Source organism: Streptococcus sp. SCPM-O-B-15277 (M60), assembly GCF_058200335.1.
Map to the genome: position 1 here is coordinate 115343 of NZ_JBYQGR010000003.1, position 57671 is coordinate 173013.

The window sequence follows — 57671 nt, forward strand, 5'->3', positions numbered from 1 at the left end:
AAGAACGGTAGTAACACCTGAAACATTCTCATTGATCCATTTATACTGTTTATCAAAAAAACCAACTTCAACAGGGGCAGTTGAAAAACCAATACGATCAACTTCGCCCAGCAATGAATACCACTCTTTGTTAAGAACCTTCTTTCCATTAACTTTCTCATAGACCTTAATCTTGCTATTGATAACTCTTACAGCCAACTTCGCCATATCCAGCTTTTGATTCAAGGCTTTTTTTACAAAGTCCAAAGCTACTTCATCACACATTCGCACTTCATACCGATTCTTGAATTGTAAAGCCGAATGAATGAAATCTAAATCAAAACCAAGTTTTTTCGCCTGCTCAATATCCTTCTGATAAAAGCAAAAATGATAGGCAGATTGTCTTGATCCAAAGTAGATTGTTTTAGCTTTTCCATACTCACCATTATCTTCAATCTGCTTCAATCCCAACCGACTATCAATCAAGCCTTTGTCCCAAAGTTCTACCAGCTTACCAAGTTCAAAATTCCCTTCTTCGTTATATTTTTCGTCAAGCGCAATATCTAACCGAGGTATATTCATATACTTTCCATCACCTTCAGCAATTTCACGCTCATACTCAAAACAACGAATAAAGAAATCTCTCCAGCTTGCCTTCTGTTCTTCTTCTAGGTAATATTCAAATTGCCTGCAAGCCTGACCTTTTAACTCAATCATACAACCCATATCTTCCCTTTTCTTCGATATGAAAACATTGATATGCTGAAATGTATATTTTGTATCATACCCTGAACCACCTTTTTCTTCTTCAAGAAAAGGCTTATTCTTCAAACACAAGACTTTCTCAATCACTTCAATATAATCTCTTGTTTTGAATGTCACCTTCACATAGTCAACTTTACCTTCCAAAGAGAAACCACTATCTCGCACACCTTCTTTAAAAGCTACCAACTCTTTAATTTTTGAATCGTATGCTTCGGAAACTTTTCCAGCTTCCTTCCATCTATAAAGTGTCGCTCTATCTATTTCTAAATAGTCCGAAATCTCCTGATCTGAAAAAGAGTACATTTTTTGTACTTTATTCAATTCTTTAAATTCCATATTTCTCCTTTTTTTCGTAATATTGCATTTTTTGAGATAAAAAAACCAGTGTTATCAAGGCTTTTGACTTTATCGCACACCTTCTACCCCCCTATTAGTCATAGGGGGTTAATTCGCACAATCCAGCCTGCTAGTACACGCTAGTACACGCAGTCACTCGTCGCATACGCTTCCTCGTTCCTGCTACTAGCTACTAGCAAGCTGAATTGTACCAACTAGCACTAATAAAAAAGAGGGGAATAACCCCTCACCAACTACTAGATTAGTATTGATCAAAAGGAAAATCTTCCAAAATCTCACTCCAATTTTGAGTAGTATTCTTTTTCAACTCAAACAAATCTCTAATAATATCTCTTTGAGTTTTATCAAGTAACACTACGTTATCTTCCTTTTCAAAATCTAAAATACCATCTAGCTTATCAACCAAGTTTTTCATAGAACCAGCAGAAACACCAAGTTCTTTAGAAAAAGCAAATGTTCTTACAAGATCATCTTCATTTTCTTTTTGTTTACTTGCCATCAATTCTTGAACCAATTCAGGACTAGCTTTTTTAACCGTTCCTTTTTCAAGTTCTTCTTTAGCCTGCATTTCTTCCTGTAAGGCTTGTTTTTCTTCTTCGGAAAGAACAGCTTCAGGATTTTCTAAAGGATTGAAAGGATTTTCTCGTCTTTCAATCTTCTCATATTCATCATAGAATGAGAATTTCTTTTCAAGCAATGGTGAATAGAATTCCCTTGCTACTTCTCCATAGACACAAGCATAACCTCGACCATAAACACGCTTGCCACCTACATACTTCACATACTTAAATTCTTTATTTCTATTGACTTCGCCAAAGGCTAGATCATAACTGATCTCGTCCAATCGTCCAACAGATATACGAAAGTTAATGTTAGCTTGCAATTTTGAGCCTAAATCTTCCCTTGCAGGCTTCTGCATAGCTATTATTCCAAAACAGCCAGCTTGCCTTCCAAGAAGCAGGAATTGACCCATAGCATTATCTAAACGCTGTCTAGTTTGAAAGTCCAGCATAGCACACAAGGCATTGTATTCATCACAGACTAGGAAATAAGGCTCTAATCCGTACTCATAATACTTCTTCATATCCTTATCGCCATTTTCAGCTCGTTTTTGACGAATATAGGCATATCGTGCAAACATAATATCTACCCCTCTTTCGATCATAGCTACTATATCTTCAGCATTATATGAAATTCGCCCTTCAAAAGCCTTCTGTTCTGCCATAGTTACAAAGTCAGCTTGTTTTGGATCACCAATATCAACTACACCTTCTTTCGCTAAAGCACGAATCAGAGTTCTTAATAGAACAGTCTTACCACCACCAGTACCACCGACTACCAGCAAATGAGGATCATCAATAGGATTCCAGTAAAGATTCTTCATCAGTTGAATACCTTTATCAGAATAATTGACATCAGTTACCTTAATACGATTCAAAAAAGCAGAATAGGCTAGTTTGTAGGTTTTAAACTTTATATCGTCTTGTACTTCCATAAAGTCCATAAAGAAAGTTGTTTCTAACTCACTACCAATCTTCTTAAACTTTTCCTGAAACTTGTTACCAGCCATTTTAAAAGCCACATCAAGATCATAGCGATTCTGCTTCATATAAACAACAGGAAACACAACTTTATCAATAGTACCTGATTCACGTTTTACCTTCTTTATATAGGTATAACCATTCTCTTTCAAAAAGAAAGCCAGTTTAGACAGTCTTTCTAACTTTTGAAAAAGAAAGATTCTTTCTTGTGAAAACCATGTTAGATAAATACTTAAAACAATAAATACTATCAACATGATCACAAGAATAACAATAGCTGCTATATCCAACCCCTTGATTTTTTCAAAGTTTAAATAACCATAATATACAAGCGCAGGACTGAATAACAAAAAGAAAAAAGAAAAGATAAAGTATCTAAGATTCACCATGTAAGGCTTAATCTTGATTCCCCTGTATGCAGGAAACAAACCCATATCTTTTCTCCTTTATCAACTAGCCTTTATGCTCTTGTTTTTGATCTTGCTTCTGCTCTTGTTTAGGTTGAGCAGTTACACCAGCAGCAGCGCCAACACGCTTAATATTTTCAGCACGCAATGAGAAAGCAAGTGCTTTGATTTCAGACACATTATTGTTACCACGATAAACAGTATCTTCATAATCATAAATCCAAATTGTAGCTTGTCCTACAATTTCAACTTCCGACATGAACGGAATATCTTCTACTGAAATACCTTCTTCCAGCTTGATCGCAATAGTTTCTTGCATTTTGTCAGAGAACACTTCGGCATGAGTAGGATAATCAACAGCTTCACCTTCTACCATTTTCCAGTTTTCATCAAAACCAAGAAAAGTAAGTGTACCGAATTTTTCCTTCACGTTTACAGGAATTTCTGCATTATTAAATTTACGAATATTAAAAGCCATTTTTCTATTTCTCCTTTTTATTATTTTTCAAAACGCAATTCACTTGCTTCAAATTGAATTTCTTCTTTTCGACCAACCAAGCGAGTTACGAAATTAAGTCCTGATACAAACTTAACAATAGTCAAACCTTTTGCTTTTGGAGTATCAGAATTGTTAATTCCATATACACGAACAGTCACGCTATTTTGTTGATCTCCTGAAAGTTCAAACTCACGGAAAGGAACGAAATTTTCTCCGTTACCAGTCACAACTTCACGATATTTTGGATTGACAACTACTTTAGTTCCAATCGCTTCCAACCCAACAGGGATTTTTTTAATTTTTGCCATTTTTTTATACCTCTTTTTATATATATTTTTTGAAAATAAAAAGGGCGATTTTCCTGTTTTAATCGCCCTTAACAAATAGACTAATCTTCTTTACGTTTAAGACCAGCTACACCAAGCATAGTTGCAAGTACACCAGCTAGACCAAACCAACCAAGTGAAGATTCAGCAGTACCAGTATTCGGTAAAGCTGGTTTTTTCGGTTCTTGTGGTTTAGGTTGCTCAGGAGTATGAGTTACAACTTTAGCTTCCATTTCTTGACTATTTACAATGTTCACAAATTTGTTTTCAACATCACCACTTGCAATACGCTCAACTTCAATATAGAAATCAGCGTCAAACGTACCTTGTACTCCTAGAGAGTTCAAGAAATCTTTGTCAATAGTATATGACCACTTACCATCTTTTTCATTCCATGTTACTTTAACAATTTTCTTGATAAAGTCAGAGTTTGTACTTTGATCAAACTTGAATTGGAAAGCATAGGCAGTGCCTTTAGCAATCTTATCTCCAGCCTTAACAACTTTACCATCAGAAAGAACTACATCATAAGGTGGTACCATGTCTTTTCCAGCTACATATTCAGTACCACGAATGATTCCTGACCAGTTACCAGTATAGCGATCATGCTTCACATCTAACTTATCAATACCATCATACTGATAAAGTGTATCGTGCTTGCTAGGAACGGTCACTCCATCAAGAAGATAACGTAAGAACTGACCAATCAAAATTTCTTGACCATCACGAATCTTCTTATCGTCTTTTTGATCTACAGCGTGTTTTTCAGGTTTCAAATCAGGAACTTGAACTGTTACCAAATTAGATACAAAACTATTTCCAAAATCAATTTGATGGAAATCATTTTTAACAATCTGTCCTTTTTCTACCAACAAACGAGCAGGAAGATCAATCGTGATATTCTTAGCTTGTCTTACATAATTCTTATAGAATGAAGCAGAATCTTTTGCTACAAACATATAGAACTCACCTTTTGGTTTCAGACCAGCTTCCTTCAAAATGTTTTGAATTTCTTTTGTACGTTGTTTTTCAGAAAGAACATGGTACATATTAAACAAAGCCTTAACATCTTTACCAGCAGAATCCTTCATAGTGATTTTGCTATCATCTACCTTGTAAGCACCATCTTGCACATCATCAACCATTGCCCATGTTTTACCATAAGTCTTAGAATCAGTAGTAAACGTTGAATATGGTTTGTAGTCAGTTGTCAGACTGAATTTCACATTCTTATCAAATGTATTCGCACCATTGATATTGTTTGCGTAGTTATCTGTAATAGCCTTCACAGGTTTAGGAGTTGAAGGAGTTACACGCAAGCGTGAGTAGTTCACTTTTACAGTAGGAAGTAAAGGCATTTCAGGAATTTTTTTCTTCTCAGGGGGAGTTGGAGCAGGGGGAGTTGGAAGTGTTGTACGAGGTACAAATTCTTTCGGTTTCTCCAATTTAGGTTTAGGAATTTCCTTAGTATCCTTTTGTTTCAATTCAGGCTTAACAGGAGGTTTAGTTAGAATTGTAACAGGAACAGTTGCACTTGCCTTACCAAACAATCCGACAGCCCAGTTTTCAGCTTCAAAAATTTCTTTATCAGTTGGAACAGGCTTACCTTCTGCAATAGCTTTGTTTTTTGCTCTTTTACGAACATAATCAATATCCGATTGAGAGTGTTTACCTACTCCATTGTGGTAAGATAGATTTAACGTAGAGCCATAACCTACTGAAAGAATTGAACCACGTGGAATATCAGCTTCATTTTTAACATCAGTGTACCCTAGATCACCTGCCTTAACACCAAGATCAGGAACATCATAAGTCCAAGCTGTCTTGTATTCTCCCTTGTAGTAATCTTTGCCATCACGCTTAACTTTTTTTACATCTGAACCTTTTGGATTGAGGACAATCCCTTCTGTTCCATCTTCATAAGTCAAGCGCAACTCTTGACCGTAATCAATGTCATTAAACATTGAAGCAATAGTCAAGATAGCTTTTTGTTTGTTCTTTTCTAAGAAGAACTCAATTTTAGGATTGAACTCAACTAGATTCCAAAAATTAAAATTGATAGAACCATCTTTATCATATTCATAAATTTTAATCTTTGTATCTGACAATGATTTACCATTTTCAACCCATTCTTGTTCAACTTTATTAAAAGTGAACTTAGCAGAGATTTTTTGACCTTTATCATTTTCAGCTACATTATGGATCGTGAAAGAATCGCCAGCTTTAGGATCACGAATTTCACCTAACAAGCCTTTACCTTTAGCGATAAGACCACTTCGGCTACCTGAGATAGTTGAATCTGTATGAAGTCCAATATAATCTTTGACCTTCATCAAACCTTCTAACCCTTCAAATGAAGCAGTCATTTTTTTGTAATAGTTGACGCTGCCACGTTGACTTTCATCATAATCACCATAAACAGTGATATGAGGTTTTTCAGCTTTTACACCCTTCTTAGTAAGTTCTTCTTTCTGCTTATTATAAGCAGACAATTCTTTACTATATGTTTCCAGCTTCTTATTATATTGAGATTGAAGATCAGCATTATCTTTTGCAACCTGTTTATTATAGGTTTCTTGGTCTGCTACAGCTTTTTTGTAGTTAGCTTCTTTTGTAGCGTTGTCCTTTGCGATCCGCTCATTTTCAGCTTTGTTTTCAGCTTCTTTTGTAGCGTTGTCAGCAAGAATAGCTTTATTTTCAGCTTCAATACGTTTGACTTCTGCTTTATGATCCGTGACAGCTTTTTCATACGCTTCTTGTTTAGCCTTATTTTCTTTTTCAACTACTTCACGTTCTTTAGTAATTTTATCTACCTTAGAAGAATAATCATCAGTCACAGTTTTAACATTTTTTTCCTGCTTCGCATAATCAGATTCAATTTCTTTTTTCTTTTCTGCTACTGTTTCAGAAGTTGCTACACCTTTATCTTGAACAGCACCTACTTCTACATTCACACCAGCATTTTTAGCTTCAGTAACAGCTTTATCAAGTTTTTCATGAGAAACAGGAACTTCTACTTCTGTTTTCTTCTCTACTACAACAGGTTTATCAGTTGAAACTTCATCAGCAGAAACAGTCCCTTGTAGTCCCATTCCCAAAATACCAAGCGCAAGAATAACTCCACACGCACCAGCTACTTTTGTCTTACGGATTGATCCATAAGTTTTAAATTCTTGTGATTTTAACATTTAACTATATTTCTCCTTTTTTTAAAAATCATTTTTTTATTTTTTTCTAATCTCATTTTACTAGGACGGTGAACGAGATCGCTTAAACACAATTAAAATCATCTTTACTCCTTTTTTCCAATAAAAAAAGCCAGTTAAACTGACTTTAAAGACTATACCCATCTTCCTGAGTAATCAACCCAGTACCTACCTTGAATCCACTCAGACCAAGCGTAAACGCCATTAGATTTCAAGTAGTACCAACCACCGTAATATGAATCATAAACCCACTCATTCTTAGCCATAGCACCACTAGACTTCAAATAGTATGAACCCTGCCAGCTATTCTTAGCCATATATCCACCTGATCTAAAGTAATACCAAGATTGATAATACGAATCATAATACCATGCACTATTTATATAAGCACCACCTGATTTTAAATAAAACCAAGAACTATAATACGAATCATAAATCCATTCATTATCAGCCATCTTACCATCTGACTTCAGATAGTATGAACCCTGCCATGAATTAGTTACACGATTCCCATTTTTGTAATAATACCAATAACCATTCTCTTTTTTCCACCCATTTTTTTCAATAACAGAGTTAACCTTTTTCTTACTAGAATCATTCGGTTTTTCCTTGTTTTGAACAGCAGGTTTTGAAGGTTTAACAGGTACATCATTCTTTTTGTTCTGCCCTTCTCTTTTCTCCTTTTCTTTTTTCTCCTTTTCTTTTTCTTCTTTTATTTTTTTATCAATACTATCATAGCTATCATACGCAGCCTTAATCTTCTCATACTTACCTTTTTCAGTCTGCAATTCTTTTTCTTTTATAGATAACAATGATTTTCTATTGTTTTCAGTAGTATTCGAAGGACTATCTTTTTTAAAGGTAGACTTATTCGCTTTTGATAATTCGTTATCAGACACAGTAACATAGCTAATACCTAACCCATCTTTAAGATAGTGTAAAGATATTCCAAGATATTCATTCTTATAACTTTTACCATAATTTAGACCAGCTATTGATTGAGCATGAGAAAACTCAGAACCATTATACAAAAATTCTACAATAGAATAATAAATCCATTTTTTCATATCTACTTTAGTCATATCACTTGTGACACCACTCAAAGCAAATGAATTTTCATAGAACTGTCCACCTGTTTCTCGTTCTTCATCTTCTTTACTAGAGGTAGGTAAACCATATTCTCTAGCTATATCATTGATACCCTTGACATAATGCCAATCAAAAACACTCCTATCAGCTTCACGAACCTTATTAGATAGCTTGTCAGCAAAATCAATAGACGAATTGGCCAAAGTTAATTGAGGTAAGCCCATCTGATTTCTGACTTGATTCAGCATATTTAAAGCAAAATAATTCAATTCAATTTTCACATCTTTAGGAAGATTATTGACATCATAAACTTCTACTTGATCAACAACATTCGAGATAAAATTATCTTCCTGTAAACGTAATTTCTTACTTTCTGCTTTTAATATTGCTTCTGCCCTATCTCTTTCAGAATCACTTTTCTTATAGTTGTAGTAATCTTTAAGAGCCTGAACATATTCTGAACTCACCTTGATAGTATTTTTTTCACTATACGGAGTTTTAAGTTGATTGAGATTCGCTTCTAATTCTTTAATCTTATTTTCGGATTCAACCAAAGAATACCAGCGACCATCACTAGCATAACCAGTAACACCATTCTTTTTAGCAATTTCTTCTTTCTGTCTTTCCAGTTGTGAGATTTTTGATTCCCAACCACTGTCAGCATGAACTACGCTATTGCCATAAGCAAGCAAAGTTACCGTTGAAAGTAACAATATTGAAGATTTAACTTTCATTTTTTCTCCTAGCCAAATTCAATAATTTCTCCAGTTTCTAAAAAATGGTTATAAGTACGATCAATACGATTATCAATCTTACGATAAAAAGTATTCGTTAATTGACCCATAGCATATAACTTCCTATACAATTCTTCACAACATTTTTTAGACGATACATAAACATCAGCGCCCCTCTTAACGTGAGCATAAATTTTTAGATTCCAGCAGAACCTACTATATATTCGCAGGTATTCCCTACGAATCCATTCTTCTGAATATGTTCTTACATCATCTTCTCCCTTCCACTCAATAGATACGATTTTAACACACCTCTTTCAATTATCTTACTTTCTATCACGATCTATTAGATAAAAACAAAAACTTCCAGCTACTAGAATAAATAAATACGATACAAAACCAAATAGATCATTATTAGAAATCATCACAAATAACAAACAGAACATCAAATTTATTATCAACACACTTAAAATTTTCAAACAAACGATCAATAATTTCAAATGACATTCTAACCAAAATACAATTCCTTTTTTCAGGAAAAGAATATAACCTTCTAAAATTTCTCTTATAAAAATACCCTCTTTCTTTCTATTGTTAATTCACATAAAAGAATAAATCCTATTCTCTTGTGAAAACTAACAATAAATTTTATTGTTAATTTCCTTTTTGAGTAAAAATAAAAAGGCTTATATTTCAAAGCCTTTTCTTGTTACTCTTTTTGTGTATGCTCTTATCTTCGCACACTTTCAGCTTTATAGCTTACTCCCTTCGCCACGGTCACAGATTTAAGGATAACTCAATACCCCCTCTTCCTTACCCTAAGGCATTAGCAAGTTTTTACTCTTACACACCGACCATACGATATAGCCTCACTATCTCACTCTAGCTACCTCTACAAAGTATCATTGACTGCACCACAGCCGTCAGTTCCCTTTTCTTATCTACTCAGGCGAAAGGACGAAAAACCCAACGTGATCAATGATGATTAATAGATATAGTTTACGGAATCTAGCTTAAAGTTTGGTATTTTTGAGAACTTATCAAACGATAATTGAAAGGTATTGTGGGAACAAGTGAAAAAAGTTTAGAAAAAAATCACTTATAACAACACCAAGAAAAAAGCTAGATTTATTCTAGTTTTAATAGCTAAACTCCACAAACTATATCTACCATCAGACACACCTTGACATTTTACTAATTTTCACTTATAATTAAATTGCTACATTTAATCGTGTTAGTCAATGATTCGTTGTTGTCTGACACGTTTTTTATTAAATTTTCAATGGACTTGAATTAAGAAATCAATACTTAATTCTTATAAGCTATTGCTTATATACCTATTATATAACCCATAGCTTATTTTGTCAATAGTTTTTTTAAAATTTTTTTAAAAAATTTTAAAAAGGAGTAAATATGTTTTATGATCGACTAAAAAAGCTAAGACAACAAGAAAAATATACACAAAAAGAAATTGCTAATTTCTTAAATATAACTCAACCAGCATACCAGCAATTTGAAAGTGGTAAAAAAAAGATCAACATAGAAACAATGCAAAAACTTGCAGATTTTTATAATGTATCAACAGACTATCTTCTAGGTAAAACTGATATTCCTGATCCTGAATCAGATATTGATCTTGATTCTGCTATTGATAATTCAGTAGCCTATGATGGTACACCTATCACAGATCACGATAGAGAAATTATAAAGAATTATCTAAACGAATACTTTTCAAATAAAAAATAACTATGAATCTAAACAAAGTTATAAATGAGATTGAACACCTAAATTGCAAAGTGATCATTCTTAAAGACCTATCCACTAAAGGAAGATACGTTCTAGCAAAGAATAAACACTTCATCTTTCTTCGAGCCGATACATCAGAAATCGAGAAAATAAACGTTCTACTACATGAGAAACACCATCTAATCAATGATGATTCTAACAACTCACTATCTCAAATAGATACCTTTAAAAATCATATAGAAAATACTAGCGAAAAAGGACGAATTCTTGATTTTATGAGTTTAGTGAACAGCGAATATCCAATAGACGATAGCTTCAATTATCAGGACTATCTCAAAAATGCTGATATTCCTTCCAAGTATGAAAACTACGTTAAAGAAATAGCCACACAATTTTATAATGAAAACAAAAAAAATAACACTATCTAATGATAGTGTTTTTTCATTTTTTACTCCATTTTTGCAGTTAAACATAACTCATTATTGCAATAAATAACTAACTCACTTTCTAAATAACCAAAAATTCCCCCACCTTTTTTTCTAAACACAAATTTAACAAAATAGACCTCTAAATCACCTTCATATTCAACTTCAGTATCAAAATTTGAACCAGCTTCCATATCTTCTATATAATCAGAATAATCATTTAAGAAGTCCCTTAAAAAATAATTTAATTTTGGTTTTAAGAATTGAGGTACAGAATTATAATAAACCACATCTTTTATTTCCATTTTCTTTCTCCTAATCAACTTTTGACAAGAATTCTTTCAAACGCATTATATCTCTATCCGTTAAACTTCCTATGATTTTTATTCTAACACTTTCTCTTTCTATCTCATAGGCTTGAACAGTATCAATCCAAGAAGGCTTCTCTAAACCTGCTTTAAACCAATCAATAATCTCAAAATATTTTGCCTTTATTTTATCTGACTTATTTTCATATTTTGTAGTCAGACGATAAGTCTTAATGACTTCATCATTAAACTCAATAACCATTGCAGGACGAGATTTTGAACCTGATCCATCAGCATATTCAATTCTTGCTATCAATATTGAGTATTCTTCTAGTCTTTCCATTTTAACCTCTAATATCTTTATTCTTCACCAAAGAACCTATCAATATCTTCTTGTTTACTAAAATCCAGCTTCACAACTTCTGATTTTTCTTTTACTAATTTTTGAATATCTTTCTTTGCTTGCTCTACTTCTTCTTTTGAATATTCATCTAAAGCAAGTTTAAAAGGAATACTTTTAGTTAAAACACTTTGCTTTAAAAATAATTTTACAGCAGTTGACATATCCAAACCTAATTCATTAAAAAGCGCATTTGCTTCTTTTTTTAACTGATCATCAACTCTTACAGCAATTTGTGACATATCAATTCTCCTTTTTATCTTGTATATCTATTGTATCACTTTTAGATAGACAATTCAAATTTTTATACATATTAAACACAAAATAAAATAGACCAGCTATATGATCCACTTAATTTTATATTTAATTCATTTTTGGTCAAATTTTGGTCAACGTTTGGTCAAAAAAACAAAATATACTATCCTATTTTAAAAAAATAAATTGTGATGATTGCCTATAAATAAAGACTTTGAATATTCTTTATGTTTCTTTACGCTTCTTGTAATGCTCCCTACAGGAATCGAACCTGCAACTACTCCTTAGGAGGGAGTTGTTATATCCATTGAACTAAGGGAGCTAGAGAAAAACCCTGCCGTATGAGCAGAGTTTTTTATCATCGAATTAACGACGGATTTCTTTGATACGAGCTGCCTTACCTTGAAGAGCACGCAAGTAGTACAATTTCGCACGACGTACTTTACCGTAACGAACAACTTCGATCTTTTCAACACGTGGAGTGTGGATTGGGAAGATACGTTCAACACCTACACCGTTAGAGATTTTACGAACTGTGTAGTTTTCTGAGATGCCAGCACCTTTACGTGCAATAACAACACCTTCAAAAATCTGGATACGTTCACGGTTTCCTTCGACAACTTTCGCGTGTACACGAACAGTATCACCAGGACGGAATGAAGGGATATCTGTACGAAGTTGACCTTCAGTCAAGCTTTGGATTAATGGATTCATTTTATTCTCCTATCTTTGTCAATCTTGAGGAAACTTCCTCAGCGGATAAACTGTATTTTTGTGCGTCCATTACACACAAGATACAGTTTACCAAATTTCCTAGAAAATGTAAAGAAATTTAAAGCAAAATTCCCAAAAAAATCGCCAAAAAACCAAGCAAGTAGGTTAATAATACATAGCTATAAAATGCCTTCTTGTTACTAAGTAGTCTTTGGAGTTCATCATTCAAGGTTGAAAACGTGGTCAAGCCACCACAAAAACCAGTTGCAAGTACAGAGTAAATTTCTTTCGACTCTACATGATTGTAAAATAAGCCAATCAGAAAACAGCCCAGAATATTGGCTATGAGAGTTCCTAGAGGTAGTACTGAACCCTGATTATAACGTGAAAAGAAATAACGGACAAGGGCACCCAGTCCACAAGCAAGTGCTAGATAGATTACTACCATTTCTTCCTCCCTAGACAATAAGCAAATAGAAGTCCTCCTCCGACACTCAAGAGCAAATATGTAACCAAACTAAGGTACCGCCCTGTGTCCAGCAATTTCACTGCATCTAATAGTAGACTAGAAAATGTCGTTAAGCCACCACAGAACCCTGTGCCAAGCGCTAGAATGACTCCTTTACTAGTTCCTTTAGAAACCAGATATCCTTTCACAAGATAGACTAAGCAGAAAATCCCTAGATAATTGACAATCAATGTTCCCCATGGGAAGTCTGGACTCGCTGGTAACCATTTAGATATCTGATAACGGACTAATCCTCCTAACATGGCAGCTAGAAAGATTCCTAGTGGATAGAATTGTTCTTTTTTCATTTGATTGTTTTATCCTGATAATCACGTGAACGTTTGAGAATATCTGAAAAAGTCGCTACAATTGTATCTTCGTATTTTTTATTGCCTACACGACTTTTGACTTTCTCAAAGATAACTTTTTCTCTTTTAGTATCTAGAATAGGTTTTCCTGAAGCCTTTTTATAGGCAACTACTCCTTCAACTAAATGCATCCTCTCCTCTAACAGTTGGACGATTTGGTCATCGATTTTATCGATTTCTTGTCTAATAATCTCTAAATCCATAGGGTCTCCTTTTTTAATTGAACTATAGTCCCAAAAAAGCACTACATAGGCTAGTAAAATCTTAAGCCTCATGAATAAAAACTGCACTGATAATGTTCATCAGTGCAACTTCATGCTTATCCCACTTTAGCAGCTAATTCTTCTGCGAATTGCTCCAAGCGTTCAATATCTTCTTCCTCAGCAGAAAGGTCAACTTTAACGCACTCTGAACCCTTTTCAGCTCCTGTTGCTACAAATACTCGGTCAAAGTCATCAACAGCTTTACAGAATTCATCGTAGAAAGTATCACCTGATCCGACTACACCATAGATTTTACCACTCAAGTTGAGGTCCGCTAGATCTTCGTAGAAGTCCATCATCTCATCTGGTAATTCTCCATCTCCGTATGTATAAGTTGCTACAATGGCGATGTCTGCCTCTAAAAAGTCAGAAGCGTCAACAGTTGTACACTCATCAACATCGACATCTAAACCACATTCTCTTAATTTATCTGCTACAATATCAGCGATTTCTTCAGTATTACCGGTCATACTGGCAAATACAATTTTTGCTAATGCCATAAGGTCCTCCTCAATTAATCTTTCTCCATTATATCACATCTTTTTCATTTTAAAAATAAAAACTCTTGTGCTAAAATGAAATGAGAAAGAATTGAGGTTCATTATGGAAATTTGTCACCAAATTTTAGAAAAAATCAAAGCATACGATACGATTATCATTCACCGTCATATGAAACCAGATCCAGATGCTTTGGGCAGCCAAGTAGGATTAAAAGCCTTGCTTGAGCATCATTTTCCTGAAAAAACGATAAAAGTAGTTGGTTTTAATGAACCAACCTTAACTTGGCTTGCTAAAATGGATCAGGTAGAGGACACAGACTATCAAGGGGCACTTGCCATTATCTGTGATACAGCAAACACAGCACGTATTGATGATAAACGATACACTAAGGCTGAGACTATTATCAAAATTGACCACCATCCAAATGACGAAGTCTACGGCGATATTGTTTGGGTAGATACTAATTCAAGCAGTGCGAGTGAGATGATTTCTCTCTTTGCTGAAGCAACTAACTTAGAATTATCTGACTACGCTGCTAAAATGCTCTGCGCTGGAATTATTGGTGATACTGGCCGTTTTCTCTACCCTTCTACTTCTGCACGTACGCTTCGTATCGCAAGTCAACTCAGAGAACATAACTTTGACTACGCTGAATTGACTCGTAAAATGGATACTATGAACTTTAAGATTGCCAAACTCCAGGGTTATGTCTATGATCATTTAGAAGTTGATGAAAATGGAGCTGCGCGTGTTATTCTCACCCAAGAAATCTTGAAGAAATACGAGGTTACTGATGCGGAAACAGCGGCCATCGTTGGAGCTCCAGGCCGTATTGATACTGTTAGCCTTTGGGGAATCTTTGTGGAGCAAGCAGATGGTCACTATCGCGTCCGTCTTCGCAGTAAATTTGTCCCTATCAATGGTGTCGCAAAAGAACATGATGGCGGTGGCCATCCCCTTGCTAGTGGCGCAAACTCATATAGTTTAGAAGAGAATGAGCTCATCTACCAAAAATTAAAAAACTTGCTGAAAAATAGATAAAAAGCTTGCCAAACTTTTCAGAATCTGATAGACTAGTATGGTAACAATCTATGGCTCGCAAAGAGACCATGGCAGAAAGGAAATATTGCAAAATGAAAAAAGATATCCATCCAGAATATCGCCCAGTTGTCTTCATGGACACAACTACTGGTTACAAATTCCTTAGCGGTTCAACAAAACGCTCTAGCGAAACTGTTGAGTTCGAAGGCGAAACTTACCCATTGATCCGTGTGGAAATTTCATCAGACTCACACCCATTCTACACTGGACGTCAAAAGTTCACTCAAGCAGATGGACGAGTGGATCGTTTCAACAAAAAATACGGTCTCAAATAATCAACCGCATCACTTGTATACGGTCGAACAAAAACAACTTCGATTCGGAGTTGTTTTTTTGTTTCATTTATTTTTCAATCTATATTTTTTATCATAGCTTATAATAGTTTCAATTCTTATTTCCACTTCTACTTTTATTGCAAGTTCTCTATAAAACAAAAAAACCTACTAACCAAGCTTGACGCTTGATTAATAGGTTTTTTATAAAATCATTATTTAACTGCTTCTTTAAGAGCTTTACCAGCTTTGAATGCTGGAACTTTAGAAGCTTTGATTTTGATTTCTTTACCAGTTTGTGGGTTGCGACCTTTACGAGCTGCACGTTTACGAACTTCAAAGTTACCAAAACCGATCAATTGAACTTTTTCACCAGCTGAAAGGAACTCAGTTACTGCTGCGAAAACAGCGTCAACTGCTGCTGCTGAATCTTTCTTAGTCAATTCTGTAGCTTCTGCTACTTTAGCGATCAAATCTTGTTTGTTTGCCATGTTAATGAATCCTCCAAAATTATTTCTAATTAACACTTATAATCATAACCTAAAATTCCTTTTAGGTCAAGTCAAAAACACCTTTTATTTCAATTTTTCTACATTTTTTTAGGAATTATAGCGAATTAAGATTGCCCAGGCATTTTCTCCGGTGTGAGTTTGGATAATTGAGCCTGTTTCTAGGACTGAAATTGGTTTTTCAACGAAAGGTTGTAGAACAGCTTTCATCTCGTTTGCCCATTCATTTGTACCTGCATAAGAAATACCAATCTCTGCTACTGAACGATTTGATAATGTGGCTACTAATTCATCCAACCATTTCTTAAAGGTTTTAGAACCACGGCCCTTAACAATCGGTTGAAGCTCATGGTCTTTCATCTGCATAACTACTCGAATATTTAGTAAAGAGCTCAACAAGCCGGTAACACGACCAATGCGGCCTCCCTTAACGAGGTTTTCTAAAGTTGAAACACCGATGTAGAGTTCTGTATGATTTTTGACATCTTCTACATGCTCCAGGATAGTTTCTAAGTCTTTTCCTTCTTGAGCTAGTTTAGCAGCTTCTACAACTTGGAACTTCAATGCCTGATCTGTGAATGAACTGTCTAAAACAGTGACATCTGCTGTTGATAAACTTGCTCCTTGACGAGCAGCTTCAACAGTTCCTGATAAAGCATGGGACATATGGATAGCCAAAATCTGACTTCCGTCCTTACCCAATTCATCAAAAATCTCTGCAAAGAGTCCAACTGGTGGTTGACTGGTCTTAGGAAGATTTTTACTAGCGAGCATCAAGCGAAGAAATTCTCCTTCTTCAAGATCTGCATCCGAATAAAGGACACTGTCAATCATGACAGATAATGGAACAACAGTAATATCAAATTCTTTAACCACTTCTGGTTCAATAGTAACTGAAGAATCCGTTACAATTTTTACTTTTGTCATATTTCCAATCTTTCTATTTTTACTAATTTTATTATTCAACTTATAACTATAACAATTATATCAAAAAATTATCAAAAATTCATACTATATCTATTTATTTTGAATACTGATACTTGAATTTTATTTAAATAAGTCTACAAAAAATAACCGCCTCTTTAAAGGCGATTATTAGGGATATCTTACATTAAATGGTTATACAATTCCTGCATCTGCATATCATCTGGAACTAAGTGAAGATAAGCTTGGATGTATCCTTTTGCTTCTTCTAACTTGCCGAGTTCTCTTAATAAATAAATATATTGCTCCAAAAACTCTGGATTGTCTTTGAGGTCAGTAGCAAGTTCCTTATAGAGATCATAGGCTGCATCTAATTCTTCAGTCTCTTGATAACTTCGAGCAATCATCCATTTAGTCAAGAGGTTTTCAGGATCATAGACTGCTAAAGCTAGAATATCTTCGTATCTTTCTTGTTCTTGGTAGATGGTTGCTAAACGTAGCAAAATTTCTTCCTGGTCATCAGCATTCTCTTGTGCTTGTAGCAGATATGCTTCTGCTTGCTCCGGTTGATGCAACTCGTAAGATAGCTGAGATGCAAGGAGTAAGAGCCGCGTCTCAAAAGGATTTTTTGACAGGCCTTGTTGCGCTATTTTCAGTGCCTCTTCTGTTTGGTGTTCTTTATGCAGTGCTTGACTATAGCCGTACTCATACCCTTCAAAATCTGGGGAAATAGTATCCAATTGTTTAAAGTATAAGGTTGCTTTTTGGTAGTCCTCTTGGTCAAAATAGAGACTTGCAAGCTCAAAGGCTGTTTGGTCATCATATTCTAATTCTAAGGCTTTTTCTAAAAATTCTATTGCAGATTCAAACTTACCTAAACGTGCATAAGCAAGACCAATTCTCTGATAGGTCGAAATTCCAGTTTGATCGTAGATAAGACGATTATCTAATTGAGCATAGCCTTTAATGGCTTCTAAATCGTTTCCTAGCTCGCTATCTAGCTCAGCTAGTCCAAATATTAGGAGAGGGTCATCAGAGTAGCTACGAGCTTCTAGGAGCTTCTCACGCGCAACATCTGTCAATCCTTCCATTTGATATAAATCTGCTTTTAAGGCAAGAGCAGATACGTACCATTCACTTTCCGGACCAATCTTCTCTAAATAATCAAAAGCTTCTTCGATAAGTCCATCTTCACCAGCTATAGCAGCTAAATTGATATAGACTTCAGGAAATTTTGGTGCTAATTTCTCGTAGATTTGTGCTGCTTGTGGGAAGAAACCAATCCCTTCCAAATAAGCAGCAAGTTCAAGAAGAACCTCATCTGAATCTTCTTCTAAAGCTTTTTGGAAAAAAGATTCTGCTTTTGACAGGTCTTGGTGCTCCAAAGCTTCGAGCATTTGTTGACTATTGTTCACCTTCAGTCTCCTCTACTGGCTCATAAAGTCCACTAACTCCTTTATACCAATCAAAAATTTCTGAAATAACTACTTTTGCAGAAGCGTAGATTGGAATACCTAGCAATACACCCCAAATGCCAAACATAGACCCTGAAGTTAATAGTACAAAAAGAATCGTAATTGGGTGAATATTTAATTGGCTACCTAAAATCAGTGGAGAAACAAAACGTCCTTCAATAGTTTGCTCTACAATAAAAACGATAATAACTTTTAAGAGCATAACAGGACCCGCAATCAGACCCAAAACCAGGGCTGGAATCATAGCAAGAAAACTACCTAGATAAGGAACTAAATTGAGAATACCGGCAGTAATCCCTAAAGTAACAGCATACCGAAGTCCTATAATCTTGAAAAAGACGATAAACATGATAGCGACGATCACAGCCACTGCGATTTGTCCTCTTACATAGTTAGCTAGTTGCTGGTTGACATCTGTTAATACCTTACCAACTGGTTCTCTCAATTTATTTGGTAAAAATTGAGTAATATAGTCTCTAAGTCCTTTTCCATCTCGAAGGAGATAAAAGAGCATAAATGGCATGATAATGAGAGCGACAATGACCTGTGAAGTTCCACTGATAAGAGCACTCACCCAGTTGACAGCCTTAGAAGAAATATTACTTGCCCAAGCAGTTGCTTGTGTTGAAAAATTAGCAAGAACTTGTTCTAGTTGGGGTCTAAAATCATCAGGTAAACGCTTGGTTACAAGGTCATCAATAACTCTGTCAGCATCTTCGAGATAACTTGGTACATTTTGTGCAAAAATGACTACTTGACGTTGAAGATTTGGAATCGCAATGGCTAGTCCAATAATCAAGAGAATGGCAATAATGATAAAGATAATACTAATGGCTAAGACACGGTTTATCTTATACTTCTCCATCAAATCAACTAGTGGATTCAAGAGGTAGAAAAGTAGACCTGATAAGATCACCGGCAACATCACTACTGATAAAAAGTCTATAACTGGGATAAATAAAAAGCTAATTTTACTGAGAATAAAGATATTGAGACCTAACAACAAAGTTACCAAAAAAACTGTAACAGCCTTATTGTCTAAAAACCATTTAAAAAACCAAGATAAGGTAAATTGTTTCTCTTTTTGTTCCATTTTTTCTTCCTTTCCTTTGTTCTAACATTATACCATGTTTTAAGAAAAATAAGGGGTTTTTATAGTCTTTTAGCAAAGGATAAATTTGTCTTCCTGACTAGTGAGAGCTCTTTTTTCTGACTTAGATTTTTCATCTAACAGGCCCTTTTATGTTATAATTGAATTATATTTTTTCTAGAGGTATGAATATGAAAGAAATAGTATATTTTGGAACCTATACACGACGTACTTCCCAAGGGATTTACAAGGCTGATTTTGATACTGAGACTGGCAAGCTCTCAAATCTAGAACTATTTGCAAGCGAGCCGAGTCCGACCTACCTAGCCTTTGATCAGCAACAGCATCTCTATACTGTTGGAAGCCAGGATGACAAAGGTGGAATCGCAGCATACAAAACTGATGGTATCCTTCTGAACCACGTCGTTGAAGAAGGTGCTCCTCACTGCTATGTTGCAGTTGATGAGACACGTAGTCTAGTCTATGGCGCTAACTACCATAAAGGCCAAGTCCTAGTTTATAAACGTAAAGAAGATGGCAGTCTTGAATTGGCTGACAAAGTTCAACATGCTGGCCATGGTCCACATGAAAACCAAGCTTCTCCCCACGTACACTATACTGATTTAACTCCTGACCAATATTTGGTAACTTGTGACTTGGGTACTGACGAGGTCATTACCTATGATGTCGATCTAGAAGGAAAGTTGACGAAACTAGCAACTTATAATTGTAATCCCGGCGCTGGTGCTCGTCACCTTGTTTTCCACCACCACTACAAGATTGCTTATCTCATCTGTGAACTCAACAGTACGATTGAAGTATTGATTTACGATGGAGTTGGAGAATTTGAACAAATGCAGGTCATTTCAACCTTACCAGATGACTATAGTGGTTTTAATGGTACTGCGGCTATTCGTCTTTCTAAAGATGGCAAATTCCTCTACGCTTCTAACCGAGGCCATGATTCTATCGCTGTTTATAGCATTTTAGCAGATGGAAGCTTGGAATTATTAGAGGTTGTTCCAACCAATGGGAAAAATCCACGTGATTTTGATTTGTCACCTGACCAAGAATTCCTTATCGCTGTTCACCAGGATTCTGATAACGCGACAGTCTTTAAGCGCAATCCTGAAACTGGTAGACTGGCAGAACTCTCTAATGAATTTCATGTTCCTGAAGCAGTCTGCATAAGTTTCAATAAATAGGGCATAAAAAAATGAACTTGTTTTACAAGTTCATTTTTTATTTTATAATTTATTTCCGACATTGATACGGTTAATAGCACGTTGCAATGCAATTTTAGCACGGCGCTCTTGGTCGATTAAGTGTTTGTCTTGTGCTTCTTCGATTTCACGTTCTGCACGAAGTTTAGCACGTTCTGCACGACTAACATCAATATCGCGCGCACGTTCAGCTGAATCAGCAATAATGGTAATGACATTATTAGCAATCTCAATAATTCCTCCGTTTACTGCAATCCAGTTCACATGAGTATCATCATCGATGCGTTTAACCTTTACTTCATCAACTGCTAGAACCGCAATCATATTTTCATGTCGTGGCAAGATCCCCATCTCACCATCCAGAGTTCGTACCGATACAAAGCTGGCATGGTGATCATAGACGAGGCCATCTGGTGTCACGATCTGGACAGTTAAATGTGCCATAGATCACCTCTTAAAATCCCATTTTTTCAGCCTTAGCAATAACGTCTTCGATTGAACCTACTCCACGGAAGGCATCTTCTGGCAAATGATCGTATTTACCGTCAAGAATTTCCTTGAAGCCACGAACAGTTTCAGCTACTGGAACATAAGATCCTGGTTGACCTGTAAATTGTTCCGCAACGTTGAAGTTTTGTGACAAGAAGAACTGAATACGACGTGCACGAGCAACCAAAGTCTTTTCTTCGTCAGAAAGTTCATCCATACCAAGGATGGCGATGATATCTTGCAACTCATGGTAACGTTGAAGCACACGTTTCACTTCAGCAGCTACTGCATAGTGCTCTTCTCCAACAATTTCAGGTGCCAAGGCACGTGAGCTTGAAGCAAGTGGGTCAACGGCTGGGTAGATACCCAATTGAACCAATTTACGTTCCAAGTTAGTTGTTGAGTCCAAGTGAGCGAAGGCTGTGGCTGGCGCTGGGTCAGTATAGTCATCCGCTGGCACGTAGATGGCTTGGATAGAGGTTACAGAACCCTTCTTGGTTGACGTGATACGTTCTTGCAATTGACCCATTTCTGTTGCGAGGGTTGGCTGATAACCAACGGCTGATGGCATACGACCCAAAAGAGCAGATACTTCTGAACCAGCTTGTGTGAAACGGAAAATGTTGTCAATGAAGAGAAGAACATCTTGACCTTCTACATCGCGGAAGTATTCAGCGATTGTCAAACCAGTAAGGGCAACACGCATACGTGCTCCTGGTGGTTCATTCATCTGACCAAATACCATGGCTGTTTTTTCGATAACGCCTGATTCTTTCATTTCCCAGTAGAGGTCGTTCCCTTCACGAGTACGTTCCCCAACACCAGTAAATACTGAGATACCACCGTGTTCTTGGGCAATGTTGTGAATCAATTCTTGGATCAATACGGTCTTACCAACTCCGGCACCACCGAAGAGTCCGACCTTACCACCTTTAAGGTAAGGGGCAAGAAGGTCGATAACTTTGATCCCTGTTTCTAGAATTTCTGAAGAGGTAGACAATTCATCAAAAGTTGGTGCTTTTTTATGAATTGGCTGACGCTCTGCATCTTCACCAAAAGGAGCTTCCAAGTCAATGGTATCTCCCAAAACGTTGAAGACACGTCCTAGAGTTTCTTTCCCAACTGGTACTGAGATTGGACGGCCTGTGTCCAATACTTCCAAACCACGGGTCAAGCCATCAGTTGATTCCATAGCGATGGTACGAATCATACCATCTCCCAACTCCAAGGCTACTTCAAGGACGATTTTTGTTTTTCTTTCGTCATTTTTGTAGACGACAAGTGCATTATTAATCTCTGGTAGTTTCTCACCTGCTGCAAACATGACGTCTACAACGGGACCGATAACCTGAGCAATTTTACCTGAACTCATCTACTTCTCCTATTCTGTATAAGATACTATCGGTTCCTAGTATGACTAGGTCCTAAGTTCATTTCTCTGAGCAAGATACTTTATTCCAAAGCACTAGCTCCTGCTACGATTTCTGTAATTTCTTGTGTAATCGCCGCCTGTCTGGCACGGTTATACTGGATAGTCAAATCATTGATAACTTTTTTAGCATTATCTGTAGCTGTTTGCATAGCCGTCATCCCTGCCGCATTTTCAGCTGTCTTAGCATCAATTATAGCACCGTAAATCATACTTTCTGCAAACTGTGGCAATAGTTGTTCCAAGATTTCTTCTCGACTTGTTTCAAGCTCAAATGTCAAGCTATAGTTATCATCTGCTTCATTTGGGTCCAAGTCGACAATTGGAAGCATCTGCTCCACACGCATTTGACTTGTCAGTGTATTCACGTGGTGGTTGTAGCAAACATAGAGCTCATCGAAAAGTTCATTTTGATACATTTCAATGGTTTTTGAAATAATCTTATGAACTTCATCGAAGCTTGGTTGACTGGCTAGACCACGCAATTCATAAATTGGCTGAATACCACGAGCTTTAAAGAAGTCTGCTCCCATACCACCGATACAGATGACTTCAAAATCATCACCTGAAGGATGGTATTCTTGCTGCAGTTCCATAACTGCCTTCAAGATTGAAGAGTTATATCCTCCAACGAGACCACGGTCAGATGTAATGACGATATAGCCTGTTTTTTTGACAGGGCGACTAATCAACATTGGATTCGTTGATCCGCCAGCACCATCTCCATGAAGGATATCTGTAAGGAGTTTACGGACTTTTTGAGCATAAATCTGGAAGTTGCGTGCAGCTTCTTCAGAACGACCTAACTTAGCTGCAGAAACCATCTGCATGGCGTTAGTAATTTGACTAGTATTTTTCGTTGAGGCGATTTTTGTTTTAATATCATTTAGAGATACTGCCATCTGACACCTCTATTCTTATTGGAAGCTGGATTGGTTGAGAAACTCGGTAATCGCAGCATCCAAGACTGCTTCATCTGGCAAGTCTTTTGTTTCACGAATAGTTTCCAAAATCTCTGGATGTTGCGCATCAAAGAAGGCATGGAATTCTTCTTCAAAGCGGACAATATCATCAACTGATATAGTATCCAAGAATCCATGAGTCAAGGCATAGAGAATGGTTACTTGTTTCTCAACAGGTAGTGGTTTATGAACTGGTTGTTTCAATACTTCTACAGTACGACGACCACGATTCAATTTAGCCTGAGTAGCAGCATCCAAGTCTGAACCAAATTTAGTGAAGGCTTCTAACTCACGGTATGAAGCAAGGTCGATACGAAGAGTACCCGCAACCTTCTTCATCGCTTTAATCTGAGCTGAACCACCTACACGAGATACAGAAGAACCCGCATCAATAGCTGGACGGATACCCGCATTAAAGAGACTATCACTTAGGAAGATTTGTCCATCCGTAATAGAGATTACGTTTGTAGCGATATAAGCTGAGATATCTCCAGCTTGGGTCTCGATAAATGGAAGAGCTGTGATAGATCCACCCCCAAGTTCATCCGAAACTTTAGCAGAACGCTCAAGTAGACGGCTGTGAAGGTAGAAGACATCTCCTGGGAAAGCTTCACGTCCTGGTGGACGACGGAGCAAGAGAGAAAGTTCACGATAAGCTACCGCTTGTTTAGATAAGTCATCATAAACGATCAAAACATGCTTACCTTGATACATGAACTCTTCTGCCATAGCAACCCCTGCATAAGGTGCAAGGAAAAGCAATGGTGAAGGCTGTGAAGCCGAAGCTGTCACAACGATTGTGTAATCCAAGGCTCCGTACTGACGAAGTGTTTCCACTTGTGTACGAACTGTTGATTCTTTTTGTCCAATCGCAACATAGATACAAATCATATCTTGACCTTTTTGGTTCAAGATAGTGTCAATTGCAATCGTTGTTTTCCCTGTTTGACGGTCACCGATAATCAACTCACGTTGACCACGACCGATTGGAACAAGGGCGTCAATAGCTTTCAAACCTGTTTGCAATGGTTCTGAGACAGACTTACGTTGCATAACACCAGGAGCTGGTGCTTCTACTGGACGAGTTTTATCAGTGTGGATTTCTCCAAGACCGTCAACTGGACGACCGAGTGGATCCACAACACGACCAATGAGACTTTCACCTACTGGTACTTCCATGATTTTACCCGTGCGACGAATGGTGTCGCCTTCACGAATATCTGTAAAGTCACCAAGAATGATGATACCAACATCCGTTGACTCTAAGTTTTGCGCCATACCATAAGAGCCATTTTCAAAAATCAACAGCTCACCACTCATGGCATTTTCAAGGCCATGAGCACGCGCAATCCCGTCACCAATGTAGGTTACAACACCAGTTTCACTCACATCAAAATTAGGTTTGAAATTTTCAATTTGTTGCTTAATTAAAGCGCTGATTTCTTGTGCGTTAATTGCCAAAAGAACACCACTTTCTATTTCAAATTTTCCTTAACAACTTTAAGTTGTTGTTTAATACTCACATCAATTGTCTTGTGATTGGCAATAATAACAAAACCACCGATTAAACTATCGTCGATTTTTTCCTTAATACTGCGAACCTTTAAAGACATCTTCTTCTCGATTAGAGGAAGGAGGCGTTCTTTCTGTTCGTCAGTCAAAGGATGTGCAGACAAAATAGTCACTTCAAAACGATTGGTTTCTTTTTCAAGACGATTCAAGCAATCTACAATCACATCATAAAAAAGATTGGATCGATGATTGTAAAGTATAACCTCGATAAAGTTTTGCATTAAAGGTGACACAGAACCTTGGAAAAAACGAACTGTTTTTTCTTTATCCAACTCATCTACTTCCACTTGCGCTAAAAAAGTAGGTAAGCCAGTTTCTTCAGCAACTTGCTTGATTTGAGTCAAGTCTGAAAAAATAGAGTCTTCTTCTCCTTTTTCAATCACCAATTGGACAAAAGGCATGCTGTATTTTTCAATTACCTTTAAAGTCTTTTTGTCCATTAAGCTTCTCCTAGCTGATCGATATACTGATCAATGAGTTCTTTATGGGCCTGACTGTCAAGGTTTTTAGAGAGAATTTTCTCAGCTAGACTGATTGTTAAGTCAGCTACATCTCCCTTAACACTTTGTAAAGCTTCAGCTTTATTTTGAGCAATTTCTTGGTTGGCTTTTTCTTTTAAGCGCCCTGCTTCAAGTTTAGCTTCGGCTAAAATATCGGCTCTACTTTTCTCAGCAGTTCCCTTTGCATTCTCGATAATCGTTTTAGCTTCGGTACGGCTACCTGCTAACTCAGCTTCACGTTTGCTAGCTAGTTCCTCAGCCTTTTTACGGGCTTCCTCGGCACCATCAATATCTGAAGAAATCTTTTCAGCACGTTCATCTAAGATGCTGGAAATATTTCCCCAAGCATATTTCTTCACTAAAAAGATCAATAAAAGGAAGGAACCAGCGATAAGAATAAAGTCACCGATAATGGTACTAATAGTTAAATCCATCTTCTAATCCTCCTCTACTTACTCTTCCCCTTCATTTATTTTTTTACCAATGTACATTGATGACAACATGGTAAATACATAAGCCTGAATACATGAAATGAAAATTGAAAAAGCTGTCCATAACATGTTTGCGATAAAGGCAAAAGGATACCAATACAAAGCATTTTGTGACAAGGTCAATAGCAATCCAGCTAAGACCTCACCGGCAAAAATATTTCCGTAGATCCGAATCGCCAAGGAAGCAAAATTGGTGAACTCTTCTAAAATGTTCATCGGAGTCATAAAGCCAGGTGTAACAAATGCTCTCAAATATTCTTTAACGCCTCTACGACGAACTCCTTCTACATGGGCGATCAAAGTGATCAATAATGAGAGGGATAAATCGTATCCAAGGTTAGCTGTTGGGGAAGTCCACAAGTTATAACCGTTTGTTGTTTGTACTTTTGCCATTAAGCCAATATTGTTGGCAACCAAGATAAACAGAAATAGAGAAAACAGAAACAAGGAATAATCCTTAATGTATGATTCTCCAATGTTTGGTTTGGTAAAACCAATCACAAAGTCATAAATCATCTCAAGAGCATTTTGTTTGCCCTTTGGACGGATGGTCATTTCACGACTTGCCCAGTAGACAAAGGCAAAAACCATCAAAACAGTTACAAGAGACATGGCAAGCAGGGTCAAATCAAAGGATATTGGTCCAATATTAACGGTTGGATTCAAACTTTCTTCCATGGTTTGACACCTCCATTTCTAAATAGAGTTGTCTATTTAATGACAAATGACATCGCCAAGGTTACAAAGAATGTTCCTTCGATAAAGGCAATCCCCATGATCATCAAACTACGCAATTGTGGGATGATATCTGGTTGGCGTGCTGCAGATTTGAACAAACCGTTCATCAAAAATCCTTCTGCAAGAGATACACCCATACAGGCAAGACAAAGTCCGAAAAATGTTAAATTCATGACGAATTCTCCTTTTTTAAATTAAATTTACCTCCCTAGTTTAGTCCTAAAATTTGCTTTTGTCAACTTTTTACTAGGAATGGAAGCGTTTTGAATCATTTATTTCCAATTTTACGATTTTCAAGACAATTATATAGAAAATTTTATTCCCTTTTCACGAACCTTTTACGAACCTTTTACTATCTTTCTATGTTTTCTGAAAACAAAAATCCGAGTTTTACAACTCGGATGTTTCATTTTTTATCTGAAATAAATTGAGTGATGATTTTGACAAGCTGGATTAAATGCAGCTTTACAAAATGGACAAGTTCCTTTCTCGGTATACTCGACATACGTTAGTGTATTCCCGCAGGATCCACATAAGATGGGGCTATCCTCTTTCAGATTTAAAGGATAAGGACAAAATGTATGTGCTTCTATAGCATTGTGACACTGATAACAGGCGTAGTATTTCTTACAATCATAGCACTGAAGTGCTACGATATCTTTGTCACTATGGTAATGAACACATCTGCTTTCATCATCAACTAGTAAGCCCTGAGCTTGAACCATTAATTTTTCCTTATCTAGGCACGAACTGTGACGCTTGTTCCATCTTCTTTGTATAGATTAATCAGACCTTCTTTCAAAGCACGGACCATATCGCCAGCTTGTACTGGCTGAGGAACCTTGATGGTCAAAAGTTCCATTGGGTTTGGTGCACGGTCGATTTTATTTCCTTTAGCATCATGAAGGTCTTCAATATAAGTTTCAAAATGACGGAAACCTGGACCATAGAATTCAACTTGGTCACCTTCATTGATAACATTCCGTTGACGAATAGTTGCTGTTTGTGTAGCATCATCATAATCTACTACTTCCGCTACAAACTTATATTCTGGAATCTTACGACGAGCGCCAAACAGTTGTTCGTTTTCAGATGGAGTGCCATAGTAGAATCCTGTAGCCAATTCACGTTGGGCTACCTTCCACATTTCATCAATCAGGTCTTGCTTGATAGCCTCAAACTTTTCAGGGCTCTCAAGGTAAGCATCAACGGCAGCCTTGTAGCAGTTTGTTACTGTTGAAACATAGTGGATGGACTTCATACGACCTTCAATCTTAAGACTGTCCACGCCATTTTCAATCATATCTGGAATATGGTCAATCATAGACATATCAACCGCAGACATAGAGAATTCTTCAGGAATTTCTCCCTTGAGACTCTTACGTTCCTTACCGAACGGCATATCGTAAAGGTCATACTTCCAACGGCAAGATTGTGAACATCCACCACGGTTGGCGTCACGCATACTCATATGGTTAGAAAGAGTACAACGACCAGAGTATGAGATACACATAGCTCCATGTACGAAGGCTTCAATCTCAACATCTGTACGTTTGCGAATCTCTGCCAATTCTTCCATAGAAACCTCACGCGCCAAAACGACACGAGTCAAACCAAGTTCTTTCCAAAATTCTAGTGTTTCATAGTTGGTTGCACTAGCTTGTGTTGACAGGTGGATTTCAAGTCCTGGTGCTTCCGTTGCTGCAATCATAATCAAGGCTGGATCTGATACGATAACCGCTGCAATACCGATGTCACGTAGTTTACGGAACCATTCTCCAGCGCCTTCCTCATTTCCTTCGTGCATAACCATATTGGCTGCTACATACACTTTAGCACCATATTTAGCCGCAAATTTAACTCCTTCTTCCATCTGTTCGAAAGTGAAGTTTCCCGCACGGCTACGAAGACCATAGGCCTGACCACCGATAAAGACAGCATCTGCTCCGTATTGAACAGCTACTTTCAGTTTTTCTAGTGTTCCTGCAGGTGATAGAACCTCAGGACGTTTCAAAGTTTTTGTCATGTTTTCTCCTATTTGCAATATAAAAGTTTGACACTAATCTTTACCATTTTATAGCAAAAAGGTTTTAAAATCAAGTTTTGATTGATTGTTTAGACAATTTTAATTTTCTTCTAGAGTTCAAATTCATCGAACTGTTTCCAGTTTCCAAGAACTCCAGCCTTTGAAACGAATGGCTCCTTTTTTATCCGTTTTGTAGATTGCATTCTCAACTTCTTTATCTTCTTGGCTAATTACTTTAAATTTTTTCTTCTTGTCTACCGACATGACAGTCATTTTAGGTTGTAAAGTTTTGAAGACCTCCACATCACTCTTTTTCTTCGATGATGGTTGATGAGTGATCAGAACATCTGCTTGGAGCTTGGGATCATAGATCGTTAAGGAATTCTCCTCTATATTTCCAGTAATTAGAAAGGTTTGATGTAGTAGTTTTCCATACATGGCTATTGAGTCTTTTTTATCCTTGTCTTGAGTTGCAATTACTTCCAAATGACTCCCAAAAACAAATAACTTCTCTCCTCTTTGTACAGCACGTACGTTGACTTTGCTTTGCTTGATCTCATCCATAAATTCTTGCTTAGATAGAGTTTCTTCAGTTACTAGAATTTCTCCTATCACGAAGGTTTTACTGATTTCTAACACATGGTCTAATTGCTTAGTTTCACTGTTCGTTAGCACAAGCTGATCAATCTTTGCGACTCCTCTACTTTTTAGATAAGGAATTAAACTACGCTTAGCATTACTCGTAGTGACTTTCTCCTGCCAGGCTTCTTTCTTTTCAACTTCAGACTTTTCCCCGACATCCAGTAGAATGGTCTTACCTGTCATGTCTCTTAGGAAAATGCTTTGTCCCTGCTCCATATCTAAGACCGTGATTTCATTTTCTAGTGGATGTTTGGTTCCTAAAAAGAGGGCTAGGACAAATAGGACAATGAACGTTATTTTTTTCAAATTTTTACGATAGTCATAAACTAAAGCCAAAGACATTAACAAAGATACTAGAACCCAAAGACTCGGTTGGCCAAAAACTAAGGGTCTAGTAGATAGCTGAGAAACATAGCGAATGATGTTTTCTAGCCATTCAAAGAGAAAGTTAAACTGGGTTATAGGATAGATACATGACAAACAGAAGAGAATCGATAAGAGTGGTAAAAAGACTATATCAAATAAGAATGAAAAAGCAAAGGTCAAGAGGATAGACCACGGTTGAAATTCAGAAAAGTAAAATGATAAAATTGGCAGAATTCCTAAGGAAATAATGAAACTTTCTCTAACCAGACCTTTTATCCCTGCTACTTCTTCACCAGTCATGGTCAAGATAAAGGCATAGGCGCAGGAGAGCACTCCTCCAGCACTTAGGAAGAAATTCGGCATCACAATGAACAAGACCAGGATAGTTAGAGCAAAATTATCGAGTGACTTGAAGCCATGTTGAGCCAAGAGTTTTTGTAACAGGCTTCTAATAACAGAAGCAGAGAACCCTGTCAAACCAGCATAAACTAAGGAAAATGGATAGGCTGTCCATTTGAACATTTCTTGAGTCAAGCCCAAACGCAATAGTAACTTCTTAAAAGCATCCATGAAGAACCCAACCTGCATGCCAGATAATGCAAAGAGATGGATAATCCCCAAACTTGAGTAGAGTTCATTCATTTCCTCAAAGTCTGTATCTAAATGTCCCAGTAAAAGACCTGTCATATAATTACGCATGGGGTCAGGAAAATTCCTTTTTATCCAAACAACTGCTTTTCTTCTCAGGCTTGATAGATTTTCCCCTATATCCCGACTAGATATTTTCCTTGATTCGACAATTTCAGATATGGTCAAGGTCTGATAAATTCCCTGAGTTTTGAGATAATTTCGATAATCAAATCCAGCAAAATTACTTGCCCCTTGAGGACTAGCTAATTTCCCTTTTACGACCATTTCGTGCAAGTCAGATAAGTCTTGAAATTTTTCCTTCTCAGCTTCTGACTGAAGTTTATAATAGACTTGATAGAGTCTACCGTCAGCCTTTCCACGAAAGGATAGACTATCACCATTTACCTTTATGGTGTCAGGTAATATTCGCACTGAATTAACCGAGGCGACAAGGTGTCGACTAGCTGCTTCTTGCTGCCATTTTTGAAATAAAAACCAGCTAGCAAACAGTCCACAAATCAAGAGGACCTTTGTCACAGTCTTCCATGGGAATTGGAAAAAGAGACAGAATAGTAAAAAAACAAAACCCAAAAGCGCTAACACACTTGCTGAAAAGATTGTATAGTAGAGCCATAATAGTAGAAAACTGAGATAGATTTTGGGGATGGGTATGCGACTAATCCACTGTGACATATTCTTTTAACTTTTCTACTGTCTTAGCACCAATGCCTGACACTTTCTTGAGGTCATCAACAGACTTGAACTTACCATTGGTTTCGCGGTGGTCGATGATGTCCTGAGCACGTTTGCCTCCCAACCCCTTGACTTGTTTCAGCTCCTCTAAACTGGCTTTATTGAGATTAACTTTCTTATTTTCTTTGGTGTTGGAAGCATTTGAATGTGCCTCTTGACTGGTAGCTTCTTCCTTAGTCGGAACATAAACAAGTGCTTCGTCACTAATTCTCTGGGCGAGATTGATAGACTTACTGTCTGCATTATCTGTTAATCCACCCGCTTTTTGGACAGCATCATTGATACGACTTCCAACTGGCAAATCATAGATTCCAGGTGATTTGACCGCACCTTTGACATCGACAGTAATCAGATCTTTCTCCACCACTTCTTCAGTTTCCGATTTCTGGCTCTTCTCCTCTTTTTCGCTAGCTGAATCCTTTGAAACAGTTGTAACTTCTGTTTGCAAATTGCTTTCCTTAGCCGGTGTTTGAGCGACTGGCTTCAGGAGGAAAAATCCGCCTAAGACCAAGCCCAAACCAGCACAGATAACGATAATTTTATACTCTTTGATTTTCTCAATAAGTTCTTCCATATTTTCTCCTCTCTTAGCTTATTCGTAAGAGAAAGAAAAAACAGCTGAAAAATCTTTTCAACTGCTTACTTATTTGCAAAATAATCTTCCTTAGTCAAGATATAATGAACTCTCGTCACGATACGACCTTTTTCATGCTGGTCTATACAAGCATAAGGTTCTTCGTGAGAGAAGCGCATGCCTGATTTCTCCATGACCTTTCCTGATGCAGGATTGTCCTTATCGTGAAGGGCGGTCAACTTATTCATTCCTACCTTTTCAAAAGCCAGTTCAATTACGGCTCGATTGGCTTCTGTCGTCAAACCTTGATTCCAATATTTTTTATGGATAATATAGCCAATGGCTGCCTTCTTAAGAAGAGTATCTATCTTGTGCAGGTCAATGGTACCGATAAACTCTCCACTACCTTTTAGTTCAATACCCCATCGGCCCAAGGGATTGGCTAGATAAAACTGAGCAATATTGTTCTTGGTTTCCTCTAAACTTTGATTGGTTGGAAAAGTGTAGCGCGTATTTTCTTTATCTGAAGCGTACTCAAACATGGCTTCTGCATCATTCAATGTCACTGGTCTGAGAACTAAGCGTTCAGTTTCGATAATTGGATGCTTAGCTAGTTTGATAAATAAGGATTCCATGATTTCACCTCCTAAAAAAGGTTGCTAAAAGAATAACATAAAAGAAATAGTTTTACAAGTTTTTCTTGCAATTTAAAACGGTTTCATATACAATAAAATCATCACAAAAATACTAAAGAATTATGTGATACAACAAATGAAACAGCTTATTAGAAAGTGAGTTATCCTATGTTAATTGGAATTCCAAAAGAAATTAAAAATAATGAAAATCGTGTTGCCTTGACACCTGCTGGTGTACAGAGTCTTGTTGGGCGTGGTCACCGTGTCCTCGTCGAAACAAATGCTGGGCTTGGTTCAGGATTTACTGATGCTGACTATGAAAAGCAAGGAGCAGAAATTGTCGCAACTGCTGCTGAAGCCTGGGCTGCAGAGTTAGTTGTTAAAGTCAAGGAACCCCTTGCTAGTGAGTACCAGTTCTTGCGTGACGACTTACTTCTCTTCACCTACTTGCACATGGCAGCAGCTCCAGAATTAGCGGATGCTATGCTTGCAGCTAAAACAACTGGGGTAGCTTATGAAACGGTACGCGATACTGAAGGTCAACTTCCTTTGTTGGTTCCAATGAGTGAGGTTGCAGGTCGTATGGCTGTCCAAATCGGAGCTCACTTCTTGACTAAACAAGCTGGTGGTTCAGGAGTTCTTTTGGGTGGTGTCCCAGGTGTGCCAAAAGGAAAAGTAACCATCATCGGTGGTGGTGTCGTTGGTACACACGCAGCTCGTATCGCTCTTGGTTTAGGAGCCCAAGTAACTATTCTTGATATTAGCGCTAAGCGCCTTTCAGTCCTTGAAGATGTCTTTGGTCACCAAATCCAAACCCTCATGTCTAACCCATTTAATATCGAAGCAAGTGTACGTGAAGCAGACGTTGTTATCGGTGCAGTCTTAATTCCTGGTGCCAAAGCTCCAAAATTAGTGACAGATGACATGGTTCAACAAATGCGTCCTGGTTCTGTTATCGTAGATGTTGCTGTGGACCAAGGGGGTGTTATTGCAACGGCTGACCGTGTGACAACCCACGATGAGCCTGTCTATGAAAAACACGGTGTCCTTCACTATGCGGTTGCTAACATTCCTGGAGCAGTAGCTCGTACTTCTACTATTGCCCTTACAAATGTGACCCTTCCATATATCGAAGCCTTGGCAGGAAAAGGATTTAAGAAAGCAATCCTTGAAGATACTGGTTTACGTGAAGGTGTAACAACTTATCAAGGTCAACTCACAAGTCAACCAGTTGCTGAAGGTTTAGAACGTGACTTCACACCTATCAGTGAGCTTATTTAATAAGAAATTCAGATAAAAAAAGAGCAGTTTTTCAACTGTTCTTTTTCTTTATTCTGTTTCCTCTTGATTCTCTTCAGCTTTGACAGGTCGAGGTTCATAGGCTCTAATAATCTGAGCAACGACTGGATGGCGAACCACATCCTTGGCTGAAAAATGAACGAAGTCAATCTGGTGAATGTTCTTAAGTTTTTCCTGAGCATCAATCAGACCTGATTTAACATTACGCGGTAGGTCAATCTGGCTAATATCCCCATTGACAATCATTTTTGAATTAAATCCAAGACGAGTCAAAAACATCTTCATCTGCATGATGGTTGTATTTTGCGCTTCATCCAAAATGACAAAGGCATCATCCAGAGTACGTCCACGCATGTAGGCCAAAGGGGCAATCTCAATAATTTCTCGCTCCATGAGACGAGTTGTTTGGTCCTTCCCTAAAATCTGATATAAAGCATCGTAGACTGGGCGAAGATAAGGATCTACCTTTTCCTTCAAATCACCAGGCAGAAATCCTAGGCTTTCTCCCGCTTCAACTGCTGGACGAGTTAAAATGATACGCTTAACTTGTCCACGCTTGAGAGCTGTAACAGCCAAGGTCACGGCTAGGAATGTCTTACCCGTACCAGCAGGCCCAATTCCAAAGGTAACATCGTGGTTCTTAACACTGTCAACATAAAGCTTTTGTCCCAGTGTCTTCACACGAATCGGTTTCCCAGTATTATCTTTGATGATTTCTTCTTCATAGAGGGCGACAAACTTATCAATTTCATGATTTCTCACCATATTAATGGCTGTCACCACATCTGGAGTTCCGACAGTCATCCCACGATTAACCAAGACCATCAAGGCTTGAATAACCTGTCTGGCTTCCTCACAAGCTGACTCCTCTCCCAAAACTTGTACAATCTCTGTACGAGCATGGATGATAACATCTAACTCATCCTCCATTAAACGAAGATGGCGTTCATTGGAACCAAAAAGATGAAACAGGTCATCTGGATGACTTAACTGAATGTCTATTGAATGTTCCTTCAAACAAAGAACCTCTCTAACTCTTTAATTTCTTTTTATTATAGCAAAGGCATTTAGAAATTGCTATCCCTAATACTTCTGCCATTTTAATGTTCTAAATATTCCTGCCAGATACGGTCGAAGTCTCCCATATTAAAAGAAAAACTGGCGTGTTCTTCTAAAAATCGACTAACTTGATCAAAATCGTCGGTATGTTTCGGGAAAGCTGACTCCTCAAAGGCAAGATCCGCTAAAATTGCTTTAGGACTTTTACTTTTAGGATTACGCTCTGTCATAAGCCAAGTATAAAATGATTTTCGCATAAGCCTCCCTAAATTAACTCAGTACCAAATTGGTCTTGTTTAATCTTTCCAGCTTTCATTAAACCACCAAGCGCTTTTTTAAATTGACCTTTAGAAATACCAAAGGTAGCCTTGATGTCATCTGGTGAAGATTTGTCATTTAAGGTCATAAATCCACCATTGCTTTCCAAGTAAGTCAAAATCATCTGCGCATCGTTCTCTAACATCTCAAATGAGCGAGGTTTTAGTGAAAGATTAAGTGTACGATCCACCTCACGGAAACCAATAACACGCGTATCTAACACTTGTCCTAAACGTGGTTCTGCATAACGCTCGCTAGGATGGATAAAGCCCAGCATGTTATTTTCAGGCAGATAGACAAAGGTCCCTGACAGCTTGAGACGATAAACAATTGCAGGCCAGTTCTGGTTCTGCATGTTATTGTAGGCAGGACGTGCTAGTCGTTGGAAGTCCTCCTGATAAGCCAAAATTCCCCAAATACGGTCTTTTTTATCTACCTCTAGACGAATATAGAGTCTATCGCCCTTCTTTGGCCAGAGCTCTTTGAGTTCAGGCAGGATATCAAGTGACACAACGATTTCCTTGTCAGGAAGCCCTGTATCAACAAAAACACCCAAATCCTTACGAACCTCTGTTACCGTTCCCCAACCAAATTGATCCTGAGTTGCAGTCACTTCTTGAGTTGTCAATCGAAGTTTTTGCTTCATGTCTGTGTAGGCAAAACCTTTAACAGTATCACCAACTGTATGCTGACCTTCTTCCTTAGCAAGAGCGTATGTTTGACCATCCTTTTGAACAAAGTAAAAACGGTCATTTTCATCGATGATAAGTCCAACGATAAAACTTGCAAGATTTGTATTCATGTTTCCTTCTTTCGAATAAAACTCAGCCAGCAATGCCAACTGAGTTTTTCTGTTTATTTCTTAGACTTCCAAGATTTCTTTTTCTTTATTGGCAGTCATGTCGTCGATGTGTTTAACAGCATCGTCTGTCGCTTTTTGAATATCTTTTTCAAGAGTCTTCAATTCATCTTCAGTGATTTCTTTAGCTTTTTCTTGTTTCTTAGCTTCATCCATAGCGTCACGACGGATATTACGAATCGCTACTTTAGCATTTTCACCAACTTTTTTCACTTCTTTAGCGAGGTCGCGACGAGTTTCTTCTGTAAGAGCTGGGATTACCAAGCGAATAACAGAACCATCGTTAGCTGGTGTAATACCAAGATCTGAAGCGTTCAAAGCACGCTCGATATCCTTCAATGAAGATTTATCAAATGGTGTTACCAACAAGACACGCGCTTCAGGAATTGTGATAGAAGCGATTTGGTTAAGAGGTGTTTCGACACCATAGTATTCAACAGTAATACGGTCAAGCAAGCTAGCATTAGCACGACCTGCACGGATACCACCAAACTCACGCGCAAGTGAGTGGTGAGATTGAGTCATTCTCTCTTTAGCTTTTTCTACAATTGCGTTAGCCATAATTTTTTTTATTCCTTTTCTTCGATATTGTTTGAAACAGTTGTTCCGATATTTTCACCAAATACAACACGTTTGATATTGCCAGGTTGGTTCATATTAAAGACGACCAAGTCAATATCGTTATCCATAGATAGAGTTGAAGCTGTTGAATCCATGATACGGAGACCTTTATTAATAACATCACGGTGAGTCAATTCTTCAAATTTAACAGCCGTTTTATCTTTCTTAGGATCCGCATTGTAGACACCGTCTACACCATTCTTAGCCATCAAAATAGCGTCCGCTTCAATCTCAGCTGCACGAAGAGCCGCTGTTGTATCTGTAGAGAAGTAAGGTGAACCAATTCCCGCGCCAAAGATAACGATACGATCTTTTTCAAGGTGACGAAGGGCACGTCCACGAATATAAGGTTCTGCCACTTGTTGCATAGCAATAGCTGTTTGTACACGAGTATCAACTCCAGCTTGTTGCAATGAGTCTGCCATCACAAGAGCATTCATGACTGTCCCTAGCATTCCAGTATAATCCGCTTGAACACGATCCATACCAGCTTCTGCTGCAGGTTCTCCACGCCAAAGGTTCCCACCACCGATAACCAAGGCGATTTCAATTCCTAGCTCGTGAACTTCCTTGATTTCTTGGGCCATACTTTGGACGGTTTTAATATCAATACCGACACCACGTTCGCCAGCAAGGGCTTCACCAGATAGCTTGATTAAGATACGTTTATACTTAGGTTCTACCATTTTCTCTCTCCTTTTTTCATCCTACCTATTTTATCACAATTTCAAGGATTTTTATAGTATCATGAGCAATTCTTTCAAAAAAATTAGACAGATAAAAATTTCTCTAAATCAGACAAGGCACGTTCTGCAATTTTCTCATAACGAGCCTTTTTATCACGAATACGTTCTCCTTCTAACTCCTTGATAATGCCAAAATTAACATTCATGGGTTGGAAGTGTTTGCTATCAGCATGGGTGATATAATGAGCTAAACTACCGATAGCTGTTGTTTCTGGGAAAATAGATGGGCTCTCTCCTTTAAAGAGACGAGCAGCGTTGATTCCAGCAACTAATCCGGAAGCAGCCGACTCAACGTAGCCCTCTACACCAGTCATCTGACCAGCAAAGAAAAGATTTGGCTGTTTCTTAGAACGGTAGGTCTGTTCAAGAAGATTTGGCGAATCCATATAGGAATTACGATGCATGACGCCATAGCGAACAAACTCAGCATTTTCAAGACCTGGAATCATTTGGAAGACACGCTTCTGCTCTCCCCATTTAAGGTGAGTTTGGAAACCAACGATGTTATAAAGACTTCCAGCCGCATTGTCCTGACGAAGCTGAACAACTGCATACGGTGTTTTAAAGTCGCCATCACGAGGACCTTTATAGTCTTCTGGATATTCCAGACCAACTGGTTTCATTGGACCATAGAGCATGGTTTTGATTCCACGCTTTGCCATGACTTCGATTGGCATACATCCTTCAAAGTACTTTTCTTTTTCAAAAGAATTAAGCGGGGCTTCTTCAGCATTAACTAAAGCTTCATGGAAATCCATAAACTCTTGTTTGGTCATTGGAGCATTGAGATAAGCTGCTTCCCCCTTATCATAACGAGATTTAAGGTAGACCTTGTTCATATCAATGGTATTGACATCTACGATTGGAGCAGCAGCATCATAAAAATAAAAACCGTCTCCGCCATTGAGGGCATGAATCTTTTCGGCCAAGGCATCACTCGTCAAAGGACCAGTCGCAACAACTGTAATAGCATCTGTCGGCAATTCTGTAATTTCATCACGAACCACTTCAATTAAAGGGTGATTGGCAATTTTTTCAGTAACCATTTGAGAAAATCCGTCACGATCAACCGCAAGTGCTCCACCAGCAGGAACCCGTGTTGCTTCTGCTGATTCTAAAATCACAGAACCAAGACGACGCATTTCTTCCTTGAGGAGCCCGACAGCATTTGTAAGAGCATCCCCTCGTAATGAGTTGGAACACACTAATTCTGCAAAATTATCTGTTTTATGCTGAGGTGTTGATTTGACACCACGCATTTCATAGAGTTTAACCGGAATACCACGCTCTGCAATTTGGTAGGCTGCTTCCGAACCTGCTAAACCAGCACCGATAACATTGATATAAGATTGAGACATGACACTAATACCTCTTTGGGTGGAACCTAAGTTTATATCAAAACAAGCCACTAGACTGTTCGACACCCACAAATCTTTCTATTTTTTCTTTTACTAGTATAACAAAAAAAGGGAAGAAGGCAAACTTCCCTGTTTAGTCATCCGATTGATTCTCTTCCCATTCATGATAAGCTGCGTAGAGCTGGCTTTTGTTCCACTGATAAATTTTTGCGACTTCCTTAATGGCTTGATTTTTCTTAACACCTTCTTGGATGCGCTCTTGGATTTCAGAGAATAAATCTTCTTCATCCTTATCTTCAACTTCTAGACTAGCACCTTCTACAATCAGAAGACACTCGCCCTTGAGCGGTGTTTCAGAGATACTTTCCAATAACTCTGAGATTTTCCCCCGTTGATATTCTTCAAAAATCTTAGTCAATTCTCGAACTAAGACAACTGAACGATCACCGTAGATCTCTAACATATTTTCTAGGGTATCAGCCACACGATGTGGAGATTCATAGAAAATCTGAGTCTCAGGATAATCTTTTTTTGATTGAAAAAAATGCTTTTGTTGTCCCGATTTTCGAGGTAAGAATCCAAAAAAAATGTGGGGTTGTGGAGCTAAACCACTGGCAATCAAGGCAGAAATTCCTGCGCTAGCACCTGGAACTGTGACAACTGCTATATCTTCTTCAATGGCCGCCTTAACCAAATCATGCCCCGGGTCAGAAATGCTAGGTAGACCCGCATCCGAGACCTGAGCGATATTTTGTCCTTGTTTCAACGAATCAATCAAATCAGGAATCTTTTCCTTGGCATTATGTTCATGAAAACTAATTTGTTTGGTTGAAATATCGAAATGCTTAAGCAATAGACCAGTATTACGAGTGTCCTCGGCAGCAATCCAGTCCACTTCTTTCAAAGTCTGAATGGCACGAAAGGTCATATCCTCTAGATTTCCAATTGGAGTTGCGACAAGATATAACTTACCATAAGGTGACTGACCTTTAAAACTTTTTTGAATCTGCATGCTTACTCCCTAAACAACAATTCATCACAAAACATACATTCTGCATCTTGTTCACGACGTTGACCGTAAAAATCGCGACACACATGAAATCCGTCGTCATAAATTCGGCTCACATTTTCTCTGACATGTTTGGTCTTTGTTGGAGTTGTTTCTTCTTCCTCACTCAAGCGCTCTCTTAGTTTATCATTCTCTAAACGAAGAGCTGTATTCTCTTCTACAACACTCTTGAGATTCTTTTTGATGGCTTCGACATCTGCCAAGGTTGCCAATAATTGTTGAGAAAAATCATCTAAAGCATCAAATAATTCTTTCTTGTTCATGGACAGCCCTTTCTTTAATTTATTTTCATTTTATTGTAAAACTAAGAATTCTAAAGCATTTTGAAAGGAAACATTTGCCTTCCACATTCTTCTAGCTTCGAGGAGATTTTGCAAAATTGTACGAGCTGCATTTTTTTGAATCTCTTGACCTGCTAAAACTTCCAAAATTCTGAATACTTGGTCTTGTTTTTCTTTGTCATCTGCTAAACTAGCTAATTTTGCAACCTGTAAGTAGGATTCCTTTTTCCCAGACTCCAACCAGCTATAGAAACGCTCACTTTCTTCAACCAAATTCCAAAAACTTGTTTGATTTGTCAGTTTTTCAGCTTCCGATGGCGATTGGCTAAATTCAGCCAAAAGTCTTGCTTTGTTTTTGACCAATCCTGCTTGTTCTAGTTGATCCATAAGGCTTTCAACTTGTTTCTTAAATTGGAAAATTTGTGTCCGGCTTCGAATAGTTGGCAAGATCTGCTCTTGATCATTGGTTAAGAAAAAAATATAGGTTTCACTTTGCGGTTCTTCAATGACCTTTAGTAGTGAATTAGCAGCATTCACATGCATTTTTTCTGCTTGTTCAATGATAAAAACCTGACGTTGATTTTCGATTCCTGATTGAGAAAACTGACCAACTAATTCTCGGATTCGTTCCGTTTTAATGATTTGATTCATCGGACGAATAATGGTGACATCGGGAAATTCTTCCTGTTCAATCAGCTTACAATTTCGACAAGACTCACATGGTAAGACACCCTGCTTTTCTGTACAAAATAAACTCTTAGATAGGAATAAAGCCATCTCTAGACTTCCAAAATAACCCGAAAATAGATAGGCATGATTCAGCTGTTTTTGTTCCAAGATACGTAGAAAATACTCAAATTGTTGAGGTTGACAAGCTCTTAATTGCTCTTGATTCATTCTGTCAGCCCCATTCTGTCAAACAAAACTTGTTTCGTATTTTCAACCACTTGATTTAGTGGTAAGCTCGCATCGATTTTAACAATACGCTCACCTTCTTTCTCAAGAAGGGAAAGATAGCCTTGACGAACTTTTCTATGTAGGTCTAAACCTTCCAAATCTAAACGATTGACTTCACGATTGCTGTTTGCTGCGATTCGTTCCAGCCCCTTTTCTACTTCAATATCAAAATAAAGTGTCAAATCTGGCTTAAGACCATCTGTCGCAAATTGATTGAGCCAATCAATCGCTTCAATATCCAAACCACGACCAAAGCCTTGATAAGCAACTGAACTATCGATAAAACGATCCATGATGACCAATTTTCCAGCTGCAAGTGCTGGCAAGACCTTCTCTACTAGGTGCTGTCTACGACTTGCAATATAGAGAAGCAACTCTGTCTTTGGATCCATCTGAGTATGACTAGGATCTAAAATAACTTCTCGAATCTTCTCACCAATCAAAACACCACCTGGCTCACGTGTTGTTAAAAAATCAATATTCTTTTCTTCTAACAAAGGAAGGATAGCTTCAAGCACACTCGTTTTTCCAGCTCCCTCTGGTCCCTCTAAAGAGACTAAAAATCCTTTTGACATGACGAACTCATTTCTTTTTTTCTTCCTTCTATTCTATCAAAAAAACAGGCATTTGTGAAAAGCTTTTTAACCTAATAAAAATTTATTCTGAAAAACTAGGATATACATTCGTTAATAAATAAGATATTTATTTAATTAAGTTTCTATATTCGTAATCAACTATCATAATGTCTTATTTTGTCTTTGTATAACTAGAAAAAAAGAACCTTGCAAAGCAAGATTCTTTTAGTGTCTGACTTAAATAATTGTTCTTCTGGGAACTAAATCGAATTAAGCTTCGATTTCTGTAACCATACCTGAACCAACAGTACGTCCACCCTCACGGATAGAGAATGTAGTACCTTGTTCTACGGCGATTGGGTGGATCAACTCAACGTCGATTGTCACGTTATCACCTGGCATTACCATTTCAGTACCTGCTGGAAGTTCGATTGAACCTGTAACGTCAGTAGTACGGAAGTAGAATTGTGGGCGGTAGTTGTTGAAGAATGGAGTGTGACGTCCACCTTCTTCTTTAGTAAGGATGTAAACTTCACCTTTGAATTTAGTGTGTGGGTTGATTGAACCTGGTTTAGCGATAACTTGTCCACGTTCGATTTCGTCACGTTGAACACCACGAAGAAGGACACCTACGTTATCTCCTGCAAGACCTTCGTCAAGTTGTTTACGGAACATTTCAACACCAGTAACAACAGCTTTTTTAGTTTCTTCTTTGATACCAACGATTTCGATTTCGTCGTTGACACGAACAGTACCACGGTCGATACGTCCTGAAGCAACTGTACCACGTCCAGTGATTGAGAATACGTCTTCGACTGGAAGAAGCAATGGTTTGTCAGTGTCACGTTCTGGTTCTGGAATGTACTCATCAACAGTGTTCATCAATTCCATGATGATGTCTTCATATTTAGAGTCACCTTCAAGAGCTTTAAGAGCTGAACCTTGGATAACTGGAAGATCGTCACCTGGGAAGTCGTATTCTGAAAGAAGGTCACGGATTTCCATTTCAACCAATTCAAGCAATTCTTCGTCGTCAACCAAGTCGATCTTGTTCATGAAGACGATCAAGTGTTTAACACCAACCTGACGTGAAAGAAGGATGTGCTCACGAGTTTGTGGCATTGGTCCGTCAGTTGAAGCTACTACAAGGATAGCTCCGTCCATTTGAGCAGCACCAGTGATCATGTTTTTAACGTAGTCCGCGTGTCCTGGAGCGTCGATGTGAGCGTAGTGACGTTTTTCAGTTTCATACTCAACGTGCGCAGTGTTGATTGTGATACCGCGTTCGCGTTCTTCTGGAGCAGCATCGATAGACGCATAGTCTTTAGGTTGGTTAACTGCTGAAGGCAAGCGACGTGCCAAAACAGTTGTGATAGCTGCAGTTAGGGTAGTTTTACCGTGGTCAACGTGTCCGATAGTACCAATGTTAACGTGTGGTTTACTACGATCGTATTTTTCTTTTGCCATTTGAGTAAAAGCCTCCAATAAAATATATTTTATAGATAGACAGTAGGCAATACAGTCTAACTTTCCTTACTATTTTATCAAATTTTAGCTAAATTGCAAGTGTTTTACAAAGTTTTTGTTAATTATTCTGATTCTTTCTCTAAGTATTGAATCTATGGATAAAAAATAAAGAAACAGATGAATCTGTTTCTTTTTTAAAAATCCTTATTTTTCTTTTACTTCTTGTACTTCTTTATGTTTTTCATAAAGTTGAACTAGGAATTTGGATATTTCCTTTAGAATCGAATAGGTAGGAACAGCAACAATCATACCAACGACCCCGTAGATATTACTTGATAATAATAAGAGGACGAGAATAGTAATTGGATGAACCTTCATGACTCCACCAACAATACGGGGATAGAGGATATTCCCGTCTACTTGTTGGATAATCAACATGTAGATAACAGCTATAATCATCTTTTGGGGATCCGTAAACAAATTTGATATAATCATCGGTATTAATCCGATACTCGGTCCAACATAAGGAATCAAATTTGCTAAACCTGAGAAAATAGCAAAAACCAATGCATATTTCAAACCAATGACACTATAACCGATAAAAGCCAAACACCCGATAATGAATGCGTCAATTGATATACCACTAATATAACGGGAAATAGTCGCATTCAAGTTTGTAATTAAACCAGATATATTCAGTTTGTCTCGTTTTAAAATAGTTCTTTCTAGCATCGGCAAAAATTTATGCCCATCTAGAAGGAAGTAAATCAAGAAAACTGGTGTCATAATAATAATTAAAACAGTGCTTACTAGAGCTGAAAGAACACTTCCTACACTATTTGTCACACTATTTAAGATATTTTGTAAAATATCAACGTAAGAAAGATTTAATTGTTGAATTGTTTGTTGAATATCTAGCTCTTGAAAAGCAGGATATTTTGATAATTCTATTACTAAATCTTGGAGTCTACCATAAATACCTTGGCTAGAATTAATCAAACTACTCAACTGATTGATTAAAATCGGTAAAAGATATACTACACCTATCACCAGAGAACCAATGAGGACACAAAGGGTTAACAAAATCCCAATGATTCGATTAATGCGACATTCCTTCTCTAAAAAGATGACGATTGGATTTGTTAAGTAGTATAGAAATCCACCTAGTAAAAAGGGAATCATGATTGTATTTACGACACTTACAAACGGTGTAATAATAGCACCCATTTCTCTCCATAAGTAGAAAATTAAGGTAATTAATAATATCTCAGTGGTCCAGAAGAACAATTTATTTCTCCGAAACATAAGCCACCTCCTCTTTTTCCTATTTTACCATATTTCCAAAAAGATTGATAACCTTCATTATAAAAACAAGAATATTTTTTGTCTTTATGATAGAATACAATTACTATGAAGAAATTATTTTTAACATTACTAACACTTATTTCATTTGGTTCGGCTACTACTGTTTTTGCTCAGGATTTTGATGTCGCAGCAAAACACGCCATAGCTGTTGAAGCTAATACTGGTAAGATTTTATATGAAAAAGATGCTACTCAACCTGTAGAGATTGCCTCTATCAGTAAGTTGCTAACTGTTTACTTGGTCTATGAGGCTCTAGAACAAGGTAAAATCACTCTTTCTACTCCGGTAGAAATTTCAGATTATCCCTACCAGTTGACAACCAATTCTGCGGCAAGTAACGTTCCTATGGAAGCTCGTAACTATACTGTTGAAGAGTTGTTAGAAGCAACATTGGTAACTAGTGCCAATAGTGCAGCTATCGCGTTAGCAGAAAAGGTTGCTGGATCTGAAAAAGACTTTGTCGATATGATGAAAGCCAAACTTCTTGAATGGGGAATTCAAGATGCTACCCTCGTCAATTCAACTGGTCTAAATAATGAAACTCTTGGAGATAATATCTATCCTGGCTCTAAGAAAGATGACGAAAACAAGATGAGTGCCTATGATGTTGCAGTTGTCGCTCGTAATCTTATCCTCAAGTATCCTCAGGTTTTAGAAATCACAAAGAAACCTTCTTCTACTTTTGCAGGGATGACTATTCATTCTACAAACTATATGTTAGAGGGATTACCTGCCTATCGTGGTGGTGTTGATGGTCTTAAAACTGGTACGACTGATAAAGCTGGAGCATCCTTTGTCGGAACAACTGTAGAAAAAGGAATGCGAATCATTACAGTTGTCCTTAACGCTGACAACCAAGATACCAATCCCTACGCTCGTTTCACAGCAACTTCAGCTCTTCTAGATTATATCTCATCTAATTTCGCTCTTCAAACAATCGTCAATCAAGGAGAAAGCTACCAAGATAGCAAATCTCCAGTTTATGACGGAAAGCAAGATACGGTTACAGCAGTTGCTAAAGAAGATATAAAAATTGTTCAGCGTCTCGGTAGTCGAGCACAGTCATCTGTTACTTACACACCTGATAGTACTGAGCATACTGCACCACTTGAAGCAGGTACAGTCGTTGGACATCTGACCTATGATGACAAGGACTTAGTTGGTCAAGGTTATATCACCACTGACAAACCAACCTTTGAAATGATTTCTGATAAAAATGTAGAGAAAGCCTTCTTCTTAAAAGTTTGGTGGAATCGCTTCATCCGATTCGTCAATGAAAAATTATAAAAAATCGCGATAACTCGCGATTTTTTCTTTATTAATTATTTGACAGCCTAGAGTTTTTATAACCATAAGTAAAGTAAATAATAACTCCTACTACCAAGGCCAACACAAATGCTAACCATGTTTCAAGAGTATATTGAAGCATAAACGATAAACAGATAAGAATAGAAAAAATTGGTAAAAACGGTACCAAAGGTGTTTTAAATTCTTCCTCTTTCGGCAACCCTTTATCTTTTCTTAGTTTGATAATTCCATACGCTAACAGAATCAGATAAGCTAAGGTACAGATATTGAGAAAGGCTGCAATACTTGCCAAAGGGAAAATCCCTGCAGCCATTGCCGAAACAACTCCTGTTAAGATGGTAGCATTCTTAGGAACCCGACTTGTCTTCGTCACTTCTTTAAAAGTTTTAGGTAAAAGCCCATCACGAGCTAGACTATAAATCATTCGTGATAAAGCGTATGTCATAGAAATACATACTGTAATCAAGGTAAAAATAGCAACAAGAGAAACATAATTGGCTGCCCAATCTAAACCAATACTTCTAAGAGCAAAAGCTACCGCATCATCAACATTGAGTTTGCTATAGTGAACAAGACCTGTCAATAATAAGGTAACCAAGGCATACAAAATAGTTACGATTATCAATGATAAAACTATTCCACGAGGAATATTTTTCTGAGGGTTTTGAATCTCATCAACAGCCATAGAAATAGACTCAAACCCTAAAAATCCAAAGAACATGAGTGAAGCACCTGCCATAATCCCAGTGCTTCCACCATAAATCTGACCAAACCCAAAAGGTGCAAAGTCTGACCAATTTTCAGGTTTAATGTACCAGATTCCAACTAAGATAAATAAAGCAAGAGCAGAAAATTTTAAAACTACGAGTATCGAATTAAATCTTAGAGCTGTTTTCGAATTTAACAATACAAGACCTGTAACGAGAAGGATAACTAGAATTGGAAGGAGGTCGATATAGCTTCCTTGTTCAGGATTAAATGTACTATTTAGGGCTTGGGGCAGAGTAATTCCATAATGGCTAAGCAAACCTTTAAAATAGGCCGCCCAGCCAGAAGCAACGCCTGAAACTGCTGTCATAAATTCCATAATGGTTAACCAACCAGCTATCCAAGCTGGAAATTCACCCAAAATTGAATATAAATAACTATATGCTCCACCCGTTGCAGGAACACGAGAGGCAAATTCTGCAAAAAAGAGAGCAGATAAGGACACACAAATCGCAGAAATCACGATAGATACCACAAGAGCAGGCCCTGCCAGTGTTGCTGCAGCTGTTCCTGTAATGGTAAAAACACCAGTTCCCACCATAGCACCAATTCCCAAGAGAATTAAATCCCATAATTTCAAATGACGATGCATTTCTGTTTTACCTAGACTAACGTCCTTGGTTCTAAAAATATTCATTCTTCATCTCCACTAACAATAATTGTTTTATTTTACCATAAATAATGTATTTTGTGAATATTTATAAAGTTATATCTAAAAAACTGAACAAATTTAATATTTGCTCAGTTTTTATTCATTTTATTATCCGACTGATCCTTCCATTTCATAGCTGATCAAGCGGTTAAGCTCAACTGCGTACTCCATTGGAAGTTCTTTGGTGAAGGGCTCCACAAATCCCATGACAATCATCTCTGTTGCCTCGGATTCTGACAAGCCACGGCTCATTAGATAATAGAGTTGTTCTTCAGAAATCTTAGAAACCTTGGCTTCGTGCTCAAGTGCAACTTGAGAGTTGTGGATTTCATTAAACGGAATGGTATCTGATGCAGACAAGTCATCCATGATAATGGTATCACACTCGATATGAGAAACAGATTTCTTAGAGTTCTTGTTGAAAGTCACTTGTCCACGGTAGTCTACCTTACCACCGCCTTTAGCGATTGATTTAGAGACAATAGACGAGCTCGTATGTGGAGCATTGTGGATCATCTTGGCACCAGTATCTTGGTGTTGCCCTGCATTGGCAAAGGCAATGGACAACATGGTCCCACGCGCTCCTTCTCCATCCAGATAAACAGATGGGTACTTCATGGTTGTTTTGGCACCTAGGTTTCCATCAATCCACTCAACAGTCGCATCTTTCAAAGCTTTAGCACGTTTTGTTACCAAGTTATAGACGTTATCAGACCAGTTTTGGATGGTTGTATAACGCATGTAAGCTCCATCCAAAGCAAAGATTTCTACAATGGCAGCATGCAAACTGTTGCTTGAATAAGTCGGCGCTGTACATCCTTCTACGTAGTGGACGCTTGCTCCTTCATCAACGATAATCAAGGTACGTTCAAACTGACCAGTATTTTCGTTGTTGATACGGAAGTAAGTTTGAAGTGGAATATCCACTTTAACGCCTTTTGGTACGTAGATAAAGGTTCCACCTGACCATACTGCTGAGTTGAGGGCAGCCAACTTGTTATCAGTCGGAGGTACTAACTTCGCAAAGTATTGTTTAAACAAGTCTGGGTACTCTTTGAGGGCAGAATCTGTATCTGTAAAGATAATTCCTAACTTCTCAAATTCTTCCTTCATGTTATGGTAAACCACTTCTGACTCATATTGGGCAGAAGCTCCAGCTAGATAAGCACGCTCAGCTTCAGGAATCCCGATACGTTCAAAGGTTTCCTTAATCTTTTCAGGTACATCATCCCATGAACGAGCTGGTTTATCAGATGGTTTTTGGTAGTAAATCAAGTCATCAAAATCAATCTCTGACAAGTCTGCTCCCCAAGTTTGCATAGGCATTTTTTTAAAGGTTTCGTAAGATTTCAATCGGAATTCTAACATCCACTCAGGTTCACCCTTAGCAGCTGATAGCTCACGAATGACAGCTTCGTTCAATCCTTTTCCTGTCGATAGGACAGGCTCTACATCGTCATGGAAACCAAATTTATATTCACCAAGATCAATTGGTTTTGGTTCTACTCTTTCTTCAGCCATAATATCCTTTCTTTCATTCTTTATTTCTAGTGATTTATAAGACAAAGAAAGCTTGTCTTATTTGTTTTCTTGGTCTTCAATTGTTTTTTTAAGGGCATTCCAAGCTAGGGTTGCGCATTTAATTCGTTGAGGGAATTTAGCAACTCCTGATAAGAAAGCTGCATCTCCAAGTTGATCTTGACGCTCATCCTTTTGACCTTGAACCATTTCAGAAAAGATGGTTGCAAGCTCTAAGAGTTCTTGCTTGGTCTTTCCTAAGACTGCATCTGTCATCATACTAGCAGAGGCAGTTGAAATCGTACAACCAGAGTTTAGAAAAGCGATATCTTCCAAACGATCATCTGCATCAAACTTGACAGAGAGATTAATGACATCACCACAGGTTGGATTGTTAAGACTGATTTGTTCAGCATCTTCCAACCTACCTTGGTGATGGGGATTTTTCGAATGATCCGCTACCACTGCCATATAAAGGCTATCTAGTTTAGAAAGTGCCATTGAAAAACTCCTTTGTCTTTTGTAAGGCATCGACCAGTTTGTCGCAATCCGCCTTGGTATTATAGATATAGAAACTTGCACGAGCTGTTGCTGGAACTTCCAAATACTGGAGCAAGGGTTGAGCGCAATGGTGACCGGCACGAACCGCTACTCCTTCATAATCCAGAGCTGTCGCAAGGTCGTGAGGATGAAGGTCACCTAGGTTAAAGGCAATAACACCTGAACGCTGAGCCAAATCTTGCGAACCGTAAATGGTTAAACCTTCAATTTCCTGCAATTTTGGAAAAACATATGCAATCAATTCCTGTTCATGAGCTTCAATCGCATCCATCCCAAGATTTTCAAGATAATCTACTGCAGCAGCAAGTCCAATCGCACCTGCCATATTGGGAGTTCCAGCCTCAAATTTCCAAGGCAATTCCTTCCAACTTGCAGATTGTTCATAAACAAAATCGATCATCTCGCCACCAAATTCAACTGGTGACATTTGTTCCAGATACTTTTCTTTACCGTAAAGGACGCCAATACCAGTCGGACCAGCCATCTTGTGACCTGAAAATGCAAAGAAGTCTACATCCAAGTCTAGGACATCAATCTTCATATGAGGTGTAGACTGAGCACCATCTACCACCATAATAGCTCCAACTTCATGAGCCATTTGCGTGATTTCTTTGATAGGATTAACCACTCCAAGAACGTTTGATGCGTGAGCTAGTGAAACAAATTTAACTTTGTCAGTCAATTTAGAACGCAAGTCATCCATATCCAGAGCTCCATCTTTGAGATAAACATAAACAAGCTCTGCCCCAGTCTTTCGGCAAGCTTCCTGCCATGGAATAATATTGGAATGGTGTTCCATGACTGAAATCAAGACCTGGTCATCTTCAGTCAAAATTTCCTCAGCGAAACGTGCCACCCAGTTGAGACTAGTCGTAGTTCCTCTTGTGAAGAGTACTTCCTTTGTCGAACCTGCGTTGATGAACTTACGAATAGTTTCACGAGCAGCTTCGTAGGAAGCAGTCGCACGCTCTGCCAAGGTATGAACACCACGGTGGACATTGGCATTATCCTGCTTATAGTAGCGATTAATGGCTTCCAGAACTGCTAATGGTTTTTGTGTCGTCGCAGCATTGTCCAGATAGACCAAAGGCTCATCATTGACGTTCTGGTCTAAAATTGGAAAATCCTTGCGAATCACTTCTACATCTAACATAGGCTTCCCCTTAGCGTTTTGACAATTTTTCTTCGATAGTTGCAATCATTTCATCACGAACTTCCTTGACTGGAATCTCAACGATAACTGATCCAAGGAATCCACGTACAACCAAGCGTTCTGCAGTTGCTTGATCTAAACCACGGCTCATAAGGTAGTACATATCTTCTGGATCAACTTGACCAATAGAGGCCGCGTGTCCTGCAGTGACATCATTTTCATCAATCAAAAGAATTGGGTTAGCATCTGAACGAGCCTGGTCTGAAAGCATGAGAACACGGCTTTCTTGCTGAGCATCTGCTCCCTTAGCACCCTTGATGATGTGGCCAATACCATTGAAAGTCAAGGTTGCTTTTTCAAGAATAACCCCATGTTGTAGGATATTACCGATAGAGTTGCAACCGTAGTTTGTTACGCGAGTGTCAATCCCTTGTACCTGACGACCGCTTGAAAGAGCTATGACCTTGAGGTCTGCATGGCTACCATTTCCAAGCAAGTCACTATCAAAGTCAGCAACAACGTTTCCTTCGTTCATGACACCGATTGCCCAGTCAATACTTGCATCGTTGCCTAGTTTACCACGGCGGCTAATGTAGGCAGTGACGTTTTCACCTAGACGATCAATCGCAGCAAATTTCACTTGTGCACCTGAACGTGCAATGACTTCAACTGTGATATTGGCAGTTGCCTTAGCACTACCCTCACCGCGTGATTCTAAACGTTCGAGGTAGCTGATTTTAGAGTTTTTACCTGCAATGATAAGAATATGCTTGTTAAATGGTACATCACTATCACTATCTTGGTAGAAAATTCCTTCGATTGGCTCAGCAATCTCAACATTATCAGGAATGTAGAGAACCGCACCACTATTAAAGTAGGCTGTATGATAGGCTGCCAATTTGTCATCGTCATACTTAACTGATGACATGAAAAATTCTTCTACGAGTTCTGGAATTTCTTCTAGAGCTGAGTGGAAGTCTGTAAAGACAACTCCTTGTTCAGCCAACTCAACTGGAATTTGTTCAAAAACAGTTTGAGTTCCAACCTGCACCAACTTCAAGTGATTGTCTAGAGCAGTGAAGTCAGGAACATTTGCTGATGGTTCACTTTCTGTAATAGTTCCATCACCCAGATTCCAACGGTGAAATTTAACACGCTCAATAACTGGTAATTCTAAACTCTCAATCTTATCAAAGGCTTTTTGACGGAGGTCAGCCAACCAGCTTGGTTCAGCATGCATTTCTGAAAAAAGTTTAATAGTTTCTTTAGTCATTTACTTCTCCTAAAAGATACGAGGGAATTACAATTCTTCCTTGTAGTCATAGCCAAGTTCTTCAGCTAGTTTCGCGTATCCTTCACGTTCCAAGCGTGCAGCCAATTCTGGACCACCAGAAAGAACAACACGACCTTCCATCATAACGTGTACCACATCTGGTGTGATATAGTTCAAAAGACGTTGGTAGTGAGTAATGATCATAGCACCAAAACCTTCACCACGCATAGCATTCACACCTTTAGAGACAACTTTAAGGGCATCAATGTCAAGACCTGAGTCAATCTCATCTAAGAGGGCAAAAGTTGGTTCCAACATCAAGAGTTGAAGAATTTCGTTACGTTTTTTCTCACCACCTGAGAAACCTTCGTTGAGGTAACGCTCTGCCATTTCTTCTTTCATGTTGAGCAATTCCATTTTTTCGTCTAACTTAGTGATAAATTCACGAACTGAAATCTTCTCATCATCTTCTTTACCAGCATTCATAGCTGCACGAAGAAACTCAGCATTGGTAATCCCAGGAATTTCTGACGGATATTGCATGGCAAGGAAAAGTCCCATACGCGCACGCTCATCCACTTCCAATTCAAGGATGTTTACACCGTCAAACAAGACTTCACCTTTAGTGACTTCATAGTTTGGGTTCCCCATAATAGCAGCTGAAAGAGTAGACTTACCGGTACCATTTGGTCCCATGATAGCTGCAATTTCTCCTGTTTTAAGAGTCAGATTGACCCCTTTTAAAATTTCTTTTCCTTCAATTTCAACGTGAAGATCTTTGATCTCTAATACTGACATGATTGTTCCTTTCTTTTCATCCTTTTTACTGTATTTACCTGAAATTTAACCTTTTTAAATCCCTAGAAAAACACAGTAAAATGTCAATAAATATACCTTAATAGTATAACAAAAAAAAGCCTAAAAGGCTTTGATTTTGTCTAGAAGCTAGGAGCTACTTCTTCCCTTGAAAATGATCATCTATAGCGCTCACAATTTTACCCATGATATAACTCACGCGAAAATTTCTCAAGATCAAAATAGCCCAAAGCAAGGCCACGATATACCGTTGCTCCATGATGGATTCATTAAAGAAATAAGTCTCAGCAGCAGTAAATAAGGCCATGATAATAAATTGTTGTCTGTTCATAGTCTTTTACCACCAATTCCTTTTAGTCTTCTGCTATAGTCACTTTATCTGCTAAAAATTCAAATCCTTGAGGAAGTATGGACTCTTCAATCTCTTCCTTCACGACTTGTTCTTGAGAACCTTTAACTCTGCTTGAAAATGCAGCTCGAACTTCCTTCCATTCTTCCATAGAAATAGCAAGAATCTCTGGAGAAAATCCAGCGGCACGACTAAGAATATTACCAAACATGGTGTTAAGATTGTCTCGTTTCATGGTTTGACCAGCATTGAAATTCGATTCAAAAGCCAAAATCGCATGACGTTCATTAGCAGCAACTGGTTTAGAACCAGCCAAGAGTGCCTTATCTGGACCAGATAAGCTTTCGATGACTTCTCCCCAAGCATTCTGAAGACGAATTAAGTTTTGTCGGGCCAAGTCTGGATTTTCTACTGCTTCTTGAAGAATAGACTGCACCTTATTTCGGTCCACACGATAGATTGACTTAGAGCTGGTCGGACGGCTTGATGTAGAAACAGTTTGCTTAGGGTTAGAACCAACATTGGCAAGAGCTTGTTTCAATCGTGCAACTTCTTCTCGAAGAGAGGACAACTCTTCAGCTACCTCACCTGAAAGTTCTGGTTGAAAATCAATTTCTGCTAAACGGATGGTCATCATTTCGGCGTAAATCTTAGGTTGTAGACTAGACTTAATGTCAGATAGACTTCTAGTAGCAAGGCTAATCATCTCAAACAAGACATCCTGCGGAAGAGCTAAGTTTCTCTCAAATGCATCACTATGATGTGTATTTTCTCCGCCTGCTTGAACAATTAAGATATCACGTAGATATTGCAGCAAATCAACTACAAATCGTGTCATGCTCTTTCCATTCTCAAAAATCAGATCAAGATTTTCCAAGGCGCCCGGTACATCCTTTCGAGCTAAAGCAGCTACGTAATTATCCAAGGCACTTAAACTAATGGTCCCTGTAATTTCTTCTGAGACTGCAGTTGTCAAAGTAGCTTCCTGGGTTAAACTTAATGCCTGATCAAGAATTGATAGGGCATCCCGCATTCCACCTTCAGCCCGTCGAGCAATAATTTCAACAGCCTCTGTTTCGTAATCAATCCCTTCTTTTTCCAAAATCTGGAAGATATGATCTCGAATATCCTGAGTCTTAATAGACTTAAACTCAAATCGTTGAACACGAGACAAAATCGTTGCAGGAATTTTATGGAGCTCAGTCGTTGCCAAAATAAATACAACATTTGGAGTTGGTTCTTCCAGTGTTTTCAAAAGGGCATTAAAGGCACCTGTTGATAGCATATGAACCTCGTCAATGATATAAACCTTATACTGAGCTATACTTGGAGCATAAGTTGATTTATCACGAATATCACGAATTTCATCAACCCCATTATTAGAAGCTGCATCCATTTCAATAACGTCTTCTAAACTTCCATCCGTTACAGCTTGACAGATATAACAGTTATTACAAGGCTCTCCCCCTACTTGATTAGGGCAATTCATAGCCTTAGCAAATATTTTGGCTACACTGGTTTTACCAGTTCCACGAGGCCCAGAAAATAAGTAAGCATGACTAATCTTATCCTGTTCCACAGCCTGTTTAAGGGTTCTAGCAACAACTTCCTGGCCCACTAGCTGTGAAAAATTTTGACTTCTATACTTTCGATAAAGCGCCTGATACATTATGCTTTCTCCTCAAACATTGAAAATTTCCATTCTGTTTTATCTAGTAGAATGGACACAAACTCTTCTAAATACTGTTGATCTATGTAATCATAATCATCTACCTGAGATGAATCCAAATCCAATACCCCCAGAAGTTGCCCATCTTTTACCATAGGAAGTACAATCTCGCTACGAGCACTACTATCACAAGAAATATAGTTTGGGTAAGTCTTCACATCTCCAACAATGACTGTTTGACGGCTAGCAGCTGATTCCCCACAAACTCCTTTTCCGAGCGCAATTCTAACACATGAAACACCACCTTGAAATGGGCCCAAAATAAGCTCATTTCCGTCATATAAATAGAAACCTGCAAAGACAGTACGAGGAAAGTTCATTTTTAAGAGAGCACTAGCATTTGATAGATTAGCCAACACATTGGTCTCACCTTCTAAAAGACTAGAAAGTTGTTCATTTACAATTTGGTAAATTGATTCTTTTTCGGAATGTAACATAAATCCATTATATCAAAAAATACTAGTTGAAAAAAGAAAAATCCCTTGTTTTACAACAAAGGATTTATAATTAGTTCTGATTGATTAAAGTTCGATGTCTCCGAACAAGTCAGCCATTGAGAATCCTGTTTGAGTTTCAGGAAGTTCAAAGTCACGTTTTTCTTGACGTTTTGGACGACGTGGACGTGGAGCACGTTTTTCTTCGTTTTGTCCTTCTTCTTGAGCTGGACGTTCTTCAAGAGCTTTGATAGAAAGTGATACACGTTCTGCATCAGCATTAACATCAAGAACTTTAACAGTAACTTCTTGACCAACTGTAAGAGCTTCTTTTGGATTTTCAATACGTTTGTGTGAAATTTGTGATACGTGAACAAGTCCATCGATACCTGGCAATACTTCAACAAATGCACCGAAGTCAGTCAAACGTTTAACTGTACCTTCTACAACGTCACCTTTAGCCAATTTTTGCTCAACGCCATCCCATGGTCCAGGTGTTGTTGCTTTAAGTGAAAGTGATACACGTCCTTCTTCTTCGTTAAGGTCAAGGATTTTCACTTCTACTTCTTCACCAACAGTTACAACTGATTTTGGTGAAACGTTACGTTCGTGTGACAATTCAGTCAAGTGAACCAATCCATCAACACCACCAAGGTCGATGAAAGCACCGAAGCTTGTGATACGAGCAACTTTACCAGTTACTACATCACCAGCAGCCAATTTACCGAAAACTTCTGCACGAGCTGCTGCAGTAGCTGCTTCGACAACTTCACGACGTGAAAGAATGAAGCGGTTTTCTTTAGGGTCAACTTCTTTGATTTTAGCTTCAAATTCTTGACCTACAAAACGCTCAGTGTTACGTACGAAACGAGTATCCAACATTGAAGCTGGGATAAATCCACGCAAACCTTCAAATTCTACTGAAAGTCCACCTTTAACAGCGCGAGTTCCTTTAACTGTAACAACTTCTTCTTCGCGTCCTACAAGTTTATCCCATGCTTTGCGAGCTTCAAGGCGTTTTTTAGATACAAGGTATGTTACTGTATCAGTATCTTTACCAACTACTTGACGAAGTACAAGAACATCAAATACTTCACCTACTTTTACAAAGTCATTGATATCAGCATCGCGATCGTTTGTCAATTCGCGAAGAGTCAAGACACCTTCAACACCAGTTCCAGAGATTGCAACGTTAGCTTGATTAGCATCAACTGTCAATACTTCAGCACTAACAACATCACCAGGTTCAACTTGGCTAACGCTATTTAGCAAATCTTCAAATTCATTCATCTAAAAAATCCTCCAACAATCAAGTCTTTTTAACTTGACATACTTATAATTTTTTTCCTAAGCACCCGCAACGACATGAACATCTCGAACGTCCTTCAATTATAAAAATAAAATACCCTAAGATATTTTTCTTTTTATCTTGAATTTATTACCTAAGAACTGGGGTAGCTGGATTCGAACCAACGCATGAGGGAGTCAAAGTCCCTTGCCTTACCGCTTGGCTATACCCCATTGATGATATGGAGAGAGAGGGATTCGAACCCCCGAACCCGAAGGAGCGGATTTACAGTCCGCCGCGTTTAGCCTCTTCGCTATCTCTCCGACAATCAACGAAAACTATTATATCATGAAAATTTGCAAAAAACAAGCATTATTTTGCTAAATTATAGTTCTCAATCAATATTTCCACAGCTTTTTCAAGATTTTTGTAAAAACTATCGACATTTCCATTCTTTATGATTGCAAATTGGTCATCTAGTTCGGCAATTTCACCGATTAATTTTTTTCCAATCATTAAAGTATAACCATCGTACTTATCTTTTCCAACTACTACTTTAGCATCTGACAATTGAATCTCAATTTTTTTATCTTTTTTGCTCATACCATACCTCTTTTCACTTTTTCTATTTTACAAGAAATTCCCTAATCTAGCAAGAAAAAACTCTCTACCAAGCCAATCTCGATAAAGAGTTTTCTATATAACATAGGGATTTTTAAACACAAATTTTGAATGTTAGTGAGTCGTCCCTCCGACCAACTTCAAATCTTTATCTTTATGGTCCACGATAGCACCAATAGCAGCTTCGATGCCTCGGACAATATCTCTTAAGCACATGGATGAAGTATTAGGCTTATTTACCACTTGTTCTGTCATATAGGGAATATGCATAAAACCTGCCCTCATATTAGGGAATTTCTTATCCGCTAAATAGAGAGCCTGATACATCAAATGGTTGCAAACAAAGGTTCCAGCTGTATTGGATACTGAAGCAGGTAACCCTTCTTCTTTTATGGCTTGTACCATTGCTTTGATAGGAAGTGTGCTAAAGTAAGC

General features: G+C 38.0%; 62 protein-coding genes and 3 tRNA genes (2 of these 65 running past the window's edge). 7 read left to right on the forward strand and 58 right to left on the reverse strand.

The annotated features are described in order from the left end of the window. The 6 genes from AC3E9F_RS05630 to AC3E9F_RS05655 form a co-directional block, all read right to left on the reverse strand. Positions 1 to 1080, reverse strand: the 5' portion of a protein-coding gene (locus AC3E9F_RS05630; RefSeq protein ID WP_490672908.1) for a replication initiation factor domain-containing protein. Its footprint begins 138 nt before the window's first position; only the first 1080 of its 1218 coding nucleotides appear in the window; the start codon lies at positions 1078 to 1080; the stop codon falls past the left edge of the window. A gap of 262 nt (positions 1081 to 1342) precedes the next feature. Further along, positions 1343 to 3076, reverse strand: coding sequence for an FtsK/SpoIIIE domain-containing protein (locus tag AC3E9F_RS05635; protein WP_490672909.1), 1734 nt, complete (start codon positions 3074 to 3076; stop codon positions 1343 to 1345). 19 nt (positions 3077 to 3095) lie between these two features. Beyond that, positions 3096 to 3527, reverse strand: a complete 432-nt coding sequence (locus tag AC3E9F_RS05640) for a hypothetical protein (protein ID WP_490672910.1) — start codon at positions 3525 to 3527, stop codon at positions 3096 to 3098. A 20-nt stretch (positions 3528 to 3547) separates the two neighbouring features. Further along, positions 3548 to 3856: a hypothetical protein gene (locus tag AC3E9F_RS05645; protein ID WP_490672911.1), complete on the reverse strand. Its 309-nt coding sequence runs from the start codon at positions 3854 to 3856 to the stop codon at positions 3548 to 3550. An 80-nt stretch (positions 3857 to 3936) separates the two neighbouring features. Further along, positions 3937 to 7062: an SspB-related isopeptide-forming adhesin gene (locus AC3E9F_RS05650; protein WP_490672912.1), complete on the reverse strand. Its 3126-nt coding sequence runs from the start codon at positions 7060 to 7062 to the stop codon at positions 3937 to 3939. A gap of 152 nt (positions 7063 to 7214) precedes the next feature. Then, entirely contained in the window at positions 7215 to 8903 is a 1689-nt protein-coding gene (locus AC3E9F_RS05655) for an SEC10/PgrA surface exclusion domain-containing protein (RefSeq protein ID WP_490672913.1), read from the reverse strand. A 1413-nt stretch (positions 8904 to 10316) separates the two neighbouring features. Between AC3E9F_RS05655 and AC3E9F_RS05660 the strand changes: the two genes are divergently transcribed. Both AC3E9F_RS05660 and AC3E9F_RS05665 read left to right on the forward strand, forming a co-directional pair. Next, entirely contained in the window at positions 10317 to 10649 is a 333-nt protein-coding gene (locus AC3E9F_RS05660) for a helix-turn-helix domain-containing protein (protein WP_490672914.1), read from the forward strand. 2 nt (positions 10650 to 10651) lie between these two features. Then, positions 10652 to 11077, forward strand: coding sequence for an ImmA/IrrE family metallo-endopeptidase (locus AC3E9F_RS05665; RefSeq protein ID WP_490672915.1), 426 nt, complete (start codon positions 10652 to 10654; stop codon positions 11075 to 11077). Positions 11078 to 11097: 20 nt separating this feature from the next. Here AC3E9F_RS05665 and AC3E9F_RS05670 read toward each other — a convergent pair whose 3' ends face one another. The 9 genes from AC3E9F_RS05670 to AC3E9F_RS05710 all read right to left on the reverse strand — a co-directional run bounded on the left by AC3E9F_RS05670 (position 11098) and on the right by AC3E9F_RS05710 (position 14390). Further along, positions 11098 to 11379 (reverse strand): hypothetical protein, encoded by a 282-nt coding sequence (locus tag AC3E9F_RS05670; RefSeq protein ID WP_263393806.1) that lies wholly within the window; start codon positions 11377 to 11379, stop codon positions 11098 to 11100. Between the two features lie 10 nt (positions 11380 to 11389). Further along, positions 11390 to 11725, reverse strand: coding sequence for a hypothetical protein (locus AC3E9F_RS05675; RefSeq protein WP_490672916.1), 336 nt, complete (start codon positions 11723 to 11725; stop codon positions 11390 to 11392). A gap of 17 nt (positions 11726 to 11742) precedes the next feature. After that, positions 11743 to 12024: a type II toxin-antitoxin system RelB/DinJ family antitoxin gene (locus tag AC3E9F_RS05680; protein ID WP_490672917.1), complete on the reverse strand. Its 282-nt coding sequence runs from the start codon at positions 12022 to 12024 to the stop codon at positions 11743 to 11745. A gap of 263 nt (positions 12025 to 12287) precedes the next feature. Next, positions 12288 to 12359, reverse strand: a tRNA-Arg gene (locus AC3E9F_RS05685). Between the two features lie 44 nt (positions 12360 to 12403). Then, positions 12404 to 12751 (reverse strand): 50S ribosomal protein L19, encoded by a 348-nt coding sequence (rplS, locus tag AC3E9F_RS05690; RefSeq protein WP_001068669.1) that lies wholly within the window; start codon positions 12749 to 12751, stop codon positions 12404 to 12406. A gap of 118 nt (positions 12752 to 12869) precedes the next feature. Beyond that, the gene (crcB, locus tag AC3E9F_RS05695; RefSeq protein WP_263393490.1) at positions 12870 to 13199 is read right to left on the reverse strand and encodes a fluoride efflux transporter CrcB; all 330 of its coding nucleotides are present in this window, start codon (positions 13197 to 13199) and stop codon (positions 12870 to 12872) included. After that, complete coding sequence (crcB, locus tag AC3E9F_RS05700) at positions 13193 to 13567, reverse strand: fluoride efflux transporter CrcB (protein WP_263393489.1); 375 nt, start codon at positions 13565 to 13567, stop codon at positions 13193 to 13195. The genes crcB (AC3E9F_RS05695) and crcB (AC3E9F_RS05700) overlap by 7 nt, the downstream gene beginning before the upstream one ends. After that, on the reverse strand, positions 13564 to 13830 hold the full coding sequence (locus tag AC3E9F_RS05705) for a chorismate mutase (protein ID WP_263393488.1): 267 nt from the start codon (positions 13828 to 13830) through the stop codon (positions 13564 to 13566). Before AC3E9F_RS05705 ends, crcB (AC3E9F_RS05700) begins: the two co-directional genes overlap by 4 nt. Positions 13831 to 13946: 116 nt before the next feature. Then, complete coding sequence (locus AC3E9F_RS05710) at positions 13947 to 14390, reverse strand: flavodoxin (protein WP_263393487.1); 444 nt, start codon at positions 14388 to 14390, stop codon at positions 13947 to 13949. Positions 14391 to 14493: 103 nt separating this feature from the next. On the opposite strand from AC3E9F_RS05710, the gene AC3E9F_RS05715 reads away from it, so the two are divergent. Next, on the forward strand, positions 14494 to 15432 hold the full coding sequence (locus AC3E9F_RS05715; protein ID WP_263393486.1) for a DHH family phosphoesterase: 939 nt from the start codon (positions 14494 to 14496) through the stop codon (positions 15430 to 15432). 92 nt (positions 15433 to 15524) lie between these two features. Next, positions 15525 to 15767 carry a type B 50S ribosomal protein L31 gene (locus AC3E9F_RS05720; protein ID WP_004253349.1) on the forward strand — a complete coding sequence of 81 codons (243 nt, stop codon included), beginning with the start codon at positions 15525 to 15527 and terminating at the stop codon, positions 15765 to 15767. Between the two features lie 212 nt (positions 15768 to 15979). On the opposite strand, the gene AC3E9F_RS05725 is transcribed toward AC3E9F_RS05720, so the two are convergent. The 4 genes from AC3E9F_RS05725 to AC3E9F_RS05740 form a co-directional block, all read right to left on the reverse strand. Beyond that, a complete protein-coding gene (locus AC3E9F_RS05725) occupies positions 15980 to 16255 on the reverse strand; it encodes an HU family DNA-binding protein (RefSeq protein WP_004253345.1) in 276 nt (91 codons plus the stop codon). 108 nt (positions 16256 to 16363) lie between these two features. Further along, positions 16364 to 17200, reverse strand: coding sequence for a DegV family protein (locus AC3E9F_RS05730; RefSeq protein WP_263393485.1), 837 nt, complete (start codon positions 17198 to 17200; stop codon positions 16364 to 16366). Between the two features lie 179 nt (positions 17201 to 17379). Beyond that, positions 17380 to 18612: a tetratricopeptide repeat protein gene (locus tag AC3E9F_RS05735; protein ID WP_263393484.1), complete on the reverse strand. Its 1233-nt coding sequence runs from the start codon at positions 18610 to 18612 to the stop codon at positions 17380 to 17382. Further along, complete coding sequence (locus AC3E9F_RS05740) at positions 18602 to 19765, reverse strand: AI-2E family transporter (protein WP_214261800.1); 1164 nt, start codon at positions 19763 to 19765, stop codon at positions 18602 to 18604. Before AC3E9F_RS05740 ends, AC3E9F_RS05735 begins: the two co-directional genes overlap by 11 nt. A gap of 188 nt (positions 19766 to 19953) precedes the next feature. Between AC3E9F_RS05740 and AC3E9F_RS05745 the strand changes: the two genes are divergently transcribed. Further along, positions 19954 to 20967, forward strand: coding sequence for a lactonase family protein (locus AC3E9F_RS05745; protein WP_263393483.1), 1014 nt, complete (start codon positions 19954 to 19956; stop codon positions 20965 to 20967). 42 nt (positions 20968 to 21009) lie between these two features. Here the strand turns inward: AC3E9F_RS05745 and AC3E9F_RS05750 are convergent, their stop codons facing one another. The 13 genes from AC3E9F_RS05750 to AC3E9F_RS05810 form a co-directional block, all read right to left on the reverse strand. After that, complete coding sequence (locus tag AC3E9F_RS05750) at positions 21010 to 21429, reverse strand: F0F1 ATP synthase subunit epsilon (protein ID WP_006148659.1); 420 nt, start codon at positions 21427 to 21429, stop codon at positions 21010 to 21012. 10 nt (positions 21430 to 21439) lie between these two features. Continuing rightward, positions 21440 to 22846, reverse strand: coding sequence for a F0F1 ATP synthase subunit beta (gene atpD / locus AC3E9F_RS05755; RefSeq protein WP_036757320.1), 1407 nt, complete (start codon positions 22844 to 22846; stop codon positions 21440 to 21442). Between the two features lie 80 nt (positions 22847 to 22926). Further along, entirely contained in the window at positions 22927 to 23805 is an 879-nt protein-coding gene (locus AC3E9F_RS05760) for a F0F1 ATP synthase subunit gamma (RefSeq protein WP_070677221.1), read from the reverse strand. A gap of 15 nt (positions 23806 to 23820) precedes the next feature. Continuing rightward, complete coding sequence (gene atpA / locus AC3E9F_RS05765) at positions 23821 to 25326, reverse strand: F0F1 ATP synthase subunit alpha (protein WP_263393482.1); 1506 nt, start codon at positions 25324 to 25326, stop codon at positions 23821 to 23823. 14 nt (positions 25327 to 25340) lie between these two features. Then, entirely contained in the window at positions 25341 to 25877 is a 537-nt protein-coding gene (locus AC3E9F_RS05770; RefSeq protein ID WP_263393481.1) for a F0F1 ATP synthase subunit delta, read from the reverse strand. Then, on the reverse strand, positions 25877 to 26371 hold the full coding sequence (gene atpF / locus AC3E9F_RS05775; protein ID WP_214261795.1) for a F0F1 ATP synthase subunit B: 495 nt from the start codon (positions 26369 to 26371) through the stop codon (positions 25877 to 25879). The genes AC3E9F_RS05770 and atpF overlap by 1 nt, the downstream gene beginning before the upstream one ends. An 18-nt stretch (positions 26372 to 26389) precedes the next feature. Then, the gene (gene atpB / locus AC3E9F_RS05780) at positions 26390 to 27106 is read right to left on the reverse strand and encodes a F0F1 ATP synthase subunit A (protein ID WP_178894902.1); all 717 of its coding nucleotides are present in this window, start codon (positions 27104 to 27106) and stop codon (positions 26390 to 26392) included. A gap of 32 nt (positions 27107 to 27138) precedes the next feature. Then, positions 27139 to 27339: a F0F1 ATP synthase subunit C gene (locus AC3E9F_RS05785; protein ID WP_001054551.1), complete on the reverse strand. Its 201-nt coding sequence runs from the start codon at positions 27337 to 27339 to the stop codon at positions 27139 to 27141. 240 nt (positions 27340 to 27579) lie between these two features. Beyond that, positions 27580 to 27891, reverse strand: coding sequence for a CHY zinc finger protein (locus AC3E9F_RS05790; protein ID WP_263393480.1), 312 nt, complete (start codon positions 27889 to 27891; stop codon positions 27580 to 27582). Between the two features lie 14 nt (positions 27892 to 27905). Further along, a complete protein-coding gene (locus tag AC3E9F_RS05795; protein WP_263393479.1) occupies positions 27906 to 29192 on the reverse strand; it encodes a peptidase U32 family protein in 1287 nt (428 codons plus the stop codon). A gap of 123 nt (positions 29193 to 29315) precedes the next feature. Next, a complete protein-coding gene (locus AC3E9F_RS05800; RefSeq protein ID WP_263393478.1) occupies positions 29316 to 31523 on the reverse strand; it encodes a ComEC/Rec2 family competence protein in 2208 nt (735 codons plus the stop codon). Further along, on the reverse strand, positions 31507 to 32157 hold the full coding sequence (locus AC3E9F_RS05805; protein WP_263393477.1) for a helix-hairpin-helix domain-containing protein: 651 nt from the start codon (positions 32155 to 32157) through the stop codon (positions 31507 to 31509). The genes AC3E9F_RS05800 and AC3E9F_RS05805 overlap by 17 nt, the downstream gene beginning before the upstream one ends. A gap of 65 nt (positions 32158 to 32222) precedes the next feature. After that, a complete protein-coding gene (locus tag AC3E9F_RS05810; RefSeq protein WP_263393476.1) occupies positions 32223 to 32792 on the reverse strand; it encodes a GNAT family N-acetyltransferase in 570 nt (189 codons plus the stop codon). Between the two features lie 168 nt (positions 32793 to 32960). Here AC3E9F_RS05810 and ald point away from each other — a divergent pair, with 168 nt between their 5' ends. After that, positions 32961 to 34073, forward strand: a complete 1113-nt coding sequence (gene ald, locus AC3E9F_RS05815) for an alanine dehydrogenase (protein WP_490672918.1) — start codon at positions 32961 to 32963, stop codon at positions 34071 to 34073. 48 nt (positions 34074 to 34121) lie between these two features. Here the strand turns inward: ald and AC3E9F_RS05820 are convergent, their stop codons facing one another. The 12 genes from AC3E9F_RS05820 to AC3E9F_RS05875 all read right to left on the reverse strand — a co-directional run bounded on the left by AC3E9F_RS05820 (position 34122) and on the right by AC3E9F_RS05875 (position 44706). Beyond that, a complete protein-coding gene (locus AC3E9F_RS05820) occupies positions 34122 to 35108 on the reverse strand; it encodes a PhoH family protein (RefSeq protein WP_490672919.1) in 987 nt (328 codons plus the stop codon). 83 nt (positions 35109 to 35191) lie between these two features. Next, positions 35192 to 35407 carry a YozE family protein gene (locus tag AC3E9F_RS05825; protein WP_263393473.1) on the reverse strand — a complete coding sequence of 72 codons (216 nt, stop codon included), beginning with the start codon at positions 35405 to 35407 and terminating at the stop codon, positions 35192 to 35194. Positions 35408 to 35415: 8 nt separating this feature from the next. Continuing rightward, on the reverse strand, positions 35416 to 36270 hold the full coding sequence (gene cvfB, locus AC3E9F_RS05830) for an RNA-binding virulence regulatory protein CvfB (protein ID WP_490672920.1): 855 nt from the start codon (positions 36268 to 36270) through the stop codon (positions 35416 to 35418). A 60-nt stretch (positions 36271 to 36330) separates the two neighbouring features. Continuing rightward, on the reverse strand, positions 36331 to 36888 hold the full coding sequence (gene frr / locus AC3E9F_RS05835; protein ID WP_006152642.1) for a ribosome recycling factor: 558 nt from the start codon (positions 36886 to 36888) through the stop codon (positions 36331 to 36333). 8 nt (positions 36889 to 36896) lie between these two features. Further along, positions 36897 to 37634 carry a UMP kinase gene (pyrH, locus tag AC3E9F_RS05840; RefSeq protein WP_214261787.1) on the reverse strand — a complete coding sequence of 246 codons (738 nt, stop codon included), beginning with the start codon at positions 37632 to 37634 and terminating at the stop codon, positions 36897 to 36899. Between the two features lie 83 nt (positions 37635 to 37717). After that, entirely contained in the window at positions 37718 to 39052 is a 1335-nt protein-coding gene (gene trmFO, locus AC3E9F_RS05845; RefSeq protein WP_263393471.1) for a methylenetetrahydrofolate--tRNA-(uracil(54)-C(5))-methyltransferase (FADH(2)-oxidizing) TrmFO, read from the reverse strand. Between the two features lie 133 nt (positions 39053 to 39185). Next, positions 39186 to 40064, reverse strand: a complete 879-nt coding sequence (gene rsmI / locus AC3E9F_RS05850) for a 16S rRNA (cytidine(1402)-2'-O)-methyltransferase (RefSeq protein ID WP_263393470.1) — start codon at positions 40062 to 40064, stop codon at positions 39186 to 39188. Between the two features lie 2 nt (positions 40065 to 40066). After that, the gene (gene yabA / locus AC3E9F_RS05855; protein ID WP_214261784.1) at positions 40067 to 40384 is read right to left on the reverse strand and encodes a DNA replication initiation control protein YabA; all 318 of its coding nucleotides are present in this window, start codon (positions 40382 to 40384) and stop codon (positions 40067 to 40069) included. Positions 40385 to 40414: 30 nt separating this feature from the next. Next, entirely contained in the window at positions 40415 to 41299 is an 885-nt protein-coding gene (locus AC3E9F_RS05860; protein WP_263393469.1) for a DNA polymerase III subunit delta', read from the reverse strand. After that, positions 41296 to 41934 (reverse strand): dTMP kinase, encoded by a 639-nt coding sequence (gene tmk / locus AC3E9F_RS05865; protein ID WP_263393468.1) that lies wholly within the window; start codon positions 41932 to 41934, stop codon positions 41296 to 41298. Before tmk ends, AC3E9F_RS05860 begins: the two co-directional genes overlap by 4 nt. 270 nt (positions 41935 to 42204) lie before the next feature. Next, positions 42205 to 43401: an elongation factor Tu gene (tuf, locus tag AC3E9F_RS05870; RefSeq protein WP_001040718.1), complete on the reverse strand. Its 1197-nt coding sequence runs from the start codon at positions 43399 to 43401 to the stop codon at positions 42205 to 42207. 204 nt (positions 43402 to 43605) lie between these two features. Then, positions 43606 to 44706 (reverse strand): AI-2E family transporter, encoded by a 1101-nt coding sequence (locus tag AC3E9F_RS05875; protein WP_263393467.1) that lies wholly within the window; start codon positions 44704 to 44706, stop codon positions 43606 to 43608. Between the two features lie 105 nt (positions 44707 to 44811). Here AC3E9F_RS05875 and pbp3 point away from each other — a divergent pair, with 105 nt between their 5' ends. Then, the gene (gene pbp3, locus AC3E9F_RS05880; RefSeq protein ID WP_490672921.1) at positions 44812 to 46053 is read left to right on the forward strand and encodes a D-alanyl-D-alanine carboxypeptidase PBP3; all 1242 of its coding nucleotides are present in this window, start codon (positions 44812 to 44814) and stop codon (positions 46051 to 46053) included. Between the two features lie 31 nt (positions 46054 to 46084). On the opposite strand, the gene AC3E9F_RS05885 is transcribed toward pbp3, so the two are convergent. From AC3E9F_RS05885 to pcp, 14 genes are all read right to left on the reverse strand, one after another. After that, on the reverse strand, positions 46085 to 47479 hold the full coding sequence (locus AC3E9F_RS05885; protein ID WP_490672922.1) for an APC family permease: 1395 nt from the start codon (positions 47477 to 47479) through the stop codon (positions 46085 to 46087). Positions 47480 to 47602: 123 nt separating this feature from the next. After that, the gene (sufB, locus tag AC3E9F_RS05890) at positions 47603 to 49015 is read right to left on the reverse strand and encodes a Fe-S cluster assembly protein SufB (RefSeq protein WP_263393464.1); all 1413 of its coding nucleotides are present in this window, start codon (positions 49013 to 49015) and stop codon (positions 47603 to 47605) included. A gap of 57 nt (positions 49016 to 49072) precedes the next feature. Further along, entirely contained in the window at positions 49073 to 49513 is a 441-nt protein-coding gene (gene sufU, locus AC3E9F_RS05895) for a Fe-S cluster assembly sulfur transfer protein SufU (protein WP_254729829.1), read from the reverse strand. Continuing rightward, the gene (locus AC3E9F_RS05900; RefSeq protein ID WP_490672923.1) at positions 49500 to 50726 is read right to left on the reverse strand and encodes a cysteine desulfurase; all 1227 of its coding nucleotides are present in this window, start codon (positions 50724 to 50726) and stop codon (positions 49500 to 49502) included. The genes sufU and AC3E9F_RS05900 overlap by 14 nt, the downstream gene beginning before the upstream one ends. Before the next feature lie 10 nt (positions 50727 to 50736). Beyond that, positions 50737 to 51999, reverse strand: a complete 1263-nt coding sequence (gene sufD / locus AC3E9F_RS05905) for a Fe-S cluster assembly protein SufD (RefSeq protein WP_490672924.1) — start codon at positions 51997 to 51999, stop codon at positions 50737 to 50739. A 27-nt stretch (positions 52000 to 52026) separates the two neighbouring features. Beyond that, entirely contained in the window at positions 52027 to 52797 is a 771-nt protein-coding gene (sufC, locus tag AC3E9F_RS05910) for a Fe-S cluster assembly ATPase SufC (RefSeq protein ID WP_000114489.1), read from the reverse strand. A gap of 154 nt (positions 52798 to 52951) precedes the next feature. Further along, complete coding sequence (locus tag AC3E9F_RS05915; RefSeq protein WP_004253242.1) at positions 52952 to 53146, reverse strand: DUF3272 family protein; 195 nt, start codon at positions 53144 to 53146, stop codon at positions 52952 to 52954. 22 nt (positions 53147 to 53168) lie between these two features. Next, positions 53169 to 54833 carry a DNA polymerase III subunit gamma/tau gene (gene dnaX / locus AC3E9F_RS05920; protein WP_490672925.1) on the reverse strand — a complete coding sequence of 555 codons (1665 nt, stop codon included), beginning with the start codon at positions 54831 to 54833 and terminating at the stop codon, positions 53169 to 53171. Beyond that, positions 54833 to 55330, reverse strand: a complete 498-nt coding sequence (locus AC3E9F_RS05925) for a GAF domain-containing protein (RefSeq protein ID WP_490672926.1) — start codon at positions 55328 to 55330, stop codon at positions 54833 to 54835. The genes dnaX and AC3E9F_RS05925 overlap by 1 nt, the downstream gene beginning before the upstream one ends. Before the next feature lie 84 nt (positions 55331 to 55414). Further along, positions 55415 to 56617 carry a 30S ribosomal protein S1 gene (gene rpsA / locus AC3E9F_RS05930; RefSeq protein WP_004253232.1) on the reverse strand — a complete coding sequence of 401 codons (1203 nt, stop codon included), beginning with the start codon at positions 56615 to 56617 and terminating at the stop codon, positions 55415 to 55417. Positions 56618 to 56776: 159 nt separating this feature from the next. After that, a tRNA-Gln gene (locus AC3E9F_RS05935) sits at positions 56777 to 56848 on the reverse strand. 9 nt (positions 56849 to 56857) lie between these two features. Further along, positions 56858 to 56938 (reverse strand) — tRNA-Tyr (locus AC3E9F_RS05940). Positions 56939 to 56987: 49 nt separating this feature from the next. Continuing rightward, a complete protein-coding gene (locus AC3E9F_RS05945; RefSeq protein ID WP_006148690.1) occupies positions 56988 to 57218 on the reverse strand; it encodes a DUF2969 domain-containing protein in 231 nt (76 codons plus the stop codon). A 132-nt stretch (positions 57219 to 57350) separates the two neighbouring features. Continuing rightward, a protein-coding gene (pcp, locus tag AC3E9F_RS05950; RefSeq protein WP_490672927.1) for a pyroglutamyl-peptidase I crosses the window boundary here: on the reverse strand, positions 57351 to 57671 show its end. 324 nt of this gene lie beyond the right edge of the window; 321 of the gene's 645 nt are visible here — the last part of the coding sequence; its start codon lies beyond the right edge, outside the window — the gene reads right to left on this strand; the stop codon is at positions 57351 to 57353.

Bases quoted from the DNA above. Each gene is read 5' to 3' on its own strand.
- AC3E9F_RS05635 (WP_490672909.1), bottom strand. From the start codon at position 3,076: ATGGGTTTGTTTCCTGCATACAGGGGAATCAAGATTAAGCCTTACATG.
- AC3E9F_RS05640 (WP_490672910.1), bottom strand. From the start codon at position 3,527: ATGGCTTTTAATATTCGTAAATTTAATAATGCAGAAATTCCTGTAAAC.
- AC3E9F_RS05645 (WP_490672911.1), bottom strand. From the start codon at position 3,856: ATGGCAAAAATTAAAAAAATCCCTGTTGGGTTGGAAGCGATTGGAACT.
- AC3E9F_RS05650 (WP_490672912.1), bottom strand. From the start codon at position 7,062: ATGTTAAAATCACAAGAATTTAAAACTTATGGATCAATCCGTAAGACA.
- AC3E9F_RS05655 (WP_490672913.1), bottom strand. From the start codon at position 8,903: ATGAAAGTTAAATCTTCAATATTGTTACTTTCAACGGTAACTTTGCTT.
- AC3E9F_RS05660 (WP_490672914.1), top strand. From the start codon at position 10,317: ATGTTTTATGATCGACTAAAAAAGCTAAGACAACAAGAAAAATATACA.
- AC3E9F_RS05665 (WP_490672915.1), top strand. From the start codon at position 10,652: ATGAATCTAAACAAAGTTATAAATGAGATTGAACACCTAAATTGCAAA.
- AC3E9F_RS05670 (WP_263393806.1), bottom strand. From the start codon at position 11,379: ATGGAAATAAAAGATGTGGTTTATTATAATTCTGTACCTCAATTCTTA.
- AC3E9F_RS05675 (WP_490672916.1), bottom strand. From the start codon at position 11,725: ATGGAAAGACTAGAAGAATACTCAATATTGATAGCAAGAATTGAATAT.
- AC3E9F_RS05680 (WP_490672917.1), bottom strand. From the start codon at position 12,024: ATGTCACAAATTGCTGTAAGAGTTGATGATCAGTTAAAAAAAGAAGCA.
- rplS (WP_001068669.1), bottom strand. From the start codon at position 12,751: ATGAATCCATTAATCCAAAGCTTGACTGAAGGTCAACTTCGTACAGAT.
- crcB (WP_263393490.1), bottom strand. From the start codon at position 13,199: ATGGTAGTAATCTATCTAGCACTTGCTTGTGGACTGGGTGCCCTTGTC.
- crcB (WP_263393489.1), bottom strand. From the start codon at position 13,567: ATGAAAAAAGAACAATTCTATCCACTAGGAATCTTTCTAGCTGCCATG.
- AC3E9F_RS05705 (WP_263393488.1), bottom strand. From the start codon at position 13,830: ATGGATTTAGAGATTATTAGACAAGAAATCGATAAAATCGATGACCAA.
- AC3E9F_RS05710 (WP_263393487.1), bottom strand. From the start codon at position 14,390: ATGGCATTAGCAAAAATTGTATTTGCCAGTATGACCGGTAATACTGAA.
- AC3E9F_RS05715 (WP_263393486.1), top strand. From the start codon at position 14,494: ATGGAAATTTGTCACCAAATTTTAGAAAAAATCAAAGCATACGATACG.
- AC3E9F_RS05720 (WP_004253349.1), top strand. From the start codon at position 15,525: ATGAAAAAAGATATCCATCCAGAATATCGCCCAGTTGTCTTCATGGAC.
- AC3E9F_RS05725 (WP_004253345.1), bottom strand. From the start codon at position 16,255: ATGGCAAACAAACAAGATTTGATCGCTAAAGTAGCAGAAGCTACAGAA.
- AC3E9F_RS05730 (WP_263393485.1), bottom strand. From the start codon at position 17,200: ATGACAAAAGTAAAAATTGTAACGGATTCTTCAGTTACTATTGAACCA.
- AC3E9F_RS05740 (WP_214261800.1), bottom strand. From the start codon at position 19,765: ATGGAACAAAAAGAGAAACAATTTACCTTATCTTGGTTTTTTAAATGG.
- AC3E9F_RS05745 (WP_263393483.1), top strand. From the start codon at position 19,954: ATGAAAGAAATAGTATATTTTGGAACCTATACACGACGTACTTCCCAA.
- AC3E9F_RS05750 (WP_006148659.1), bottom strand. From the start codon at position 21,429: ATGGCACATTTAACTGTCCAGATCGTGACACCAGATGGCCTCGTCTAT.
- atpD (WP_036757320.1), bottom strand. From the start codon at position 22,846: ATGAGTTCAGGTAAAATTGCTCAGGTTATCGGTCCCGTTGTAGACGTC.
- AC3E9F_RS05760 (WP_070677221.1), bottom strand. From the start codon at position 23,805: ATGGCAGTATCTCTAAATGATATTAAAACAAAAATCGCCTCAACGAAA.
- AC3E9F_RS05770 (WP_263393481.1), bottom strand. From the start codon at position 25,877: ATGGACAAAAAGACTTTAAAGGTAATTGAAAAATACAGCATGCCTTTT.
- atpF (WP_214261795.1), bottom strand. From the start codon at position 26,371: ATGGATTTAACTATTAGTACCATTATCGGTGACTTTATTCTTATCGCT.
- atpB (WP_178894902.1), bottom strand. From the start codon at position 27,106: ATGGAAGAAAGTTTGAATCCAACCGTTAATATTGGACCAATATCCTTT.
- AC3E9F_RS05785 (WP_001054551.1), bottom strand. From the start codon at position 27,339: ATGAATTTAACATTTTTCGGACTTTGTCTTGCCTGTATGGGTGTATCT.
- AC3E9F_RS05790 (WP_263393480.1), bottom strand. From the start codon at position 27,891: ATGGTTCAAGCTCAGGGCTTACTAGTTGATGATGAAAGCAGATGTGTT.
- AC3E9F_RS05795 (WP_263393479.1), bottom strand. From the start codon at position 29,192: ATGACAAAAACTTTGAAACGTCCTGAGGTTCTATCACCTGCAGGAACA.
- AC3E9F_RS05800 (WP_263393478.1), bottom strand. From the start codon at position 31,523: ATGTCACAGTGGATTAGTCGCATACCCATCCCCAAAATCTATCTCAGT.
- AC3E9F_RS05805 (WP_263393477.1), bottom strand. From the start codon at position 32,157: ATGGAAGAACTTATTGAGAAAATCAAAGAGTATAAAATTATCGTTATC.
- AC3E9F_RS05810 (WP_263393476.1), bottom strand. From the start codon at position 32,792: ATGGAATCCTTATTTATCAAACTAGCTAAGCATCCAATTATCGAAACT.
- ald (WP_490672918.1), top strand. From the start codon at position 32,961: ATGTTAATTGGAATTCCAAAAGAAATTAAAAATAATGAAAATCGTGTT.
- AC3E9F_RS05825 (WP_263393473.1), bottom strand. From the start codon at position 35,407: ATGCGAAAATCATTTTATACTTGGCTTATGACAGAGCGTAATCCTAAA.
- cvfB (WP_490672920.1), bottom strand. From the start codon at position 36,270: ATGAATACAAATCTTGCAAGTTTTATCGTTGGACTTATCATCGATGAA.
- frr (WP_006152642.1), bottom strand. From the start codon at position 36,888: ATGGCTAACGCAATTGTAGAAAAAGCTAAAGAGAGAATGACTCAATCT.
- pyrH (WP_214261787.1), bottom strand. From the start codon at position 37,634: ATGGTAGAACCTAAGTATAAACGTATCTTAATCAAGCTATCTGGTGAA.
- trmFO (WP_263393471.1), bottom strand. From the start codon at position 39,052: ATGTCTCAATCTTATATCAATGTTATCGGTGCTGGTTTAGCAGGTTCG.
- rsmI (WP_263393470.1), bottom strand. From the start codon at position 40,064: ATGCAGATTCAAAAAAGTTTTAAAGGTCAGTCACCTTATGGTAAGTTA.
- yabA (WP_214261784.1), bottom strand. From the start codon at position 40,384: ATGAACAAGAAAGAATTATTTGATGCTTTAGATGATTTTTCTCAACAA.
- AC3E9F_RS05860 (WP_263393469.1), bottom strand. From the start codon at position 41,299: ATGAATCAAGAGCAATTAAGAGCTTGTCAACCTCAACAATTTGAGTAT.
- tmk (WP_263393468.1), bottom strand. From the start codon at position 41,934: ATGTCAAAAGGATTTTTAGTCTCTTTAGAGGGACCAGAGGGAGCTGGA.
- tuf (WP_001040718.1), bottom strand. From the start codon at position 43,401: ATGGCAAAAGAAAAATACGATCGTAGTAAACCACACGTTAACATTGGT.
- AC3E9F_RS05875 (WP_263393467.1), bottom strand. From the start codon at position 44,706: ATGTTTCGGAGAAATAAATTGTTCTTCTGGACCACTGAGATATTATTA.
- pbp3 (WP_490672921.1), top strand. From the start codon at position 44,812: ATGAAGAAATTATTTTTAACATTACTAACACTTATTTCATTTGGTTCG.
- AC3E9F_RS05885 (WP_490672922.1), bottom strand. From the start codon at position 47,479: ATGAATATTTTTAGAACCAAGGACGTTAGTCTAGGTAAAACAGAAATG.
- sufB (WP_263393464.1), bottom strand. From the start codon at position 49,015: ATGGCTGAAGAAAGAGTAGAACCAAAACCAATTGATCTTGGTGAATAT.
- sufU (WP_254729829.1), bottom strand. From the start codon at position 49,513: ATGGCACTTTCTAAACTAGATAGCCTTTATATGGCAGTGGTAGCGGAT.
- AC3E9F_RS05900 (WP_490672923.1), bottom strand. From the start codon at position 50,726: ATGTTAGATGTAGAAGTGATTCGCAAGGATTTTCCAATTTTAGACCAG.
- sufD (WP_490672924.1), bottom strand. From the start codon at position 51,999: ATGACTAAAGAAACTATTAAACTTTTTTCAGAAATGCATGCTGAACCA.
- sufC (WP_000114489.1), bottom strand. From the start codon at position 52,797: ATGTCAGTATTAGAGATCAAAGATCTTCACGTTGAAATTGAAGGAAAA.
- AC3E9F_RS05915 (WP_004253242.1), bottom strand. From the start codon at position 53,146: ATGAACAGACAACAATTTATTATCATGGCCTTATTTACTGCTGCTGAG.
- dnaX (WP_490672925.1), bottom strand. From the start codon at position 54,833: ATGTATCAGGCGCTTTATCGAAAGTATAGAAGTCAAAATTTTTCACAG.
- AC3E9F_RS05925 (WP_490672926.1), bottom strand. From the start codon at position 55,330: ATGTTACATTCCGAAAAAGAATCAATTTACCAAATTGTAAATGAACAA.
- rpsA (WP_004253232.1), bottom strand. From the start codon at position 56,617: ATGAATGAATTTGAAGATTTGCTAAATAGCGTTAGCCAAGTTGAACCT.
- AC3E9F_RS05945 (WP_006148690.1), bottom strand. From the start codon at position 57,218: ATGAGCAAAAAAGATAAAAAAATTGAGATTCAATTGTCAGATGCTAAA.